Consider the following 57,671-nt stretch of genomic DNA (forward strand, 5'->3'; position numbering starts at 1 on the left):
TAGAAAAGGCTATAATAATAAATTTATGGTTGTCCTATTGTCAATTCTTTTATGATGGCAACAAAAGAACTGCTAGACTTACCTCAAACCTAATACTTATAAGTAATGATATAGGAGTTCTATCAATACCAGCTAAGCATAAACAAGAGTACAACACATTGATGCTAAACTTCTATGAAACACTAGAAGCTGATGAAGTTATAAAATTCTTATTAGAGAAATGTATTACATTCTTTGATGGATATAACTATAAATCATATAAGGAGCTGTTTAAAAATGGCAACTAAAAGAGCTAATGGAGAAGGCTCTATCGGAAAATATAAAGATGGCTGGCGTTCCCGTATAATGATTGGTTATAATGAAGATGGGAAACCAATAAGAAAAGAATTTTATGGTAAGACTCAAAAAGAAGTTAAAGATAAATTAGATGCTTATAAAAAACAATATTATTTAAGTTCTGATATTTCAGATGATAAAATAACTTTAGAGCATTGGTTTTACAATTGGTTGTTTGAATATAGAATAAAAGATTTAAAACCAAAGTCATTTGAAAGATATGAAAGCATCTATCGTAATTATATTAAAGATACTGATTTAGGCAATGTTAAATTAAAAGACTTAAGAGTATCTCACATACAAAAATATTACAATAGATTGCTTGATTCCAATAAAAGTATACCTACTATAAGGCAAATAAACACTAAACTGAAAACCTGCCTATCAGAAGCTGAAAAACAAGGTCTTATACAACGTAATTATTGCATTATGGTAAATATACCAGTTGAGAAAAAGGAAAATAAGCTTGAAATATTGACTCTTGAACAACAAAAGAATTTTATAAAAGCTATAGATGGTCATAAATTAGAGGTATTATTTTTACTTGCTCTTGGTACTGGACTTAGATTAGGAGAATTATTAGGACTTAAATGGTTTGATATTGATTTTAAGAGTTCTAATTTAACAGTTAAAAGAACTCTTCAAAGAACATATCTTATAGATAAACATGGAAATAGAGAGCTTAAAGTATTAGAACAAGAGCCAAAGACATCAAATTCTTACAGAACTGTGCCTATTCCAAAGGATGTTTTAAATAAGTTGAAAGAACATAAAGTAAATCAAAATACAGATATATTAAAAGCTGGAGAATTATATAGAAATGATAGTTATGTATTTTGCAATGAATTAGGTGTCCCTATCGATGATAAAAGACCTTTAAGAAATTTAAAGTCTATATTAAATAGCTTAAATATAGAGCCTATAAAGTTTCATGGTCTTAGAAAAACTTATGCAACTAGACTTTTTGAGAATGATGTCCCTCCTAAAACTGTACAAGTTTTAATGGGTCATTATGATATATCAATAACTTTGAATATATATACTCAAGTTATGGAAGATAAGAAAGTTGAAGCTGTAGAAAAGTTAGATAAAATATTTTCATTGTAAAGAGCAAATACATAAAAATACTACAAATTTATTAAGTAAATATGAGAAATGAATTGAGGATATAAACTAATTATATTTAAGCTTATATCCTTAATTACAAATTCAGATTAGACATTGTTATAGTTAATGTATTTGTATAGGATGGTTTAAGCTAACTTTATATGATTTCTCTAATTATTGAGAGAATCATACAAGAAATTCTAGATATATTATCTGGATCACTATTTTCCTTTGTATCTTCATTTGTATGTATATTAGGAATATAATTACCTCTTCGTAAGTTGAATTTTTTTCTTGATATAGATAGAGCATTGTAATTTGTAAAGCTTAGATGGTCACTTGAAGTTACTGAATTACATAAAAATAAATAACATACTCGAACAATATAATTTTTCAAAAATATTTTTATTACTCTCTTAACCTTTATTTCATCAGACTTATTTTTAAAACTTTTAATTATATCAACTAAAACTTTTGTCTTCTCTTTGTTTTTATTATTGCCAATGATATATGAAATTGTATCATAGTCACCTTCAGTTGCTATACAATCAATATTAATTATTATCTCAGATTCTAGGTCATGATAAGATTTTACAAATGATCTTGATCCCTTTAATCCTTTTTCTTCATTGTCAAAAAAAACAAATCCAACACTATCAATTTTTTTTTCTTCATTTATAATATTTAATTTTTTTGCAACCTCTATTAAACATAGAATCCCACTATAATATTTAATTTTTTTGCAACCTCTATTAAACATAGAATCCCACTAGTATTATCATTATAGTTATTTTCATTTGCTTTTTTACAATTTTTATATGCGTATTTCTGTTGATTAGGATTCAGCTTATCTTTCCTTTTATAATATAGAGATACTAAATATTTAAATAAATAGTCTATTCCTATAGATATGAAAATTATAGCAATTATAGGAACTATTATATTTTTTTCTAACATCTTTAAAATTAAATTTATCAATGGTACTATAAGAATATCTGCTATTAAAATTAATGCTACTATAAAAATAATTCTAAACATATTCATGTTCTTATGTATAATTTGATCACCTATAGAAAATCTTCTAGGTGTATCATAATGAGCTGTCAATATTATCACTCACTACATTACGATTTCCATTTTGACTTACTTCTTTTAAATTAAGGCCCTCTTCTCTAAACTTACTTATTATAAAATTTATAAATTTACTTTTTTGATCTTCAGTATACCTTATTCCTAATTTATTCAATATATCCTCCTTATTTTTATCCATAATTAAACTTATTAAATTCACACTATACTTTCCATTATTACAAGAACTTGTAAGAATCTAAATGTTATTAGAAAATAGCAATCAAGTAATTCTTACTAGTTTTTTCAGTTAATAATATAAATTCCTCCACATAATCAACATTAATTTTTTATTTTTAAATATAATATATACCTATTTCTTTGTCCATATGTGGATAGGTACTCATGAGTTTACAAGGAATTTTCTTAATATGTATCATATAATTCATTAAGTCATAATCTTTAGTTCTTTCTTTCAAATAATATTGATTTTTAAATTGTCTCTTAAGTTCACTAGACATATCATTAATATTTATGGACTCATAATGAATCAATATTCCTTCATTATTTATTCTACCACTATATTTTAAATATAATCCAAATGGAAGTCTATAAACACATTCTATTTTGCTAAAAAGATTAAATAAATTATTTATATTTAAGAATATTTTTACATTATTTTTTATAGATATCATTGTAATTTTATAATTACTTTTTATAAGTTTTTTATAATCTTCATTATACATTTTTAAATCTCCTTTAATTTCATTCTTATTTAGTTTTGTCATAAAATCTTATGTAATGATTTACCTACCATTTGAACATTTACTCACTAAAAATCAAGCTTTTCTTTAATTAATCTCAAGTATAAAAATTTTAGCTGAATATTCCAGATATTATTCAATCATTATAGTTAATATTTTGTTAACAATCTTAATAAATGTTTATAATCTATCCACTATTCTTCTTCAATAAATTCAAACAAATTCTCTACTGTAGTATCAAATACTTTAGCAATATCCATAGCTAACTTCAAAGAAGGATTATATTTTCCATTTTCTAAGTGTACAATAGTCTCACGTCTTACCCCAACTGATTTAGCAAGTTCATTTTGTGTCATAAGGAGTTTTTCCCTATATTCTTTAATTTTTGTCTTCATCAATATTGCCACTTAGTTACATATCCCCCTTTTATCAAAGTATACATACAAAATTAATTTCGATAACGATTGTATAAATAAAACTGCAATAAGAATTATACCAGTATCCAAGTTTGATATATTTATATTACTTGTATAAGGTGTTGCAAAGAAAATAGCCACTATAACTATAGAATATATCATTATTGTTATTGCAATCTGATTAACCTTTGATAGTATAAATTTAGATGATTCATCAACTAAATCATTATACTTTTTATTATAAATTAAGTAGCATCCAAAAACTATTAACCAACTCAACCCTGGTAGAGAAGCAGTACTTGGACCTTTAAAAATATATTTAGTAGCTAATACAGCTATAAAAAAATAAGTTATTACAAGTAATTCTAAGATAAGCTTTGATCTTACACCAGTTTCTGATTTGTACATATAAAATCACTCCTTAAAAGTTATATTTTAGTTTTTATTTCATTGATATTGCCACTTAGTTACATACACCCCTTTTATCAAAATATACATACAAAATTAATTTAGTTAACGATTGTACAAGTAAAACTGCTAAGAGCATTATACCTATATCCAAATTTGATATATCCAAAGCTCTTGTATGATTAACTGAAAAGATAACAGCTATTACAAACATAGAGTATAACATTATTTTTGATGCAATCTGATCAACCTTTAACAACATAAGTTTTGATACCTCATCAACTAAATCATTATATTTTTTATTATACATGAGATTGCACACCCAAAAAGCTAATAAAATTATAAAAGTAAACCAAATACCTTCTCCTTTAAAAATAAACTTTTGTAATAACAAGTCTATAAAAAAATAGGATAGCATCATTAACTCTGAAACAAGATTTGCCTTAACACCAAGCTCTGATCTAGACATATAAAATCACCCCTTAAAAGTTATATATTTATAACACTTGATGTTATAAATATATAACATCTTTAAATAAATTGCAAGAGAATATTGTAAACATTTAATAATATCTCTATAAATATAACTTATAAAAGATTCTATAATAATCATAGAATAGTTACAAATAATACTATAAAGTCACTTCTTTATTCACTTTTAGGTAGCTGTCTCTCTCTAAAAATTCTCCTAATATAAAAATCCATTCTTTAATAAACATTGAAATACATTACTTGATTATTTTATTATATCTATTCTCTCGACCATATCATTTACTAACTATCTTCCTAATAAACATGTAATATTAAAATATATAATTATATAACCTAAATGCACCCCCATATACCCACAAAAAAACCTCTTTTTCTGTGGTTGGGGTACGGTTGGTGGATTTTATCGCCAAAATAAAAAATACTAGTCAATAGAGGCTAGTATTTCCAAGTATTTCATCATTCTTTTCTCAAAATTGGTGGAGACGAGGGGAGTCGAACCCCTGTCCGTAAGTCTTTTCCTCGTTGCATCTACATGCTTAGCCAACTTCACTAGTATCTCGCCTCACATAACGCCAAGTGGCAGGCTTTATGCTTAGCCAGTCCCAATTAATCTACTTTAAGTCGAGACACCCTTAAAGTAGTTCCCTGCATAATGACGTCCAGTCTTAGTCGGCAGGAGGACTAAGAGGGACGAGCAGCAACTAGGCTGCTATCGCGAAATTATCGTCTGCGTTTATTTTAAAGTTCCCCAGTTTTTACGTGACCCAGAGTAACACGACATGCAGCCTCAAGTTCCAAACCCACGTCGAAACCTTTACGCCCCCTTGAGTAGTTTATAGTCCAGTAGACTTTTCGCAAACTTTATCACCATTTTTATTAAATTTTTAATGTATATATAATATAATACTTTTAAGAATAAAAATCAATGTTATGTTCTAGATAATAAAGAATTTTATTCTAAAAAATACACTTTTATCTAATTTAATACTTGCCTGTCATTTCTCTTTCTATACGTCTTTGTGCATCTTTCTTAGCCATATCTTGACGCTTATCATATAACTTCTTACCTTTTGCTAAAGCAATCTCTACTTTGACCTTACCGTTTTTTAGATATAAACTAAGTGGTATAAGTGAATACCCCTTTATAGTAGTTGCTCCAATAAGTTTTCTTATCTCATGCTTATGAAGCAATAATTTTCTAACTCTTAAAGAATCAACATTGAATATATTTCCTTGCTCATATGGACTTATATGAACTTGTTTCAAAAATACTTCACTATTATCTACAGATGCATATCCATCACTTAGGTTAACTTTACCTTGTCTTATTGATTTTACTTCTGTTCCTTTTAATTCAATTCCACATTCATAAGTTTCTTCTATAAAATATTCATGTCTTGCTCTTTTATTTGTTGCTAATACTTTCTTACCAGCCATATAAATCTCACCTTCTTTGCTAGAAAATTCTTCAATTGATATTAAGAATTTGCTAAATTTTCCATACTACTAAATCATTTGACTAACCTGTATAATAACATATTCAGGGATTTTAGTCAAGATTACACTAATGTATTAAGTTTCTTAAGTAATATGATAAATAATAAAGCAAAATAAATAACAAGACATATCAAATACATTCAGTACCAAGCTAAATTTAACTGATAAAATTAATTTATTAACTTCAAAACAAAAACTACTCTAAATTTTTATCTTTTATCTTTTAACATGCCCATAAGATATAATACCCACAAATAATAAATAATACTCAAAATATCTATTTAAATAATCACACACCCTTAAACAATCCTACTCCGACTAGAATCATCTTAAAAGATGTAAAAATTTGATGATAAAGTAGCCATTTTTCCAAAAAAAATGTAATATATAATTATATCTTGTAATATTTTAGAGATAAATATTAACTATAGTAGGGAGAAATTTGTATGGATTTAAGCAAAAAAGTAAGAATTTTAGAAAATGCATCAGATGGAAAAAGTGAATTTGAAATATTGGAATTTGAAAAACTTGAAGGTGCTTCTAGCCCAATGATGGCAATGGGATTATATTTTGCTAGAGAAGCTGGCTTAAGAGCTAGACAAATTAAGATAAAGTTAAATAATTCATCAATAAAAACAGAAGCTGGTGCGTTATATTATTATAAAGGTAATATCTCTTCTGAAACTAAAATTGGTGGTGTTGGTGGTCTTTTCAAAAAAGGAATATCAGGAGCACTTACTAATGAATCAATGATGAAACCTGTATATAAAGGTACTGGTGAAGTTTACTTAGAACCTTCTTTTAGACATTACTTATTTATGAGCCTTGATAATGATTCAATAGTTGTTGATAAAGGATTATTCTATTGCTGTTCTGATACAATAGAAGTAAAGGCATTTACACAAAAGAACTTCTCATCTGCTTTACTTGGTGGCGAAGGTTTCTTCCAAATAGAATTAAGTGGTACTGGTGTAATCGTTCTAGAATGTGTTGTTCCTCAAAGTGAAATTGTAGAGTATGAATTAAAAAATGGAGAAGAATTAAAGGTAGATGGTAACTTTGCAATAGCAAGAACATCTGGAGTTAATTTCTCTGTTACTAAATCAGATAAGTCTTTAATAGGTTCTGCTTTAAATGGTGAAGGTTTCTTAAATACATTTACTGGTAATGGCACAGTTTGGTTAGCTCCAACTCAAGTAATGTATGAAAAATTAAGCTTTGGAGCAATGCCTACTAATGATAATATGAATAATAAAGTTTCTAAACAAAAATAGTAGTTTTATAAATATTTATTAAATCATTATGAAATTTATAAAATTATTAATAGGTTTTATTGGACTAGTATTATAAAATCACTATGAGATTTATAGAATTACTATAAGTTTTATTAAACTAGTATTATAAAATCATTATGAAATTTATAAAATTACTAATAGGTTTTATTGGACTATTATTGTGAAATCATTATGAAATTTATAAAATTATTAATAGGTTTTATTGAATTAGTATTATAAAATCATTATGAAATTTATAAAATTACTGTAGGTTTTATTAAACTAGTATTATTAAATCATTATGAAATTTATAAAATTACTGTAGGTTTTATTGAACTATTATTATAAAATCACTATGAAATTTATAAAATTACTATAAGTTTTATCAGACTATTATTGTGAAATCAATATAAAATATAAATTTGAGAGCTTTTAATAAAATGCAGTATATGTATGTAAATAGATATGTACATCTATTTACATACATAAATATCAAGTTATAGTTTATGTATATAAAAATAAACTTGTATTTCATAAATACACTTTTTACTTCTATTACCTTCATTTTATTAAAGCTCTCATTTTATTATCTAACCTTCCTTTTTATTGGTTTTATCAATAGAGATAGAATTATCAACACTACACTTCCAGATATCAACCAATATTTTTCATCAAAACTGCCTTGACTCATAGACATTATAAAGAAATTTCCAACATACTTGTCTTTAGTCATCATGTTTAAAATTAAATATCCTATAGATATCATATATCCCATGATTGTATTGTTAAATAAATTCGAGAAAAACATTCCCAAACTTCCTATAAATATAGCTGATGCGAAACTTCCAACAATATACTCGATTACTGGAAAATCTCCACCTAAATATATTAAAATATTTACAAAGCCTATAATTAAAACAGCTATACTTATAATTGACATCAGTATTCTAATTAATTGTACAACAACTTGAGATAATGATTTTGATGATACTATTTCATCAATCTCCTTTGATTGTTCTAGTGAAAATATAGGTACCAACATTATTATTCCTAATATTGCAACATAATTTTCTAAGCATATGGCTGCCGAAATCCTATCTAAATTAGCTACTCCTTGTATTAGAGGAATCAAACATAACAATATAATTGAACATATCAAATTAATTAAAATGCTTAATTTGAAGTTTTCTTTTATTAAAACTAAACAGTTTTGAAAGCTTTGACCCAACATCAAGATTCCCCCTTCTTTTTTGCTCATATAAGAATATCGTTAACAAAACAATCACTAATGCACCTAAACTCATCATAAGTCGATTACTCATAATTTGATTAAAGTTTTGTGCAACAATATCCCCACTTAACACACTGTTATGTCTTATCATTAATCCCATTGTTGGATAATCCCCTTTAAGAGCTGTAGAATTTATACTGTAAAACCACCAAATTAATTGAACAATAATTGCTATTGGCGTATCTGTTAATATAGTAAGGCTCATACCTATAGCTGTAGCTATCATAAGAGTTGGAAGTAGCCACCATATTGTATATTTTATAAATGCTAAATTATCAACTGATATCCCTTCATTTTTACCAAATGCAATCAAAGGAAGCAAATCTTTTATACCTAAAATTAATACTGGTAATAACATCATAAAAACAAGTGCAAAATATCTTGATAAAACTATTTTGTATGATGATACTTGTTTTGAATAAATAATTTCTCTCATTCTTGAACGCTTATCTTTAAGTGACATGAAAACTGCCACAAACACTGGAAATATACTTAAAACTATACCTATATAATCACAAAAAATTCTTGCATATCCATTAGTAACTTTATCTTTTTGTATTGTATAGTTATAATTCTTCACTGCTTCATTATAAGTAATTGGAACTACTCCAAATCTTTGCAACTTATCAAAGGCATATGCAGACCCTCCACCTAAAATATCATCTACTTTTTGCATTATTTCTTCAAATCTTCCAATAGATACTCTTGAATAATCTATTTTTATGCTATCTCCATTTTTCCATAGTGCATTTATTTCCTCAATACTTCTACCAGTTATTTCTTCTATATATTGTTCTATAGTCTTAGTTTTAGTTTGGTCCAATTTTATAGATTTAGCTATTCCTGTTGGATATGTTGTATATGAGTTCTCTTGATATTCTCTAATTAAATTTATAGTTGCGTTGGGGATGACTTCTTCTGTTTTCATAGATTCTTTTTGACCATATGGATATTGATTGTGTATAGAATAATATTCCTCAATATTTTCTACCCTTTGAGGTGCAACTAGTGGATTTCCATTATTAGGGACAGTCTTACTTACATCTTTAGAAACTGAACCACCAAGTTGAGAAACATAGAAAAATACTAAAGCTATAATAAAAACATAATATACTATACTTTTTAATATATTTTTACATTCTTTTACAAATAGATTCATATCTTCTCTCCTCCCATTATAAGCATATAGCCATCTTCAATAGTTGGATTACATTCTACTGCATTTTCAAAAGGTTTATCATCTGATATGACCTTAAGTGTAGCCTTTCCACCTTGAGTCAGCATACCTATAACTACAAATCTACTTTTTATATTTTCAATATCTTTTTTGTCTACTTCAATACTATATACTTTTCCTTCAGCTAGTTTTGCTAATGCCTCAGTAGAGCCATTGTATATGACCTTTCCACTATCTAATATAGCCACATTTTCACATGTAGCTTCTATGTCTCCAACAATATGCGTTGATAAGATGACAATTCTATCATTTGCAATTTCGCATAATAGGTTTCTAAATCTTATACGTTCTTCTGGATCAAGACCTGCTGTTGGTTCATCTACTATTAAAACTCTTGGATTATGAATTAGCGCTTGTGCTATACCAAGCCTCCTATTCATACCTCCAGATAAAGACTTTACCTTAACATTTTGGTGATTAGTAAGGTTTACTTTACTTAATAACTTGCATATAATTTTTCTTCTTTTTCTTAGTGGTATATTCGATAAAACTGCTAAATAATCCATTGCTTTATATACTGTCATATTAGGATACATTGAAAAATCTTGTGGTAAATAGCCAACCATGTTCCTAATATCTTTAGTATTCTCAATAGGAATTCCACACATGTCTATTGAGCCTTCTGTTTTTGATAATAAAGTGGCTAATATTCTCATAAAAGTCGTTTTTCCTGCTCCATTTCTCCCTAAAAGTCCAAACATACCACTGTCGATTTCAAGATTTATGCTATCAAGAGCAATTTTTGTTCCAAACCTTTTACTAAGGTTAGACACTGATATTTTCATTTCCATATATAAATACACCTCCAGAAATAGTTTTATAGAATTGTGTTTCTATAAACTTTTTATTGTATTTTCATAATAAATTCTAAAACTTAAGATATTATTTATAAATTTCTAAATTTTTCCTAAAGATTTTAATTTTTCTACTTTTAATTAAAGTATCTATATTTTTAATTTTTACTTACTTTATTTGTGAATTCGTTTTATATAATAAAAAGATATGGTGGATGGCTAAAAGAATTATTTATAATGGATAGCTTTCAATGTGATGGTAAGTTGCTATAACTAAAAAATATTGCAGATAACTAAAAGAATTATTGGATATAAGAGATTAGCTTCAAAAAATAGTTAATTTGCATAATTTAAAAATAAGATAAGTATACAAAAGAATTGTTGGATATAAGATATAAATTTTTTTAAAAATTAATTCACATAATAAAAAAATACAATATCTAATTAAAAGAATTATTGAATATAATAGGTTAGCTTCAAAAATAAATCGAGTCACATAATGAAAAAATATTATAGATATACAAGAGAATTATAGGACACAATAGATAAATTTCAAAAATATAGTAGATTCAAAACTATAATTAAAAAATCCTCTATTTTATCAATTGAATTGGAATCTAAAAGATTATTAAATGCCTATTGTAGACTCATATATTTCAAAATCATATTATATAGTCTGTTCTAAGAAATATTTATCACATACTTGTATCCTAATGATACTAACTTCGGATAAATCATTTAGCCTTTTAAAATAAATTAAAACATATGTAGCTATACATCACAAGAATTCAAAATAATATACGTATTTCAAAATGCTACTATTAAATAAATAATTAAAAGGCTAATATAATATCTATTCTTCCCTTATAAAAAACATCCTTCTCCTTGTCTAAGATATGTAAGTACATCAACATTCATGTTTTTTAGTAATCATTACATTATACAAAATATCACTGCTTTTCCTTCATTAGCTGCTTCCTCTATAAACTTTTTAAGTTCAATTAAATTTGCCCATACATACTCAAAAAACTCTTCTTCATTCTCATCATCCATAACAGGGTAAATATTATTTTCTAACATCTCACCAATATTAAATTTTGTTCTAAACATCTGCTCTTCTAAATTGTTCATTGCTTCTGATAGTTTTTTTACATCATTAGCTGTAATCAACATTGCAGGTGGCTCTTCATCAATTTCTACAAGTACATTTCCACTTAGAACTAATTTGCTAAATATATTATCATCATCTCCTCCAAATGGACAACCTGTTAAAGTAAAGTGAATAGCATCCCATGCCTTATCAATATTAATAGAATTATTTTCATTCACATCTCCAAAAACAAACTCTTGTAAATTCCCTTCTGCTCGTTGTAGTTTCAAAACATTTTCTTCACTTATTTTAGTATAACATCCTATCATACCCATAATTCCATTCCTCCTAAGTAGTGTTTTTAATAATTTTAACACTAAATTTATACAAAGTAATATATTGTTATAAATTAAATAAAGCAAAAATTTATGTAAAACAAAAAAATAAGTGTATCTCAAATTTTAAAGGATACACTTACTTTATATTAAAAATTTATTTTTTAAATATTTGTTTTAACTAATTATTTTTTAATTAGCTATTTCCATTAAATATTTTTTAATTAGCTATTTTTATTGAACATTGAGTATTGTAAATTTAGCTATATCATAAATACTACAACTTCTCATATCTTTTTTAAATGTTTTACTTATTCCTCTATCTTTTCAACTATTTCAAAATCAATTTCTTTAAAATCTACATTTACACCCTCAACTTTTATCTTAACTAGGTCACCTATCTTATATGACTTCTTAGTTCTTTCTCCTACAACACTGTAAGAACTCTCATCATAAATATAATAATCATCATTCATATTTGCAAGTCTTATCAATCCTTCTATAGTATTATCCAACTCAACAAATATTCCAAATGAAGTTACACTAGATACAACACCTTCAAACTCTTGACCAACTTTATCCTTCATATAAAGAGCCTTATAGAAATCATGTACATCCCTTTCAGCCAACTCTGCTTTTCTTTCTTTTTCAGAAGACTGAACAGATGCATAATCAACTATAGTAGTAAGCTGTTCTTGTCTCTTTCCACTTATCTTATTATTTAAAGATTCTTTTATTATTCTATGAATTTGAAGGTCAGGATATCTTCTTATTGGTGAAGTAAAATGACAGTAGAATTTAGCTGCTAACCCAAAGTGTCCACTACATTCTGGTGAATATTTAGCTTGTTTTAAAGAACGAAGCATTATAGTACTAATAGCACCTTCTTCTTTTTTGCCCTTTATCTTCTCTATTATACCTTGTAATTCTTTTGGATGTACTTCCTCTTTATCACCCTTTATTACATATCCAAATGTAGATATAAACTTGCTCAATTCTTCCATTTTTTCCAAAGATGGTGTCTCATGTATTCTATAAACAAATGGTATTCCCATCCAATAAAAATGTTCTGCAATTGTCTCATTACTTATAAGCATAAATTCTTCTATTATTTTATTAGATATTCTTCTTTCATAAGGCTTTATATCTGCAACTTCACCTTCTCCATTTAGAATTATCTTTGCTTCTGGGAAGTTGAAATCTATAGCTCCTCTTTTTTCCCTTCTTGACATAAGAATTCTAGCCAAAACCTCAGCATTTTTAAAGTCATCTGCAACATGTTCAAAAGTCTTTTTAAGTTTTTCATCATCTTTCTCTAATATGTCAGACACTTCTGTATAAGTCATTCTAGCTTTTGAATTTATTATAGATTCACATATCTCATGTTTAACTACATTTCCTTTATGGTCTATTTCCATAAATATAGAAAGTGTTAACTTATCTTCAAATGGATTTAAACTACATACTCCATTTGAAAGAGTCTTTGGCAGCATTGGTATTACTTTATCTACTAGATAAACTGATGTAGCCCTTTTTAAAGCTTCTTTATCAAGTTTATTTTTTTCTCTTACATAATGTGTGACATCAGCTATATGAACCCCTAATTTAAAGTTTTTATTGGGTAATATTTCTATTGATATAGCATCATCTAAATCTTTTGCGTCATCTCCATCTATAGTAAATATGTTTAAATCTCTTAAATCTCTTCTTCTTTTTATCTCCTCTTGAGGAATTTCAACAGCTACAGCTTCAGCTTCTTGCAATACTTTCTTTGGAAACTCTTCTGGCAGACCATGTTCCCTTATTATAGAGTCTATTTCTACGCCTCTTTCACCTTTTTGACCTAATATCTCTATAATCTTTCCTTCTGGCTTTCTATCCTCTTGTGGCCATACTGTAATTTCACATACTACTTTATCATTATCTACTGCTCCACTAAAATGTTTTTTAGGTATATATATATCTTTAGTAAACTTCTTGTTATCTGGTGTTACAAATCCAAAAGTTTTACTTGATTGAAAAGTTCCTACTATTCTAGTTATCTCTCTCTTTATAACTTTTACTATTCTTCCCTCTGCTCTCTTTTCTTCAGTAGCAGGTACAACTATTTCTGCCATAACTCTATCATTATGCATAGCCCCATTTATATTGTCGCTTGAGATAAATAAATCCTGCGTATACTCAGCATCAGATTCCACAAATCCAAATCCTTTTTTATGTGATACAAATTTTCCAACAAAATATCCCATTTGATTTGGAGATATTATTTTTCCTTTCTTAGTAAAACTTATATAACCATCTTCTTCTAATTCATTTAAAAAATTATAAAACATTGGCATTTCTGATGAATGTATATCAAAAATTTCTGCTAATTCTTCTTTTTTTAGAGGATTATATGCACTTTCATTTATTAATCCTAACAAACTCTCTTTAAGCCCTGGTATCATTTTTCCCTCCTATTTTAATCTTTTATTATATTATTTTTTATATTATGTTATCCTTTATATTCCTTATAACAAAGCTTTTTTATTAATTACACATAACTTTTTATACTTTTTATTATTCCTACAAACTAAATTACTTATTTATATTTTTGATTTATTATAAATTGTAAAGGAATATCTTGAAACATCATTATAGTGATTTTCTAATCATAAATTATCTGTAATAAATGTGATTATTATCGTTTAAATTACTATTTATTATCTACTTTATCACCTAATTATACACTATCAGATAAGATTGGTAAAATATTCATCTCATATAAATATTACTATATAATAATTTATTCTATTAGTATACTCAAATCATGTAAAATTTATATAACTCAATTAATTTTTTAAACACAACTTTATAATATAAAACTCATAATAAAAGTAAATTTATATGCTAAATTAGGTTGATTTTTTATTATTTTTTATTTATGCTAGTACTAAAGACTTGCAAACGTTTTTTGACAAGTCTTTATTTTATCTAAACTAAACAAACTTTTTTTTACAAATAAATACATGAAATTTAAACTAATCTACTTATTGGAGGAGATAAAATTGGAAGAAGTAATTGCAAAAATTATTACTATAGAAAATGGCTTTAAAGAAATTGAAAGCATCGCTAAAAAGATTGTAAAAAATAATGAATCAAAAAAATGTTATTATCTATCAATCTACTTATATAGATCAGAATACTATCAAGTAAGAGAATTGGCAGTGTTTATACTTGGCTTTATATCAATAACGATTTCTGAAGCTTTGTTATTTTTAAAAGACAATGTGAGTAAAGATGAAAACTGGAGGGTACAAGAGATATTAGCTAAATCATTTGATTATTATTGTAGTGAGGTAGGATATGAAAAATCACTACCTGTGATAAAAGAATGGATTAATTCTGACAACCCAAACATAAAAAGAGCTGTCACAGAAGGGCTTAGGATTTGGACCAATCGAGATTATTTTAAATCTAATCCTGATATCGCTATATCTCTACTTTCCAGTTTAAAGGATAATGATAGTGAATACTTAAGAAAATCTGTAGGTAATGCACTTAGAGATATAAGTAAAAAATATCCAGATTTAATAAAAAAAGAATTAGATTCATGGGATATTTCAAATAAAAAAATTGAGTTTGTATATAAGCTTGCTTCAAAACGTATCTTAGCAAAATAAATTGGAGGTGCCCTTATTTGAAACTTCGCGATGAATATACTTGCCCCTTAGAACTAACACATGATATGATAAAAGGCAAATGGAAATCTATTATATTATGGAGATTACGTATGGGACCTACTTCCCTATCAAAACTTGAGAAGGAAATTAATGGTATTAATCAAAAAATGTTGCTTGAACAACTTAAAGAATTAATCGAATTTGGTCTTGTAGATAAAAAGACATATGAAGGTTACCCGCTTAAGGTTGAATATTTACTCACACCTATTCGAGGAAAGCAAATATTAGATGCTTTGGCTATAATGCAAGATATAGGAATTAACTTTATGCTAGATAATGGTATGGAAGATGTCCTTAAGGAAAAGGGTATTTTAAAATAGGTAGATATACTCTAAATATATACCCACAAAAAAGTAAGTAATTTACCATTATTTTCAACTGGTATATAATTAAATTACAGAAATATTATATTAATTTATTATATATTTAGGAGGTAAATTATTATGAAAGTAACTAGTACTGGTATAGTAAATGGCATTATAGAAGATAAATATGGAAAAAGAGGAACTCAGTTCAATGAAGGTGGTATGCCTACATACTCACTACCTCTAAAATTTGAAGATGCTCCAAAGAATACAGTATCCTTTGCTGTATTTTTAGAAGACAAAGACTCTGTCCCTGTATGTGGATTTGCGTGGATACATTGGTTAGCTGTAAATATAACAAGAGACGAATTAAGTGAAAATGAAAGTATAACAGCTACTGATTTTATTCAAGGTACTACTAGCTGGCATGGTAAGCTAGGAGGTCTTGATAGATTAGAAGCCAGTGTATATGGTGGTATGGCTCCTCCAGACAGACCTCATGTTTATGAGATACATGTATTTGCACTTGATACTATTCTTGACCTTGAAAAAGGATTCTATATGAATGAATTTTTCAAAGCTATGGATGGACACGTTTTAGATACATTTACATTAAAAGGAAGTTATTCTAACTAATTAGATTGACTATAGCTAATCATTAATTAAATGTCTACATTTGATTAATGATTAGCTTAATTGTTATTAGAATATTTTTTATATTTTAATTAACAAATTACATTAAATCCTGCAATTTACATAAAATTTAACACTCTACATGAAATTCAATAATAAATATAAAATTCAATAATAAATATAAAATTCAACAATCAAGATAAAATTAGATAGTCAAGATAAATCGTATCAGTTTATAAAATCAAATAAATTTATGATAAGTTTATCAATATATAAAATCTTAAGGAGTTGTTATGATAAAAAAAATAGACCATGTAGTAATTACTACTAATAATATAGAAAATTGTATCAAATTTTATACAAAACTTGGTTTTACATTTAAGGAAATGAATAAAAGATATGAGCTTTATGCTGGAGATTTCAAGATAAATGTCCATATAAAAGGTCATGAACTTTCACCACATAGCAAAAACGTACAAACAGGTAGTGCTGATTTATGTTTTGAAATAAACGATAATATTAATGAGACAAAAAAATACTTAGAACAAAATGATATTCAAATTGAACAAGGAATTGTAGAACGCACAGGATTTTTTGGTAAAATGAAATCCATTTATTTAAGAGACCCTGATGGAAATTTAATTGAATTGTCAAGTTATGGAGAATAGACTTTGGAAAATTTAATTTTATCAGTAAATGTTGTTCTTCCTTTGTTTCTCACAATGTTACTTGGATATGTTCTAAAAAAATTAGGCTTATTTGATGAACATACTTTAAATAAAATGAATAATGTTTGTTTCAAATCTTTCTTGCCATTATTATTATTTTTTAATATATATAACACAGATTTAAACGGCTCTCTTAATTTTAGACTTATGACTGTGGCTGTTATAATCATTTTTTCAACCTTCTTAATCTTAGTTTTTATTATCCCTAAAATTGAAAAAGATAATAAATCAAGGGGTGCATTAATACAAGGTATATTTCGTAGTAATTTCGTTATATTTGGTATTCCTGTCACAATCTCACTATTTGGTGATAAGAGCATTGGAGTCACATCTTTATTAATTGCAGTCATTGTACCTATGTTTAATGTGTTGTCTGTCGTAATACTTGAAATTTTTAGAGGAGGCAGAGTAAATATAAAACATATGATTAAAGGTATTATAACAAATCCACTTATAATAGCTTCTGCAATAGGTCTTATTATGTTAATTTTAGATGTAAATATTCCTACATTTTTACATAAGACAATTGGCGATATATCTAAAATCGCAACACCTTTATCTCTTATAATTTTAGGGGGTTCCTTTAGTTTTTCTTCTATAAAGGGACATATAAGACCCATTATATTGGGAGTATGTGGAAGACTTGTACTAGTACCTACTATATTCTTGCCAATTAGTATTTTTCTTGGATTTAGAAATGTAGAATTAGCCTCACTTATGATAATGTTGTCTGCTCCAACTGCAGTTTCTTCATTTACAATGGCACAACAGATGGATTCTGATAGTGAACTAGCTGGTCAAATTGTAGTATTTACTTCTGCATTTTCTATAATTACAGTATTTTTAATAATATTTATTTTAAAACAGAATAGATTTATTTAAACTAATTTTATTTAAACTAATCTTATTTAAAAATTTAGCTTTACTTACATGATATTTTCTAGTTGTATGCTTTTACTTGTACACCATATTTATAATATAAGCCCTAATGAAGATGATTCTATTAAGTATTATGAAAGTACTGTTTATATTTACAATACACTAGCTATACTATAAAACTTAATGGAGATGATTTTATGAAACCTTGTGAAAATACTGCTGCTATTTGTGGCTTATTTTGTGGGACTTGTCCTGAATACCCTGAAAACTGTCATGGTTGTCTCTCAGATAATGTTAACTCTGAGTGTTTAGTTTGTGACCACGGATTTAGAGATTGTGCAGAATTGAATAATGTTACACGATGTTATGAATGTGATAAATTCCCTTGTGATAGATTACATGATTTTAAAAACAAACATATTGTCAATGGAATTTGTCATCATAAAAATGTCATTGATAATCTACAGTATATGAAGGAAAACAGTGTTTTTAGGTGGATTGAAAAACAAGTCACTGAAAATACTTGTCCAAATTGTAATAAACTAATTGTCTGGTTTGATAAAGATACACATAAGTGTAAATAATCAAAATATCTAACTTAATATTTAAAATAAAAATGGCTGTCTCAAAATAGAGATAAGCCTCTTTTTCATTGTTGAAATGATGAAAACATATTTGATTTCATAAAAAAAGAGTGTCTCATGAACTAAAAAGTTCATTTTGAGACACCTCCCTTTTTATTTTTTACTTTACGTACTTTTATTAAAAACTAAATTTAATTTTTAAATATTTCCTAAATACACTAATCAAATAATGGCCAGTTATTCAACAATATCATTACTTTTTAACTATAAGTAATGCTAATGCATTTATAAAAAATAATACTGCTGTTATCTTTGTAACTCTAGCAAGAAATGCTTGTTTACCTTTTGGTTTAAAGTAAGCTTGACTTCCTTCTCCACCAAACTCTGAAGGCAAAGCATTTTTTGAATCTTGAGGCATTATGCTAATTACTAGTAAAATCCCTAGCACTACTTGCACACCCATTAAAATGTTGCTCATTATTGCCCCTCCTATCTATTTATTACTTAAATTTCATTACTCTTTAGTGTATCACAATAATATAGTCATTTCAAGACTATTAAAGTATAAATAACAAACAAAAATAATATGCAATTACTATATCTTTTTTGAATAACGTACTTCTAATAATTTTTTCCCAATATGTATCTCTTTCTCAAAATCATCACAAGTAAAACTATTTTTTTTATAGAAATTTATAGCTCTAGTATTGTCTTTTAGAACCCATATCGTTATATGTGAATATCCTAAATTGCTTAATCTATCAATGCAAAATTGTAATCCTTTTTTTGTCACAGATGTTCCCCAAAAATCAGGATGGAAATAGATAGAATATATTTCTCCAACATATTTTGGAGCATTATCCTCTTGGCTTCTATTTAATGAAGCAAAACCAGCAGGTATACCATTTACTTTAAAAAGATAATATTCCTCTTCAGCTTTTGGAATAACACTTTGGAAAACTTCTGCTCTTTTCTCAGAAGTGAATTCATCTATTATCTTATCTGGAATAATTCCTTTATACGCTTTTCTCCACGAACAAGAATGTATAAAGCCCATTTCTGTAGCATTTTCACTTGTAGCTCGTATAATCTCTAAATTCATAAAAACACCATCCTATTGACAAATTAATACGATTATCGTACTATATTAGTGCGATAATCGTATCATATATGGAGGTAAAAGTCAATGAATCCTGTAAAAGAGCTAAACAACCTGTGGCATATTGTTAGTATGCAGATGAAAACAGAAATGTGTAGTGGTAAGTATCCTACTATTCATGGTATTTCTTTAGTAGAATTAAGTATTTTAGAAATAGTTGAACAGTATCCAAATAGTATAATGAAAGAAATTAGTGAAATTTTAGAATTGCCAAAAAGCACATTAACAAGTGCTGTAAAACGTCTTGAATTAAAAAAATTTATTAAAAAAAATCCCTGTATTAAAGATAAAAGGGGGTATAACTTAGTCTTAACTGAATTAGGTTTAAAGGCTCAACAAGAACATAGAGATATAGAAATAATTGTATTTAGAAATCTCTTACATCAATTAGATAAAGATGAAATAGAAACTTTTATTCGTATTTTTTCTAAAGCTGTGAATAAAAGTAAGAAATGAAATATAAAAAAAGGATAAGTGAATTGAAAAATCAACTATCACTTATCCCTTATAAGATAAATTTTTATCTTTTATGTTATCTCTTTAATCTTTAATACCATATTTTTAATCTTCAATAACTATTTTTTTAAATTATAGAAAGATTTTAATCCACAGTATCTAGCTTGTTCTCCAACCATTTCTTCTATTCTTAATAATTGGTTGTACTTAGCAACTCTATCAGTTCTTGATGGAGCACCAGTTTTTATTTGACCAGCGTTTACTGCAACAGCTAAATCTGCTATAGTAGAATCTTCAGTTTCTCCTGATCTATGAGATATAACAGCAGTATATCCTGCTCTCTTAGCCATTTCTATAGCATCTAAAGTCTCAGTTATTGTACCTATTTGGTTAACTTTAACTAATATAGAGTTAGCTACTCCATTTTCAATTCCTTTTTCTAATCTCTCTGTATTAGTAACAAATAAGTCGTCACCAACTAATTGTAATTTATTTCCTAATTTGTCAGTTAATAACTTCCATCCGTCCCAATCTTCTTCATCTAAACCATCTTCTATAGTTATTATTGGGAAGTTGTTTGACCAATCTTCATATAAAGCAACCATTTCAGCAGCAGTTAACTCTTTTCCTTCTCCTGCTAAAACATATTTTTTAGTATCTTTGTTGTACATTTCTGTAGCAGCAACATCAAGTCCTAACATAACATCTTCACCTGGCTTGTATCCAGCTTTTGTTATAGCTTCAACTATTAATTCTAAAGCTTCTCTGTTTGAACCTAAGTTTGGAGCGAATCCACCTTCGTCACCAACACCACAAGCTAATCCTTTTTCTCCTAAAACTTTCTTTAATGCATGGAATACTTCTGCACCCATTCTTAAACCTTCTTTAAAACAACAAGCACCTACTGGTAATATCATGAACTCTTGAACATCAACGTTATTATCAGCATGCTCTCCACCGTTTAATATGTTCATCATTGGTACTGGTAATTGTTTAGCATTTACTCCACCTAAATATTGGAATAATGGAAGACCTATTTCATCAGCAGCTGCTCTAGCTACTGCCATTGAAACACCTAATATAGCATTAGCTCCTAATTTACCTTTGTTTGGAGTTCCATCTAATTCTATCATCATTGCATCTATTGCTGGTTGGTCAAATGCATCCATTCCTTCTATTTCTGGTGCTATTATTTCATTTACGTTAGCAACAGCTGTTTCTACACCTTTTCCTAAGTATCTGTCTTTATCTCCATCTCTTAATTCAACAGCTTCAAAAGCTCCTGTAGATGCTCCTGATGGAACTATTGCTCTTCCCATTGCTCCATCTTCTAATACTACTTCAACTTCTACAGTTGGATTTCCTCTTGAGTCTAATACTTCTCTAGCATATACTAATTCAATAACTGACATTTGTATATCTCCCTTCGATTTTCTATTAGTTAAATTTTCATTTACTGTAAACTTACGTCTACTATTTTACTCTACTTTTTATATTATAGTACATAAAGACTTTTTTGAAAATTAGGTACAAATTTATTTGATGGGTAAATTTGTAAAAGTTCCTATTTTTATTTTATTTTTTATAATATTTTAACTTATATAGTATTAAAAAACTTGATTAAAATTCAAAAGTAATCTTCAATACATAACATTATAGCTAGATTTAAAACATTAAACATAAAATGTACAACTAATGATTCTAAAATTTTTGCTTATATTTATATTTTCTTTTCTACTTATCAGAGTTAATTATTTTGAGATAAGTGAATGACCAGTCATTTCTTCTGGTTTTTCTAACTTCATCATATCTAAAACAGTTGGTGCTATATCAGACAATCTTCCTCCATCCAATAACTTTGCACTTTCAAATTCTTGACCAACTACAATAAATGGTACTGGATTAATAGAGTGAGCCGTTACAGTCTTTCCTGTTTCTGGGTCTAACATATATTCAGCATTTCCGTGGTCAGCAGTTATTATTGCACTTCCACCTAACTCTACTATCTTATCTATTAATTTTCCTACACAAGTATCTACAGTTTCAACAGCTATTACAGCAGCTTCTATACTTCCTGTGTGACCTACCATATCAGGATTTGCAAAGTTTAACACTATAAAGTCAAACTTATCTTCTCCTAATTTCTCCAAAGCTTTATCTGTCAATTCGTATGCTGACATTTCTGGCTGTAAATCATAAGTTGCAACCTTTGGAGAAGGTATCAATAATCTTTCTTCGCCTTTATTTGGTTCTTCTACTCCACCATTAAAGAAGAAAGTTACATGTGCATACTTTTCAGTCTCAGCAGCTCTAAGTTGAGTCTTTCCATTGTTAGCTAGATACTCACCTAGAGTATTAGTTAAAGATTGAGGCCCAAATGCTATATGCACGTTTTTTATAGTTATATCGTACTCTGTTAAGCATACAAAGAAGTTTTTAATATCTTCTCTTTTAAATCCATCAAACTCTTCACAAACTAGAGCTCTAGTTATTTGTCTAGCTCTATCTGGTCTAAAGTTAAAGAATATAATTGAATCATTTTCCTTTATACTTCCAACTGCCTTATCATCTTTCATAATAACTGTTGGCATTATAAACTCATCATTTTTTCCATTGTCATAAGAGTTTTGAATAGCTTCCTCAATAGAAGTTGCTTTTTCACCAATACCTCTAACCATAGCATTGTATGCAAGCTCTACTCTTTCCCATCTCTTATCTCTATCCATAGCATAATATCTACCAGAAACTGTAGCAAATTCTCCTACTCCAATTTCATCCATACTAGCTTGTACTTCTTTAGCATATTCTAATGCACTTTGAGGGTCAGTATCTCTACCATCAGTAAATGCATGAACATACACCTTTTCTACACCTCTATCTTTTGCCATTTTGATTATGGCTTTAAGATGGTCTATATGTGAATGTACTCCTCCATCAGACAAAAGTCCCATTACATGAAGAGAATGCTCTTTTGCATTATTCATAGCTTCACATAAAACTTCATTATTAAAAAAATCACCATCTTTTATAGATTTTGTTATTCTAGTTAAATCTTGATATACAATTCTACCTGCACCTATATTAGTGTGACCAACTTCTGAATTTCCCATTTGACCATCAGGTAAACCAACATCAAGACCACTAGCATTTATCAATGTGTTTGGATATTTTTTTATTATTTTCTCTAAGTTAGGAGTTTTGGACTTAGCAATTGCATTTCCCTTAACGTCCTTATTATATCCAAACCCGTCCATAATAATTAAAGCAACTGGTTTTTTCATCATTTCACTCCTTAGAAATTAACAAGGTCTAGGTAGTCATTACTAGCTAAACTAGCTCCACCTACTAAAGCTCCATCTATATCACTTTGACCCATTATTTCAGCTACATTTGAAGGTTTAACACTTCCACCGTATTGTATTCTAACTTCGTTAGCTAATTCTCCATATAATCCTTTTATAACTTCTCTTATATAAGATATAACATCATTAGCATCTTCAGCAGTTGCAGTTTTACCAGTTCCAATAGCCCAAATTGGCTCATATGCAACAACTACTTTTGCTAAATCTTCTTTAAGAACATTTTCTAAAGCTTTTTCAACTTGAACTTTACAAACATCTTTAGTTTTTCCAGCTTCTCTTTGCTCTAAAGTTTCTCCAACACATAGTATTGGGTCTATTTCTACTTCTAAAGCTTTTAAAACTTTTTTATTTACAGTTTCATCAGTTTCATTGAAGTATTGTCTTCTTTCTGAATGTCCTATTACAACATAGTCCATATCTATTTCTTTTAACATAAGAGGTGAAACTTCTCCTGTAAATGCTCCTTTTTCTTCGAAGTGCATATTTTGAGCACCTATCTTTATATTTGTACCCTTAGTAGCTTCTTTTAAATCCTTTAATAAAGTAAATGGTGCACATATAACAGCCTCTACTTTATCAGAATTAACTTTATCTTTAACTTCATTTACAAATTCTAAAGCTTCTTTTATTGTTTTATGCATTTTCCAGTTTCCTGCAATTATAGGTTTTCTCATTTTACAATCTCCTCTATATATTAGTTTATTTATTATCTAATGCTGCAATACCTGGTAATTCTTTACCTTCTAAGAATTCTAGTGATGCTCCTCCACCTGTTGATACGTGAGTCATCTTATCACCAAATCCTAATTGATTAACTGCTGCTGCACTATCTCCACCACCAATTACAGTAGTTGCATCAGTTAACTCTGCCATAGCCTTAGCTACTGATAATGTCCCATTTGCAAAGTTCTCAAATTCAAACACTCCCATTGGTCCATTCCATACTACAGTTTTTGACTCTTTTATAGTTTTTACAAAGTTTGCTATAGTCTTAGGTCCCATATCTAGACCCATATAGTCTTCTTTTACATTAGCATCTTCTGTTACTATTGGAGTTGCATCTGGTGCAAAGTGGTCTGCCATAACAACGTCTACTGGTAATAATAAATTAACACCTTTATTTTTAGCTTTTTCCATCATTTCTTTAGCGTATTCTACCTTATCTATTTCAAGTAGAGATGTTCCTACTTCATATCCTTGAGCTTTTAAGAATGTATAAGCCATTCCTCCACCTATTATTAGGTTATCAACTTTTTCTAATAATTCATTTATAACAGCTAGTTTATCAGAAACCTTAGCTCCTCCAAGTATAGCTGTAAATGGTCTTACTGGATTTGCAACAGCTTCTCCTAAGAATTTTAATTCTTTTTGAATTAAGTATCCGCAAACTCTCTCTTGTAAGAATTCTCCCGCTCCAACTGTTGAACAATGTGCTCTATGAGCAGTTCCAAATGCATCATTTACAAATATTTCAGCAAGTGAAGCTAACTCTTTAGAGAAGTTCTCTTCGTTTTTAGTTTCTTCTTTTCTATATCTAGTATTTTCTAATAATACTACATCTCCGTTTTTCATGTTTTCAGTAGCTTTTTTTGCATTTTCTCCTACAACATTGTCGTCCGCTGCAAATACCACTTCTTTATTTAGCATTTCAGATAATCTCTTTGCCACTGGTGCTAAAGATAGTTCTGGCTTAGCTTCTCCTTTTGGCTTTCCTAAGTGAGAGCATAATATAACTTTTGCTCCTTTAGAAATTAAATATTGAATAGTTGGTAAAGCTCCGTTCAATCTATTTTCATCAGTAATTACACCATCTTGTAATGGCACATTAAAGTCACATCTCACTAATACTTTTTTTCCGCACACATCAATATCTTCTATAGTTTTTTTGTTAAGCATTGACATAAATATCTCTCCTTTTAATAAAGTAATTTTTTATTGCCAAGTATAATATAGTACATACTTTTACCCTATTAAATATATCATATTATCATATTTTTATATATAGTATGTAACATTATTTAGGTGTATTTTATATATTTTTTCTTAAAAAAAGTCCTGAGTCCGTAGTATTAAACTACAAACTCGGACTTTGTCAATCTACTTTTCTATTTTCTCAAAGCTGACTATTTTGCTAATTGTGCAAAGTATCCTAAAGTTCTTATTAATTGAGAAGTATAAGACATTTCATTATCATACCAAGAAACAACTTTAACTAATTGCTTTCCATCTACTTCCATAACTTTTGTTTGAGTAGCGTCAAATAATGAACCGTAGCTTATTCCGATTATGTCAGAAGATACTAACATTTCTTCAGTGTATCCGAAAGATTCGTTTGAAGCTTCTTTCATAGCTGCATTTATTTCTTCAACTGTAACATTTTTTCCTAATGTACAAACTAATTCAGTTATTGAACCAGTTACAACTGGTACTCTTTGTGCTGCACCATCTAATTTTCCTTTTAATGAAGGTATTACTAGACCGATTGCTTTTGCAGCTCCTGTAGTGTTTGGAACTATATTTCCAGCAGCAGCTCTAGCTCTTCTTAAGTCACCTTTTGGATGAGGACCATCTAAAGTGTTTTGGTCATTAGTGTATGCATGTATAGTAGTCATTAATCCTTTTTCTATACCATATTTGTCATTTAATACTTTAGCCATTGGAGCTAAACAGTTAGTTGTACAAGAAGCTCCTGATATAACTGTTTCAGAACCGTCTAATATGTCACTGTTTGTGTTGAATACTATTGTTTTTAAATCTCCAGTAGCTGGTGCAGATATAACAACTTTTTTAGCTCCTGCTTGTATATGAGCTTCAGCTTTATCTTTAGATGTAAAGAATCCTGTACATTCTAATACTATATCTACTCCTAGTTCAGCCCATGGTAGGTCAGCAGGATTTCTTTCTGCTGTTACTTTTATTTCTTTTCCGTTTACTACAAAAGCACCTTCTTTAACTTCTATTTCTCCATTAAATCTTCCTTGAGCTGTATCATATTTAAATAAATGAGCTAACATTTTAGCGTCTGTTAAGTCGTTTATTGCAACAACTTCGAACATATCTTGTTGCTCCATCATTTTTCTTAATGCTAATCTTCCTATTCTTCCAAATCCATTTATAGCTACTTTAACCATTTTCGCTACCTCCTATAAAGTAAATGTATGTTTTCTAGCTCTATGCTAGGTCTTGACTTTTATAATAATGACAATATCTTATAAGCACTTTCTTCATCTGTTACAAGAACCATGTTTTTATGCATATTTGATATGGCTAATAAGGCTTCTACTTTTTCTGTACCTGCAAAGATTGCAATAGTTTCTTTTACTTGTTTAACTGTCTCTAAATCAATTCCAACAGTATTTAATTTATAAACTATTTCTCCATCTTTGTTGAAATAATATCCAAATGCTTCTCCAACCGCATTTTTAGATAGTATCTCATCAACCTTATCTTCTGGAAGTTTTCTTCTCTTTGCCATGACATCTGCTCTACCTATGCTAAAAACTAAAATGTCTGTTCTTTTAATATACTCCAAAGTTGTCTTAATCTCTGGCACTTGGCTAAGAGTTTTCATTGCACTTTCGTCCAACTCATCTGGTATATGTAAAAGTTTGCAATTAGAATGTAACTTCTTACTTATTGAAGCAACTATATTATTGGATTGCATCTCTACATCAGTCCCCATACTTCCTCTAGCTGGTACTATTGTAGAGTTTGGATATCTCTTATCAGTTTTAATAACGTTTGAAAACTCCAACATAGTGCTTCCACCTGTTATTGAAACAATATCTCCATCTTTAAGAATATTTAAGAAATACTCACATCCATATCTAGTTACATCTTTTAGTAAACTTCCATTTTCATCACAGCTTCCAGGAACTAGTATTACCTTTTTTATTCCAAGCTTTTCTCTTACTCTATCTTGTAACTTAGACAATCCCATGATATCACTCATGATGTCTTTAAGTTTATCTAACAAATCAGAACCTTCTTTAGTGATAGTCATTCCAGATACAGCTACATCTATAAGTCCTTGTTCTTTCAAAAACTCTGTTTCTGACCTGATTATTCTTTCACTAATTTCTAATACATTTGATAAAGTTCTTCTTCCTATTGGTTCACTTAAAGATATTTGTCTTAAAATAGAGTATCTTCTTTCCATAAGTTCAATTGCCTGTGGAATTAATTTCTTTTGAATTTCTAATAAGTTCTTCATAACATACTCCTTATTACTTTCCTTTCGGGACTTTTTTTGTCCCTAGTGTTTATTTAAGTCCCACAAGATATTTTTATTTTATAGGATTTGCGTATAGATTTCAATAGTTTTTCAAAAACTTTTTTATTTTTTTGTTTTGTAATATATTTCTCCACCATTTTCAAAGTACAGTATTTTTTCTTTTTTATATAAGGTTTTTTGTATATGTTTTTATATTTTTATTTAATTTATACTCTATGTGTTTTTCCTTTTGTAATTATTAAATTTAATAATAGTTTATTTATACCAACATTCTTATTGTTCTAATATTTAATGATTCTTTAAAAATGTTCATTTAATTATGTTTTCTAGTTTTTTAGTATTTTCCACTATTCTAATTTTCTCTAGTTTTTTAATATTTTAATGCTATTTGGTTTTCTAATATTTTTTAGTATTTTACTACTCTTCAATATTTTTATACTCTCTAATTCTATATCATTTTAATGTTTTCAATATTTTATTATTTTACTTCATAACATTTTTAGCCTAATTTCCATTCACCTTTTAATTAGCCTTTTCCCCTTGTTATACTGATATTTGTCTTTTACTTATTAGTATTCTTTTCTCTTGCTTGAAGATAGGATTCCTAATTCTTCACGATATTTGGCAACTGTTCTTCTTGCAACATTGATTCCTTTTTCTTTTAGTAACTTAGATATATGGTCATCACTTAAAGGTTTCTTTTTATTTTCGTCTTTTATTGTTTCCTTTATAATTTTTTTTATGCTTGTACTAGACGCCATTTCATTATTCTCAGTTTCAATAGCACTACTAAAGAAGTATCTAAATTCATACACGCCAAAAGGTGTCAGCATATATTTACCATTTACACCTCTACTTATAGTAGATTCATGGAATTCTAATTTTTCTGCTATGTCCTTCATTTTTAAGGGTTTTATATATTTTGTCCCTTTTCTCAAGAATTCATCTTGAGCTTTTACTATTTCTTCTGCAATCTTAAGTACTGTAGTTTTCCTACTCTCTATATTCTTCATAAGTCCTGTTGCTGAATTTAGTCTTTCTTTTATAAATTCTTTTGCACTTTCATCAGACTGTGAATTTTTTAATATGTCTTTATAATAACTATTGATTCTTATCTGATAAGAATCTTTTTCATTTAAATATACAATAAATTCATCATCAATTTTTTCTACTGTTACATCGGGTTGAATGTATACACTTTTTTCTACTGAACAAGTTCTTCCTGGTTTTGGGTCTAATGTCTTAATTATATTTATCAGTTCAACGCATTTTTGTAGTGACATATTGTATTTTTTACTTATCTCTTTATATTTATTATTTGCAATCAAATTTAAGTCTTTTGTAACGATTTCCTCTAAAATTTCATTATATATTCCTAAACTTGCCATTTGAATCATCAGACATTCTGAAAGACTTCTTGCTCCTACTCCACTAGGTTCCAACTGCTGAACACTAATCAAACATTTTTCAAAAAGTTCCTCATCTATCTTTAAAGTATCAACAATTACTTTTTCCTCAGTTCTTAAATACCCATCTTCATCTAAACTGTCAATTATATACTCACAGACTTCCAATTCTTTATCTGTCAGTTTATATAAGCTTATCTGAAATTTTAAATCCTCATATAAATTTGACGAATATTTAACTAAATTTTCTAGATTAACTTCATTATCGGGATTATAGCTTATCTCTGTTCTGTCTAAACGTCTTGACTTATCCATATCTTTTATATATTCTTCCCAATTTATCTCCCCACTTTTTTCAACTTCAACTAATGGGTTATTCTCTGCTTCTTTTTTAATCTCTTCTTCTAATTCTAACTTACTCATATTTAATATTGATAATGATTGCTTGAGTTGTGTAGTCATTATTAGCTTCTGAGACTGAGTTAACTCTAGACTATTATTAAAATTCATTCTGCTCACCTCTCAATTTTATTAAACTTATTTTTATAAAAGAAAAACCCTCCTGTATATGTATATTCTATCATTTAAAATATACCTTATGCAAAAGGGTTTTTTTTATTTACAATTTCATCTATTTTTTTATTTAATATTTCTTTTTTTTGTTACTTTTTTTTACTATATGGAGTATTTTGTAGTGGTAGTTCAGTTCTAAACTCTTTATCAAATACATAATAGGCATTTTGCACTGCTGGTGCTGTAGGAACTGTACAAATTTCTCCTACACCTTTTGCTCCATAAGCTAGTAAATCTTTGTTCTTTTCAACTATTACAGCTTGTATTTCTGGTATATCTGTAGACTTAAATAAACCTAGTGTACCAAATTTAGCTGTAGGCACAGAATCTACTACTGGGTAATCCTCAGTTAGAGCATATCCAAGACCCATAACTACTCCACCTTCTATTTGACCCTCTAAACTAATTGGATTTATAGCTCTTCCAACGTCATGTGCTGCTACTACTTTCTCCAATTTTCCATTTTCATCTAGCATTACAACTTGTGTAGCATATCCATAAGCAACATGGCTTACTGGATTTTCTTTATCACAACCCATTTTATCTGTAATACTTGCATATTCTCCGTAAAACTCTTCTCCATCTAAATCATGTAAAGTTTTACCAGATTCCAAAGTTTCTTTTAATTTATTTGATGCAACTTTAGTGGCTTCCCCTGTAAATACGGTCTGTCTTGAAGCCGTAGTATTCCCAGAGTCTGGTGTCAAATGAGTATCTGGAACTTCATGCACTATACTTTCAGGTGGTAAACCAGTAGCCTCACAAACTACTTGAGTCATAACAGTACCAAGACCTTGACCTATACAAGAAGCACTTGTTCTTATATGAACTCTTCCATCTTTTATTACTAGTCTGCATCTTCCAACATCAGGTATACCAACGCCAACTCCACTATTTTTCATTGCACAAGCTATACCTGCACGTGGATGCTTTTCATACTCTTCTTTCACAGCTTCTAGTGTTTCTGCCATTGCTGTTCCTTCATCTGCAAATTGACCATTTGGTAAAACTTGACCAGGTCTTATTGCATTTTTATACCTTATTTCCCAAGGTGATATCCCTGCCATTTCAGCAAGTAAATTTAGGTTACATTCTGTTGCAAAACAACTCTGTGTAACTCCAAAACCTCTAAATGCTCCACCAGGAGGATTGTTAGTGTATACTGCTGTTCCTGTTATATCAATATCTTGATAGTTGTATGGTCCTGCTGCATGAGTACACAATCTTTGTAGTACTGGACCTCCAAGAGATGCATATGCACCTGTATCAGATATTATAGTTGCTTTCATACCTGTTAAATATCCATTTTCATCACATGCTGTCGTAAATTCCATTTCTGTGGCATGTCGTTTAGGATGAACAATAATACTTTCTTTTCTTGTTAGCTGTACCTTCACAAATCTTTTCGTATGATAAGCAAGTAAGGCTGCATGGTGTTGAACACTCATATCTTCTTTTCCACCAAATCCTCCACCTACCATTTTATTTATCACTCTTACCTTCTCATGTGGAAGCCCTAACATATCTGCACATTCATGTTGAGTAGCAAATACCCCTTGGTCTGTTGAATAGATTATTACTCCATCTTCTTCATAAGGACCAGCTACTGCGCACTCAGGCTCTAAAAATGCGTGTTCTGTAGCAGGTGTAGTATATCTTTTAGTTACAACATATTTTGAATTTTCTATCTTTTCTTCAGCGTTTCCTCTTACTAAATGTTCCTTAACAAGTACATTACCTGTCTCATGTATCTTTGGAGCATCCTCTCTAAGAGCATCTGCTGTAGTACTCAATGGTGTTAATTCTTCATAATCTATCTTAACTAGTTTTTTTGCTTCTTCCAATGCCTCTCTAGTTTCTGCTGCTACTAAGACTATTCCATCGCCTAAATATCTAGTTATTTCACCTTCTGGTATTAAAGTATCCCAATCCTTCTTTAAGTGACCTACTTTTATAGTTCCTGGAATGTCTTTAGCTGTTAGAACTGCAACAACTCCTGGATAAGCTTTTGCTTCTTCTATATCTATTTTTTTGACTAAAGCTCTAGGATATTTTGCTCTAACTGCTGAACCATAAATCATACCCTCAATTCTCATATCATCTACATATTCAGAATATCCAAGTGCTTTACCTACTGCATCAACTCTAGGAAGATTTTCACCTACTAGACCTTTACAGTTTACTTTTGGTACATCTATATCTTCTCTAAAAATCTTTGCTGCTAAATCAACAGCTTTAATTATTTTTACATACCCTGTACATCTACATATATTACCTTTTAAGGCTTTCTTTATATCATCTTCAGTAGGATTATTGTTAACGTCTATGAGTGCTTTTGAACTAATTACCATACCTGGAATACAAAATCCACATTGTACAGCTCCTTGGCTAGCAAAAGAATATGCAAAAACATCTCTTTCTCTTTCTGATAATCCCTCTATAGTCGTTATGTTTTTTCCAGCTAATTTATCAGTTTTAAATACACATGCTTTAGTTGCTTTACCATCTATTATAACCATACATGTTCCACAAGCACCTTCTGAACATCCATTTTTAACTGAAGTTATATTCATATCTTCTCTAAGGAAGTCTAAAAGTTTTTTGCCTTCTTTTGCAACAACTTTCTTTCCATTTAATATAAATTCTACCATTCTCTAGCCCCCTTTGTTAGACGCCTATTTATATATCTCCCACTTGGAGTATTGCAGATTAATTCTTCCTCTCTAACTACTTCTTTTCCTCTTAAGTAAACATGTTCTATTTGACAATCCACTTCATACCCTTCATAAGGTGTATAATCTACATTTTGCAATTGTTTTTTTGCTTCTATTTTAGATTTCTTGTTTGGATTTAAGACTAATATATCTGCGTCACTACCTATTTCTATAGTTCCTTTATTAGGATACATTCCAAATAATTTTGCTGCATTAGTTGATGTTACTTCTACCATCTTATTGATAGATATTTTATTTTTACATACTCCATATGTGTATAAAAGACTCATCCTATGTTCTACACCTGGAGAACCATTCGGTATTTTGCTGAAATCGTTTATTCCAAGTTCCTTCTGTCTCCTATAATTAAAAGAGCAGTGGTCTGTTCCTATAGTATCTATCTGATTATCTGAAATAGCATTCCATAATATTTCATTATTTTCCTTATTTCTTAAAGGTGGTGACATTACATACTTAGCACTTTCAAATCCATCTAAATCATATAATTCATCATTTAATAGAAGGTATTGAGGACAAGTTTCAACTATTACATCCACACCTCTTTGCTTAGCTTTTAAAACTTCTTCCAAGGATTCTTTACAACTTAGATGAACTACATATACCTTAGAGTTTGCAACTTCAGCTATCTTCATAAGTCTTGAAGTAGCTTCTGCTTCAAGTATAGCTGGTCTAGTTAATTGATGGTACTTTGGAGATAAATTATTTTCTGCCCTTGCTTTATCCACAAGTTCACATATTATATCCCCATTTTCACAATGGAATCCAATAATTCCACCTATCTTTTCTGCTTTTCTCAGAGCTTCAAATATGACACCATCATCAACTTGGAGACTTCCTTTATATGCCATATACAATTTAAATGAAGATACACCCTCTTTTACCATATCTTCCATTTCATTACAAACTGAGTCATTCCAGTCTGTTATAGCCATGTGAAAACCATAATCTGAGTAGGATTTATCTTTGGCTTTTTCATGCCATTCTTCTAATCCTTCTTTTAAAGAGCATCCTTTAGCTTGTGTAGCAAAATCTAATATAGTAGTAGTTCCTCCAACTATAGCAGCTTTTGTACCTGTCTCAAAGTTATCTGCTGTCTTAGTAACCCCTGTATCTAAGTCAAAGTGAGTGTGTGTATCTATACCTCCTGGTATAACATAAGAATCACTAACATCGACTATGTCATCATTTTCTTTTGATATATCAAAACCTATATCGACTATTTTTTCATATTCTATTCTTACATCTGCACAGTAAGTTTTTTCACTTGTTACTACTTTCCCGCCTTTTAAAACAATTCCCATATAGACTCCACCTTACTTATAACGTATCAATTTATTTTATCTCAAGCAATTAACTTAAAGTAATTTTACTAAAACCCTTATACCACCTAAACTGTACTAGAATAGTTTTGTATATTGCTTTATATTAGATTATTGCTATAGCTAGTCTATTAATCTCATATATTTATCATCTCAGTACATATTACTCTAAGTTAATTATTAAATTTTTATACAATATTATTCATTTACAGCTTCTACTTGATTGTAGCAGATGCTTAAAGCTCCTTTTGGACATCTAGTTACACATAGTCCACATCCAAAACACTTGTCTGCATCTATATTTAATTTATCTGTAACTTCTAATGCTTCGTATACACAGCTTGTTACACATTGTTTACATTTGATACACTTGTTATCATCTACAACTGGAGCTACTGAATGAGTTCTAAATCCTCTAGCTGCCATTTTCTTATGAGTTAATCCTTTTATTTCATTAACATCAGAATATCCATTTTCATCTAAAAATTCATTTAATTCTTTAGCAATTTTTCCATAGATAGAAGGCCCTTTAAGAATTGCTTCTGTACATACTTGAACAGCACTTGCTCCAGCCATCATCATTTCAGCTACATCTTTTCCACAAGTGATTCCACCAACACCTATTATTGGTATATTTACAACTTGAGAAGCTTCATATATACATCTTATTGCTAAAGGTCTTATTGGTGCACCTGATAACCATCCATATCCAGCTTTACTTCCCATTATAGGGTATCCTGTATTTACATCTATAGCCATACATGGTCCAAATGAGTTTATCATTACAAGTCCATCTGCTCCTGCTTCTTCAACAGCTTTTGCAATAGTTTGAATATCAGTATGAGGACTCATTTTCATAAATACTGGTACATCTAAAACAGCTTTTGCTGCTTTTAAAGCATTTACTATTGGAGCAACATCTGTACCTACATAATGAGTAGATAATTCAACTGCATCAGCATAAGGTTTTACTAAAGGAGCAACCTCAGCTATTTGCTCTGCTGAATATCCCATACTTACTATCACTGGAAGCCCTGTTTCTTTTACTTTTTTGTATTCTTCTTCTATCCATTGTTCTTTTGGAAGCTCTGACCATAATTCTGTATTTAAGAAACCACTATTAGTTTTTGCCATACATGGTCTTGGTACATCTGCTGGTAATACAGATATAGTTTTTGTACATATAGCTCCTGCTCCACCTTTTGCTGCTTCTTGACAGAGAGCACCATCTTTTGCTCCAGGACCTGCTGCTGTCATAATTGGATTTAAGAATTCCATTCCATATAAATTAACTTTTAAATTAGCCATATTATTATCTCTCCCTTAATTAAATATTTTTAATATTTAGCTTATATTCTTTTATTTGTATTTGTATTTGTTATTTATCTTCTTTTTATATTATTTCTATTTTGCTTCTTCAACTTTATTATTCTTCTCTTTTTTAGAACCTAATTCATTGAAGAATATATTTAAAAGTACTGCTGATAAACTACCTGTTGTTATTCCACTATGGAATATTGTTTGTACCCAAGTTGGAAAATTATGATAAAAATCAGGATTTGTTAGTGGTATCATAGATAAACCAACACTAACTGCTACTATAACTCCATTTTTAGTTCCATCAAACTTTACTTTACTTAGAGTTTTTACTCCCCCAACCATTACCATTCCAAACATTGCAAACCCTACTCCTCCAAGAACAGGCTTAGGTATTGCTCCTATTATTGCTGCAAATTTTGGTAAGAAACCAAGTACTAGCAATATAACCCCTGCATAAACTGCTATAAATCTTGATTTTATACCTGTAAGACCTACTATCCCTGTATTTTGACCAAATGGAGTTATTGGGAATGAGTTGAATATTCCAGATAAAGCTGTAGATATTCCATCTCCAAATAGACCTCTTTTGATATTTTTACCTGTTACTTCTTTATCTACCATCTCATGGATAGCTATCATATTACCAACTGATTCTGTCATAAGTACTAACATAATTAAGCACAATGATAGTATTGCAGATGGTTCAAATCTAGGCATTCCAAATTTTAAAGGTACATTTAAATTAAGCCAACCAACTCCATTTACTGCACTAAAATCTGCCATTCCAACTGCCATGGAAAGTAGTGTACCAAGTACTATACCTACCAATATAGCTGTACTATTCCAAATTCCTTTTAAGAATTTAAATGAAAGTAAAGTTATTGCCAATACTGCCAAAGCCAATGCTAATGAGTTTGGTTCAACCGCTTCCAATTTGTTGTCAGTTATCCACTTTATCCCAACTGGAAATAGTGAAATACCTATTACCATAACAACTGTTCCAGTAACTACACTAGGGAAAAATCTTATTAATTTTTCAAACACTGGAGCAAGTAATATACAAAACAATCCAGCTACTATTACAGAACCAAATACTGTCTGTATTGCAACCTGAGAATCACTATATGATGAGGCTATTGCTGTCATACCTGCCACAGCGGCAAAACTAGTTCCTTCTATTACTGGTATTTTAGCACCTACAATATTTCCTATACCAACACTTTGTATGAGTGTTCCTATCCCTGCCATAAATAAACAAGCATTTATTAAAAAAACAATACTAGCATGATCTAGTCGTGCAGCACTTCCTATCATCATAGGAACCGCTACTGCTCCTGCACACATTGCCAAAACGTGCTGTAATGAAAATACCCAAGATTTGGATACGGGTAACCTTTCATCTACTGGAGCTATTTTAGGGCTTTTATCTTGAGACATTTTGGGTCTCCCTTCTTTATTTAATTTAATATTCTATTCCGTATATTTTATATCTATATACTTCATTTAAATTCCTATTTTTGTCTAAGTTCTATTTTACAACATTTAAATTCTATTCCATAGTTTTTGGCTTAATTCTCTACTTTTAGCTAGAATACTTTCTTCGTCTATATTTACTAACTTTCTGTCTTTCATAAGCACTTTTCCATTTATAATAGTCGTATCTACACTTCTTCCACTCATTCCAAAGATAGTGTGTCCCCCTATTGTGTTTTCTGTCAATGGAGTATGTGGTATATAATCAACTACTATTACATCTGCATAAGCACCTTTTCTAAGTACTCCTAAGTCATTTTTATAATAAGCCTTAGCTATTTTTCTATTGTTATCAAATAACATTGTTTGTGATTCTCCAAATCCAACTCTTGGGTCACTCAAGTGATGTTTATGAATTATATTAGCAACCTTTAATGATTCAAACATATCGCTAGTGTATCCATCAGTTCCTAGACCTACTGTAACACCTCTTTTTAATAACTCTATTGCTGGAGAGCATCCAACTGCATTTCCCATATTAGATTCTGGATTATGAACTACAAATGTATTTGTTTTGTTTAAAAGGCTAATTTCATCTGTACTTATATATATACAATGAACTGCTATAGTCTTTTCTTTTAATACCCCGAAATCATTAAATCTTTCTAAAACTCTCTTTCCATATTTGTCTAAATTGTACTGTAAATCGTCTAATCCTTCAGCAACATGTACATGGTAACCTGTATCAAGACCATCCATTTCTGAAGCACACTTATTTAATGTATCATCAGATAGTGTAAAGGCAGCATGAAGACCAAACATACCTTTTATCATGTCTGTATCATCTTTTTGAGCGTATTTTATAAAGTTTACGTTTTCATTGATACCTTGTTGGATTGTATCCCCACCATCTCTATCAGATACCTCATAACAAAGGCATGTTCTTATTCCTAAATCCTTTGCAACATCTGATATTGTAAACAAACTTCCTTCAATTGCATTTGGACTTGCATGATGGTCATAAACTGTTGTCACACCATTTTTTATACATTCTATATACGTTGCATATGCACTGTATTTAGTATCTTCTAGTGTAAGCTGTTTATCAAGTCTCCACCATAAATTGTTCAGTATCTCTAAAAAATTCTCAGAAGGTTTTCCTGGAACTGCCATTCCTCTAGCAAATGAGCTGTATATATGCATATGTGAATTTATTAGACCAGGCATGATTATCTTCTTGCCTGCATCTATAAACTCATGTACTGGATATTTCGCTTTCATTTCCTCTGTAGTACCTATATCTTCAATTAGATTATCGTTTATTACTACACATCCATCTTCCATATAGGGATTTAAAGAATCTTGGCTTATTAGCCTCCCATTCCCCACTAAAATCATAAATTTATTCCCCCTTAAAGCTAAGATTTAATTTTTAAGTACTTTCCCTGCTTTAATTTTATTGTATTTTCCTTCTTCAACAACACAATTTCCATTTATAATTACATAATCTATACCTGTAGGGTACTGCATAGAGTTGATAAAATCGTCACAACCAGTAACTGTATCCTTATCAAATATAACTATATCTGCAAAATATCCTTCTTTCAATTCGCCTCTATCTTTTATACTAAAGCTTGTAGCTGCCTTTTTAGTCATTTTATAAACAGCTTCTTCAATTGTTAACACGTTTAACTCTCTAACATATCTTCCTAGTATTTTAGGGAAAGAACCATAAGCTCTTGGATGTGGTTTTCCTGCTAAAAGACCATCTGTACATACATTTTGCTCGTCTCTTTTCATAAATCCTATTATGTGTTCTTCTAATCCATAGAAATCTACCATTCCAACTGCATTTTCTTCTTCTTTTAATAAATCAAACGTTGCATCTAATGGGTCTTTTCCTCTCATTTTTCCAATTTCTAACAAGCTCTTACCAATTGTATCTTTATTTTGTTCTGTCTTTACACTTGTTACAAATATTTGGTCTATTCCTGCAAATTCTATAAAGTTATCCCAACCTTCTATTCCATTTGCTATATCTTTTTTCATTTTTGCTCTTTCGTTTTCATCACTTAATCTTTCGATTAACTTATCAGTTCCTCCAGAATGTGCCCAAGGAGGTAAAACTACTCCAAGCATTGTACTTCCTGCCGCATATGGATATTGGTCAAAAGATACTCGTATGCCTTCTTTTTCTGCTTTTTCTAAAAGCTCTATAACTTGAGGTATATACTTCCAATTTGATTTACCACAAACCTTAAAGTGTGAAAAATGAACTTTTACTCCTGATTGTTTTCCAATTTCTATGATTTCTTCCATTGATGTTAAAATTGTATCCGCTTCACTTCTTTGGTGAACTACAAATACTCCATCATACTTTGCTACAACCTTACACATTTCTATAATTTCTTCTGTCAATGAATATGCACAAGGTATATATATAAGTCCAGTAGACAATCCTATAGCTCCTGCTTTTAATTCTCTCTCTGTGATTTCACACATCTTTTGAATTTCTTCTTTAGTGGCAGGTCTATCTTCAAGCCCCATCGCTTCCATTCTAACGTTTCCATGAGGTACTAAATAAGTTTCATTTAAACCTACCCCATTGTTATCCATCATTTTTAGATAATTCTCTGTTGTTTCATATTTCCAATCAATTTCATCACTTTCACCATCTAGGCCTGCTAAATTTTTTCTCCAAGAAGATATATGTTCTTGAGGTAGAGGGGCCATAGATATACCATCTTGGCCCAACACTTCTGTTGTAATTCCCTGTCTAATCTTTACCTCATTATATGGATTAACTAAAATAACTAGGTCTGAATGGCTATGAGTATCTATGAAACCTGGACATATAACTCTACCTTTTGCATCTATAACTTTGTCAGCTTCTTCATTTAAATCCTGTGATATTTTTAATATCTTCTCATCTTCTATTAAAATATCTCCTTCATATGCTGGTGTTTTACTTCCATCTACTATAAGCCCATGTTTTATTAAAGTTCTCACAAAACCATCTCCTAATTATTTTTTGTAAACTGATTTTAATATACCATAATATCCTTCTGCACCTTTGAATAATTGGTCTAATTCTATATACTCATCTATTGTGTGAGCAAGATTTTCTTTAGAAGGACCAAATCCTATTGTTCTTATTCCAGCCTCACCTGCATAATGGCTTCCATTTGTACAGAATGAGTATTGAGTTATTTCTGAATCTATTCCAGCTTCTTTTAATCCTTTATATGCTGCTTGAACAAATTCATCCTCTTCGTCATATAACCAGCCTGGGAAGAATCTTTCACTTTCTATAGTATTTCCTGTATAACAATCAGCTTTTTCAGCTGCATAAGAAACTTTTGCATTTAATTCTGCATCTTCTTTCATCATTTCATCTAATAATGCTTGTATTGGAGCTAATACTCCTTCTCTTGTTTCGCCAACTAATAATCTTCTGTCAAAAGTTGCTTTACAGTAATCTGGCACTACTGAAGCCCCTGGATATGGAGAAGATTTTATATCTGTTAAAACTAGTATTCCATCACCTAAAACTGGATGAGTTGGAGGTACTAATTGTTGTATCTTTTGGATTACATTAGCCATTTTATAAACTGCATTTACACCTTTTTCTGGATTAGCAGAGTGAGCTGGTTTACCAAAAGTCTCTACTACTATTTCTCCTCTACCTCTTTGACCAATCTTTAAGTTTAATTCTGAAGATTCACCTATTACAACATAATCAGGCTCAACAGCCTTACTTATTTCTCTAGCTGAAACTCCTTCAAATATTTCTTCGTGAACAACTCCTGCTACGTATAATTCACCTTCAAAATCTTTGTTAGTATCTTCTGCAAAGTATGAAACAGCTGCCATCATAGCACTTACTTGCCCTTTCATATCAGAAGTTCCTCTACCATATATTTTTCCATCTACTATTCTCGCTTCAAAAGGAGGAACGCTCCATTTACTTGCATCTGGAACTGGAACTGTATCTATATGTCCATCAAATAATATTTTCTTACCTGGTTTGTTTCCTTTTATACATCCTACTATATTTCCATATCTATCTCTTGACCAGCTATCAAAACCTAGTAAAGCAAAGTTTTCTTCTATTGCTTTTACTACATTTTCTTCCTGACCTGAATAACTAGCATTTCTTATTAAATCTTGGCATACTTCAGTTAATTGTTTTTTTCTTGTTTCATTTAACATTTTGATATTCCCCCATATAATTTTTAATTTGTTGGTGTTTCACTTTGACATTTTACTTTTTTAATTTATTCATACTCTACTTAATTTATTGATTTTTGACTTCTTTACATTTTATTTATTAATCTTTTATTTAGACTTTATTTTAATTTTAGTTAGCTCTTATTCTGATTTTATTTAGTTCTTATTTTAAGTCTTTTATTTACTTTGGCACTCACCATTCCAAACTATATCTTTATACTTATCAGGGTCAGTGTCTCCTTCTGTACTTATTAATAATACTTTAGAATTCTCATCTAATTTTAAAGCTGCTCTTAAGTCTTTTAAATCTTCACTTTCAAGAATTGAAACTAATGCTCCAGTTGTAACTGCTCCAGATTCTCCAGAGATTACTTTTTCATCTCCTCTTAGAGGATTTCCTAGTATTCTCATACCTTTAGCAGAAACCCAGTCTGGTGCTGAAACGAATGCTGATGAATAATTTTTTAACACTTCAAACCCTATAGTATTTGGCTCTCCACAAGCAAGACCAGCCATTATAGTTGGCATATCTCCTCCAACAAATCTTGGTTTTCCATCTCCTGCTTCTGCTGATTTATAGTAACAATCAGCTTCATCAGCTTCTACTACTACTGTTATTGGGCATTCATCATATATTGAAGCAACATATCCTTGAACTGCTCCAGCAAGTGAACCAACTCCTGCTTGCACAAATACGTGTGTTGGTCTGTCTACTCCATATTCTTTTAATTGCTCTATAGCTTCTTTAGCCATAGTTCCATATCCTTGCATTATCCATGCTGGTATTTCTTCATATCCGTCCCATGCTGTATCTTGAACCATTACTCCATGGTCATCAGCTTCTGCATAATCATTAGCTAATCTTACTGCATCATCGTAGTTTAAGTCTGTTATACTAGCATCTGCTCCTTCTCCTTTGATTTTGTTTAATCTAAATTCAGAAGAACCTTTTGGCATTAATACAACAGATTTTTGACCTAATTTATTAGCTGTCCAAGCAACTCCTCTACCATGGTTTCCATCTGTAGCTGTAAAGAAAGTTATTTCTCCTAACTTTTCTTTTATTTCTTTTGAAGTTAATTTGTCATATCCTAACTCAGATATATCTGTATCTAATCTTTGAGCTAAATATCTACCCATAGAGTAAGAGCCACCTAAAACTTTAAATGCATTTAATCCGAATCTATAAGATTCATCTTTAACATATATTCCGCTTACTCCTAGTGATTTTGCTAAGTTATCTAATTTAACTAAAGGAGTTTTTTCATATTGTGGAAAGCTCTCATGGAAAGCTTTAGCCTTTGCAATCTCTTCATCTTTTAAAAATTCAATACCTTTTTCTTTTTCCTCAGATTTAGGTAGATTATTTAATTTCCATTTTATTTCTCTCATTTATTTTATATTCCCCTTTCAAATTTTTCGGTGTCATTTTAATTTTTTATCTTTGTGTCTTAATAGTAAAGCAATTACTATGCCAATATTATTTATTCTAAAAATATTTTTTTTATGTTGGAATTACATACTTTTATAAAATTTCTTTAAATTTTATAAATTATGAATGTGAAAAATAAGATTTATAAAAGAAAAAATTCTCATATTGGGAAATTTTTATCAATACGAGAATTATCAATTCGAGAAACCGTTTCTTTGTTTTAATTTTTCCTTTATTATGCTCTTATTCTTTATATGTCTATTATTTTGTCAGATATATTACTGCCTTTATTTTCTATAACTTCTATTTCACTTTAACTTTTATTTCACTTTGTCACTGAACATAATGCCTTCATTTGCGAGTTTAAATTTACCTGATTACTTTGAAGAACTGAAACAGTGTTTAAATATCCTTTTTCCTTTAAGACTAGTTCCACTAAATACTTTTTTTATATAGTCAAATTACCATTTTAGCTATATTTTAACATATAGTCAATTTTTTAAAAATATATAACATTACTTATTTGTATATTTACATTAAAATACATAATATCAATTATAAAAAATCCGTTTTATACCTCAATTAGCTTAATTATAATACACAAATAATAAAATAATGTGTTATTTGTAGTAAAGGTAGACAATTAAGAGTTAATACCAACAAATTAATGTAAAAATAAAAAAAGAGTCTATTTTCATAAGACTCCTTTTTCTTTTATAGCTTATTTATCCAAGTAGATTGGCGGATATTTTAAATTTCTAAGTTCCTTATCAGCCTTTAATTCATGACCATCATTTAAGTCATATATTTGTAATAAAACCTTGTTTACGTATAAAGCATGATAATCATCACTATAAAAGTATTGATATTCATATTGAGGGTCATTTTTATAATATACCTTATAAAGGATACCCTTGTAACTTGCTTTTTTTGCTTTTTCTTTTATGATTTTACTTATATCGTCTTTTGAAACTCGCTGCTCTACCATGTATTTATTAATACGTTTTTCAGCTTCATTCCAGGGTTTAAAGGATTTATCATATACAAAAAATCCTGTAAATCCTATAATTAATACTAGTAAAATAACTCCATATTTTTTCATATAAACCTCCTTATTTCAATAAAAATTACCATATAAATTTATTACAGTAAACTTTGAATAGAAGATGAATGTACTTTCTTCTTCCATATATTTTTACTTATCAAGTATTTATTAATTATTTACCATACTACATTCGTCTGTAACTAATCCTTCTCATAAGTATCCAAAAATTTATAAATTCTTATGACACTAAAAAATAAGGACGTTATCTTCTGTTAATAAAAAGATAACATCCTTATTTTTTAGTATCAATATATATGACCCAACTAGTAGTTCAATCGACCCAACTGTCATTATTTTAGTCCAATTGTATATATGTCTAGTCTAAAGTTTTCTTACTTCGTATTTTAAGTTATTGCTGTTCCTCTTCTAATTTTCTATATAATGTAGCCAAACCGATACCTAAGTCTTTCGCTATTTTTTTCTTTGTCTTTGTATCTCTTCCATACTTATTCAACAACTTACTTATATAAGTCAACTCTAATTCTTTGATTGAAAGTATCCTTTCTTGATTTTCTACTATACCTTCAACTATATCATCTTCAAAGGTTCCATTTGTACTCTTACATGCATTTCCATTAATATTATAATAGTTCAAAATATCTAATGGAAGCATATCTTTGTATATTATTCCATCATCTCCAACTAAATTCATCATATACTCAACTGCATTTTCCAGTTCCCTTATATTTCCCGGCCAATTATAGTTAATCAACATATTCATCACATTTTTTTCTATTTTATTCAATTGAATACCTAATTCTAAAGAATATTTAGAAGCAAATTTCATCATTATTGCTTCAATATCATCTTTTCTTTCCCTAAGAGGTGGCAAATTTATAGGAATTACATTTAATCTATAATATAAATCATCCCTAAACTTACCTTCATTTACTAATTTCAGTAAATTCTTATTTGTAGCGGCAATTACTCTTATATCTAAATCAATAAGTTTATTTGAGCCAATTCTTGCAAATTTTCTCTCTTGTAAGACTCTAAGTAGCTTTGCTTGTAGAGGCATCGACAAATCTCCCATTTCATCAAGAAATATCACACCTTCATTTGCAAGTTCAAATTTTCCTACCTTACCGCCACTACTAGCTCCACTAAATGCACCCTTTATATATCCAAATAGCTCACTTTCAAGAAGATTTTCTGGAATAGCAGCACAGTTTATAGCAATAAATGGCTTATTCCACCTACTACCCTCTGCATGTATAGCTCTAGCAATTAGTTCTTTACCTGTACCACTTTCACCAGTTATAAGAACAGTTGAATTTGATTTTGCTAATTTCTTGGTTCTCTCTTTAACTTTCACCATCGCTTCTGAATTTCCAATTATAGACTCTATATCACTATTTCCCCATCCACTATTAACTTTTCCATGTCCTTTGTGGTTGATATATGTCTTGTCAAATATTATTATTTTGTCATATTGATTTATATATGGATATACGGGAATTATTTTGGCATTTATATTATAAATCTTGCTATCAATATCAATTTCTAGTAATTCATGTCCATTTGAGGAGGATTCAACAGATACTATATTTACTATATTTTCTATTATATCTTTCTCAATGTCTAATTTTTTTAGAGCTATATTGTTTATGTATGATATTTTGCTATTTATATCTAGAATAATAACGCCTTTTTCAACATTTTCAATTATTTCTATCATCATATTCATTTTTCTGCTACTATTTTTTGACACCTCATGTTCTTCTATCTTCATGGAAATTAAATCGCATATATGATTGACAAATTTTAGATAATTATCTATTTTTGCACTTATTTCTACTTTTTTAGTTTTATCTGTACTAATAGCTCCAATTACCCCTATAGTACGATTATTATATTTTATTGGTACTGCTATTATTACTTTATTTAGGCATTTCATGTAATGGGAACATTCTATACAAAGCTGATTATCACATATATCCAATACGACTAATTCCTGACCTGTCTGTATAACTTTATCATAGATAAATCCTTCAGTAACAACGCTTTCATTTATCTTTGATTTATATAGACCTGTGCCACTAATCCTTATTAATCTATCATCAACTATTTCAATATCTACATCTAACACACTAGCTACTGTTTCAGTGTATTTTATCATTTCTTGTTGAAATTCTTTTAATTTACTTAACATAGTTTCCCCCATTATAATTTAATTTACCAAATTATCAGTTTAGCTATATTTTAACATATAGTCAATCTTTAAAATATATATAAAACATTACTTATTTATATATTTGGATTAAAATACATAATATCAATTATAAAAAAATTGTTTTATATTGTGATTACATTAATTATAATATAGAAATAATAAAATGAATCATAATACAATAATAAAATACAAAAAAGCCTTCCCCATATAACAAATATATTTTTGGCACAAAAATATACATTATATGAGAAAAGCTCAATAGTTAAATATTTAGATAGATTTTTATATAGACTTTTTTAATATAAACTTTTTTAATTGTAGACTTTTTTTATTAGTTTTTAATTTTCATTAGTTTTGTTATTGGTTTTATTGTTATAATACTGCCATTGCTTCAATTTCTAAAACTGCATCTTTTGGTAATTGAGCAACTTGTACACATGATCTTGCTGGTGGATTTTCTTTAAAATATGTAGCATACACTTCATTAATATCATTAAAATCTTTTAAATCTTTTACGAATACTGTAGTCTTAAATATTTTATCCATACTTGTACCAGCTTGTTCTAATATTGCTTTTACATTATCTAAAGAAGCTTTTGTTGCTTCTTTTGGGTCAGATACTAACTCACCAGTTTTCATATCTATTGGAAGTTGACCTGATGTAGAAACTATATTTCCAACTTGTATCGCTTGAGAATATGGTCCAATTGCTCCTGGAGCTTTCTCTGTAGCTATTACTACTTTTGACATAATTTCACCTCCTATTATTAGGTTATATTTACAGGAAAATAAAATTTCCTAAACACCAATATCAATATGAACCTTTAGATTAAATTTCAAATCTAAAACTTCAAATAATCAATACTTAGATGATTATATTTATTTGTGTCCATGTTAACTTTTATTAAAGCAATTAACATGCCAAATTTTACCTATATATAAAATTTTGTGAAGTCATTCAAACCAGCTACATCTAAATATTTTTATAAAAAAACGCTTCAAAATTATTTTTCGTAATGTCAAATTTTTTCTCATATCTAGAAATTTACCAACTTGAGAATTCTTGTTTTGAGAATTTATATGTTAAAACCAGTTTTTTAATCCTAAATTATCAAGTTATTATGTATGAAAGAACTATAGTTGACAATCCAACCACTATAAATAGTAAAACCTTTACCCAAACCTTATTTACTCTAGTTATCATAGAACCTATTGAAAATATAATAGCTAAATATAATAGTAACCAAAAAATCATCAATACCCATCACCATTGCTGAGAACTCACAAATCCCTCTTTTAATAACCTTACTTCATAATATTATTCTTCTCATAATAAATTTATAATCTATCAGTAAATTATTATGTTGATTACCTCTCAGCAACTTTCTCCTTTCATATTTTTTAAATCTTTTATAGAATTGTATCATGTCTAAGTGAATTTTCATACTATTAAGTCTTTTTTATAATAAAGCATTAGCTCTTATTCTATGCCTAATAATGTAAGATTGTAGTTATTTTATTGATTTTAATAAATTTATTTAATATACTAATATTAATTATTTTTATGTGAAATTATTATTTATTAGGGGGATTTTTTAATATGGGTAAAAGTGAATTAACAGCAGAAACAACAGAGGAAATGTTAAAGGTATTAAGTGGTAAAGATTATAATGTTGCTTGTGATTTACATGAACTTGGTAAATCATTAGATTGCAAAATTGAGCCAAAGACAGGTGCTCGTTCTTACAAGATAGTATATTCCACTAAGAAACCAAAACGTAGCCTATTTACTATAGAATGTAACGAAAAAAAATGGAGAGTTAAAGCAAATCTTTTTCATCTAAATACATATAAAAATGTTGTAGAAGAATGTTCTAAAACTATTAAGGAAAGTATCACTAAAACTCGTACTTGTAAAAAATGTAATCCAAAGTGTATTGGTGGTTCTTCATTTGAATTAGATGGAAAGTCTTACTTGACTTGTATAGGAAGTGGTCATTATTTTGCAAATATGGAAGAAACTGATTGGAAAAACTTAGAAAAATTAATTATTAAGGAAAATAATATCATGCAAGAATCTTTATAATTTTTTATGATAATTATTAAGATATATGAGTGATACTAAATATTTAGATAATTATCATAAAATAAATGGAGTGTCCCAAAATGAACTTTTTAGTTCATGAGGCACTCTTTTTTGTATGAACTCAAATATATTTTCATAATTTCAACAATAAAAAAGAAGCTTATCTCTATTTTGAGATAGCCCCTTTATTATATACAAACATACTATGCCAACTTGCCCATTTCATATGCCTGTTTCATTGACTCACTTCCCTTAATATCACCTATGTGCCAAGCTCCTACACCATATACTATACCTTTTTCCTTAGCACCATTTAAACATGATGTAAACCCTCTAAATCCTTCTATTGTTCTTTCCATATCATCCACATTATTGTCTGCTGCTGCAACAATAAAATAGAAATCTTTATCACAAATTTCAGTATATCTAGAACAAGTTCTATCAATCATAGTTTTCATTTGTCCATTCATAGTATAAAAATAAACTGGAGTTGCCAAAACAATCACGTCTGCTTCAATCATTTTTTCAAGAATTTCTCCCATATCATCCTTCTGTGGACAACTTGCTCCTTTTTCATAACAAGCACCACATCCAGTACAGTAGTTAACATCTTTATCTTTTAGAAATATCTTCTCTACTTTATGTTTTGATTCTAATGCCCCTTGCATAAATTGGTCACACAATAAATCAGAATTTCCACCTTTTCTAGGGCTTGCGGATACTATTAATACATTTTTACTCATAATATACTTCCTCCACTTATTTATTTATACTGCTTTCTAATGTCTTTTCTTTTTCAGCAAGACCTTCTTCATATCTATCAATCTTAAAATTTAATCGTTCCAAAGTTTTTTGCATTTCTTCCATTCTTTTCGCTAACTGATTTCTCTGCTCTATTAAAAGTTCTTTTCTCGCTTTAATAGTACTATTTCCCTGTTGAAACATAGCCACATATTCAATCAATGTCTCAATAGAAAGTCCTGCACTTCTCATACATTTTATGAAATTAACCCACTCGCAATCTTTTTCTGTAAAGGACCTAATCCCACTTTTATTTCTACCTACAGGTGGTATCAGACCAATTCTTTCATAATATCGTAAAGTATCTGCTGAAAGCTCGTATTTTTTGCTAACTTCTGAAATCGTCATACATACATACCTCTCTCTTGATATTGTATAGATTAAAATATCATTAGATAATTCAAATAATATTCTATAGAAATTTCTTATTCTGTTTAGCCATAGTTAGTAACTTCTGAACCTCCCATGACTAAAATCACAAGTGTACGTAACTATTTTTTAATCAAAACTACTTACTCTATTTATCTACATGTAATTATTTTTTAAAATTATTTATCCTTCTTATTTATAGCTACTAATTATTTTTCAAAGATTTCTGCCACATCCTTTAAAGCATCTATAATTTTAATATGTTGTGGGCAACTTTCCTCACATTGTTTACATCCAATACAATCTGATGCTTTGCCATAAGTCTTAGTATAGTTATTATAGTAAACCATCTGTGTTGAAAATCCAGCATTAATAGCTTGTTTTTCTGAATTATACAATGCAAAATAGTTTGGAATAGCAATATTTTTTGGACATCCTTCTACACAATACTGACATGCAGTACATGGAACTGCAATTGATTCATTGATAATTTCTACAGCTTCGTCTATAACATCATATTCTTCTTTTATAAATGGTTTAAAATTTTGCATATATCCTGTATTGTCTAATAATTGTTCCATATTTGACATTCCACTTAAGACCATCATAACATTGTCTTTACTTGCTGCAAAACGGATTGCCCAAGATGGTATTGACATATCTGGATTATAATCATTGAATAACTTCTCTGCCTTTTCTGGTACCTTTGCAAGTGTGCCTCCTTTTACTGGCTCCATAACAATCACAGGCTTATTGTGCTTTTCTGCTATCTCATAACATTTTCTAGACTGTATACTTTCATTGTCCCAGTCTATATAGTTAATCTGTAATTGAATAAAGTCTACTTCTGGATGCTCAGTCAAGACTTTATCTAATAATTCTGCACTATCATGAAAAGAAAAACCAATATTCTTTATTTTCCCTTCTTTTTTCTTTTCTTCAATAAACTTAAAACTATCAAATTTTTTGGCTACCTCATAATGTGATACACCTATATTGTGTAAAAGGTAATAATCAAAATAATCTACACCACACTTTTCTAACTGTTCATTAAAAATAGTCTCTTGTTCTTCTTTTTTCTTTAAAACCATTAATGGCAGTTTTGTAGCTACAGTAAAACTATCTCTTTTATGTCTCTTTACTAAAGATTCTCTCAGTGCTATCTCACTTTTTCCCATATGGTATACATAAGCTGTATCAAAATATGTAAATCCTCTCTCCAAAAAAGTATCAATCATTTTATTTAAATATTCCATATCAATAGTTGTAACATCATTCTCATCTTTTATTGGTAAACGCATTAATCCAAAACCTAATTTTTTTGCCTCCATTGTTTTACTTCCCCCTTTAAATCTTATTTAATTTATTCCTTTTTAACTTCTCTTTTAAATCTATACAAATCTTGTATAACTATACTTTACTACTTGGAGTTAACTTCAAGTCAATAGCTTTTTTTATTTTTAGCCCAAATATTATAAAAATATAGTTTTTAATATTAATCCAAAGCATGTTCTTTCCACTTTCCACTTTTCCAACGCCACAAAAAACAGATACTTCGGAAAATCCAATCCATAAGCATTGCTATAAATACACTCAAAACACCAATTCCTACCACATAAGCTAATAAGTAGCTACACCCAATACGAAAAATAAGCATAGAGAAAATAGAAATAATCATAGGATACCTTGCATCACCAGAAGCTCTAAATGAATTTGGCAATACAAAGGAAAGAGGCCAAACAGTTATCCAACCACTAATATGGATAATCATAATCTCAAAAGCCAAATAAAATGTGATATTGGATAGATTGTAAAGATTAAGAATAGGATTTAATAGAAGTAAAATTCCTAAATTAAGTATAGCCATATAAAACCAAGATAATCTAAGCAGATACTTTGTATATAAAGTGGCATGTCCGAATTCCTTAGCACCTACACATTGAGATACTACAATAGTGATTGCTAAACCTAATGCTTGACCTGGAATGGTAGCTACATTAATAAGGCTTCCTGTTACGGCATTTGCTGTAATTGCACTTGTTCCAAATACAGCAATTAAACTTGTAAGAATTATTCTTCCTATTTGAAAAATACTGTTTTCTAAACTGGCAGGAATACTGATTTTTAAGATATTTTTGATTGTATTTAAGTCAATATCCCAAAAAGAATATGAACGAATAGAAATTGTTAATTTCGGATTACGTAACATAAGTATAGTTGTTGTAGCTCCAACAATTCGTGCAGTTAGAGTACCTATCCCAGCTCCTAATACACCCAATTGCAAACCGTATATTAGTAAAGCATTTATCCCTATATTGATTACATTCATAATAAGGGAATTAATCATAGCAGTTTTAGTATCTCCCATTGCTCTAAACAAAGCTACTGATGAACTATAAACAGCTATAAAAGGAAAGGAAACTGCTGTTATATAGAAGTATATTCTAGCGTTTCTCATGACATCATGCTCTATAGTTCCAAAAAACAACGATAAAAGTCTGTGATTAAAAATCAAGCAAATTGTCATAAATAACACAGATATTCCAAAGCTGACAGTCAACAGCTGTTTTCCAGCAAGATTACTCTTTTCTGAGTTTTTGCTACCTAGATATTGACCTGCTACTATAGCTCCTCCAGCAGCAAGAGCAGTTAATAGGTATATAAGCAAAGTATTGATGGTATCTACAAGAGAAACACCAGAAACTGCACTTTCTCCAACTGAAGATACCATTAACGTATCAAACATACCTATTGATAACATCAAAGTCTGCTCAATCATCAAAGGAATAACTATTTTTTTCAAACTTTGTTTAGAAAACATCCCCTTTTGAAAAACATCTATTTTCTGTAAGTCTTTACTTATTTTTTTTATTTTTGCCATAACACAACTCTCCCCTATCAATAAAATTCTTTCAGGGCTAATGATAGCATTGCATATTGAAATCGAAAAGTACTGTCTTTTTATGTTTATAGTATCAAATATGCTACTAAGTATCTCAAAATAAAGTGTGTTGAATTTAAAAATACTCTGCTTTATACTTAAATTCAAGGAGATGTTTTTATGAAAAATAATTCATCAAAAGTTGAACGATGTGAAACGATAGTCAAGATACAAAAAATATTAGGAGGCAAATGGAAAATTGAAATTCTCTACTATATATCTTTAAAAACAATACGATTTGGAGAACTACAGCGACAGATTGGAAACATTACTCAATCTACATTAACAAAACAACTTAGAGAACTAGAATCAGATGGTTTTATTTCTAGACATATTTATGAAGAAATCCCACCTAAGGTAGAATATTCTCTAACAGATTTAGGAATAAGTTTTGTTCCCGTTTTAGAACATATGAAACAATGGGGAAAGACTCATTTATCAAATGATAAAAATGAATAGTGTATACCCCTTTTAAAAAGCATTTTCCTTTTTATATTTATGATACAATATTGAATATAAAAAGGAAAATTTTGTTTTTAAATAATCTTATCTGTTGATTTTATAGTATCAGATTTAATATCAGCTTACTTTTAAGATTATATTTTACTAAGTAACGCTAAATAATAAAATTTTAAAGATTGTGAGGTAAAAATATGAATAAGAAAAATTTAGCTATATTAGTATCGGGTATGATGTTTTTTTCTAGTTTTTCAGTAATCTTTGCAGATAATGCTACAAAACAAGAACGACTAATAGGTAAAACAAGATATGAAACAGCCGTAGAAGTAAGTAAATTGGGGTGGGTTCAATCAAAAACAGCTATTCTAGTTAATGGTAACTCTATTCAAAGTGCTCTTTGTGCAAATCCATTTGCTATACTAAAGAATGCACCTATTCTTTTAGTAAACAGTAATAGTATTGAGAGTTCGACTAAAGCTGAACTTAAAAGACTTGGTGTAGAAAATGTGTACATAGTAGATAGTGGAAATAGTATTTCTGCTAAAGTAGAAAATGAGCTAAAATCAATTAACATAAAAATAAATAAAGTCGCAGGAAATAATATATATGAAATGTCTACAAATGTACTTAAAGAAATAGATAAAATAAAAAAAGTAGAAAATGTTGCTGTTGTAAATGGATTAAATGGGTTATCTGATGCAGTTAGCATAGCTTCTCCAGCAGCAATACATAATATGCCTATAATACTAGTATCAGATGAAAACAGTAATGATAGTAGTGTAAATTTCTTAAACAATAGGTTTATAAAAAAATCTTACATAGTTGGAGGAAGTAAGGTTTTATCAGACAATACAGTAAAAAAATATCCAAACAGAGAAAGAATTAGCGGTTTGGATAGAAACAATACTAATGCAAAAATTATTGAGAAATTTTATAAAGACAAAAAAATAAATAATGTATTTGTAGCTAAAGATGGTATTAACCAAGAAAATGCACTAGTAGATTCATTATCAATAGGAGTACTAGCTGCTAAAGAAAATTCACCTATAATGATATCTAATGGTAGCCTCGTAAATAGTCAAAAGGAATTTATTGAAAATAAAGATATAGATGAAATAACACAAGTAGGAGGAGGATATAACCAAAAAGCGTTTGAAGATATTTTAAAATTAAAAAATGTCGACATAAGAAATAAAACTAAAAAAGTATCTTTAATACAGGCTAAAGAACTATTAAAACAAGCTCTTCCAGGAAGTAATATTTTAGTTTGTTACTATGATGAAGATGATAATAAATACGACTGCAAAGTTATAAAAGATAATGTCCTATATGAGATAGAAATTGATGCCTACTCTGGTAAAATAATAGAAATTGAAAAAGATGATGACTTAAATGATAGTAATTTAGGTACAAAAAATATATCATTGGACAAAGCTAAATCTATAGCACTAGATACTGTTCCTAATGGTAATTTAATCTATTGTAAATATGATGCTGAGGATAATGAATATGAAGCTAAAATAGTAAAAGACAATAAAACATATGAATTAGAGATAAATGCATTTGATGGAAGAATTGTAGATATTGACATGGACAATGATTCTGATGATGACTTTGATGATAATGATAATAATCACAATAATAACTCTAATACTAATGATAACAATTCTATTATTAGTGCTGAAAAAGCTAAATCAATAATGCTAAGTAAAGTTCCTAATGGAAAAATAGTAAAATTTGAATATGATAAAGATGATAAAGAATATGAAGGTGAACTAATAAAAGGAAATACTGAATATGAGATAACAATCAATGCAATTACTGGTGAAATATTGGAATTTGAAATAGACAATTAATAAAATATATACTTTATTAATTATCACAAAGCCATAAATACTGGATTATTCCGTATATATGGCTTTTTTTATTTTTGTTTTTTAAATGGTTTATCCTCTCACATCGCTATATCTATACACATGTCTTTTAACTCAAATCTAATAAAAAGTTTAGTAAGTACTATATATCCTTATGATAATCTACTCCTTCAATTCTTTGATAATAATTCCCTTTCATCTACAAAATACAGTAAAAAGATTAAATTAAAACCCAGTCTTTTCTCACAACATCTAGAAAAGAAAGGTTTTTAGATAATATTTTATAATATTATTAATTTGCCTAAAATTATTGCGTGATTTACTCATGAACGAACAATAAAGTTAATATATAATTTGACTGTATTAAGATGAAAGGAGATATATACTATGAATACCATATTAAAAGTAAATGACATAACTAAAATTTATACTAAAGGTCAACAACCGAGTTTAGATAATGTGTCCTTTAATGTATCAGAAGGAGAATTTATAGGAATAATGGGGGCTTCTGGTTCTGGAAAAACAACTCTTCTTAACGTATTATCTACAATTGATAAACCAACAAGTGGGGATGTTTTCATAAACAATGTAAACTTAAAATCACTTAATGATACTAGTTCTGCTGATTTTCGTAAAAATAATTTAGGCTTTATCTTTCAAGAATATTTTTTACTGGACAGTCTCACAATTTTTGAAAATATTTCAGTACCTCTTACTCTAAAAAAACTACCTCCAGATAAAATAGAAAATCTAGTAAGAAGTCTATCCGAACGATTTGGCATAACTGCTCAATTAAACAAATATCCAAATGAATTATCTGGTGGTCAAAGGCAAAGAGCTTCAGCAGTTAGAGCAATAGTTAAACAACCTAGTATCCTGTTTGCAGACGAGCCAACAGGAGCTTTAGATTCCAATTCAGCTACTCAACTACTCTACTCACTACAAGAAGCAAATGAGGAATTGAATACAACAATTTTAATGGTGACTCATGATGCTTATGCAGCTAGTTTTGCAAATCGAATTTTGATTTTTAAAGATGGTTGTATTATTAAAGAACTACACAAACAACAAAACGATAGACATACATTTTACGAATTGATTATTAAAGAAATTACAAAATTGGATACTAAAAGATAGGAGGATAATTTAATGAACATTTTTTATATGGCAATAAAAAACCTTAAAAAGAACTTTTCATTCTATTCTCTATATATGCTTTCAGTCTCTTTTGTCATCACTGTATTTTTTGCATTTACTTCATTTTCGGTTAATAAGGTAATGCTAGAAAAGATTTCAACTGATGGTAGAGTTGAGTCTATGTGCAATGTTATCTCTATATTTTTAATGGCTTTTGTTATCTTCTATATGGCATATTCAAATCGTTTTTTCTTGAGACGTCGTACAAAAGAGCTGAGTATATATGCTTTTCTTGGATATCGCAAGTTTGCAATCCTATCACTACTTACTTTTGAGAATATATTAATTTGTAGTGGAGCTTTTATTGTAGGATTGGTATTAGGAGCATTGGCTCATAAGGGTATTGTCTTTGGAATTACTACTCTGCTCAATTTATCAATTGACAATTCACAAATACCATTTTTTAATATAAGTGCAATAGGTAAAACAACACTCTTTATAGTATTCGTTGTTTTAGTAATATCTATATCAAATGCTAAGTTTCTTTTTAGGACTTCACTTATAAAATTAGTAAGGTATGAAAAAAGTGCAGAAAAAAAGTTGAAGTGCAGAAAAATCCCAGCTTTTATGGGCTTTATTATGATTTTAAGTGGCTATTGTCTGGCATTAGATATTCTTCGTGGAACTAAGTCGGTATGGATACGTATAGGATTTTATCAAATAGGATTGGTAACTATGATTCTTATTGTAATTGGTACAACTCTCTTTATCAGTGCCTTTCTTCCATACATTATGCAACAGAGCAAAAAAAATAGACAAGCTTTCTACACAGATATGAAGATAATAACTATTCCAAACTTTATCTATCGTATACGCTCAAATTCTAAGACTCTAATTATGCTTACATTACTATCTGCTTCTACTTTAACAGTTTCAAGTGTTATGGCACTTTCTTTATACTATCCTATTGCATCAATTTCACGTATTGCACCTTCAGAGATAGAATTTAGGGTAGAAAGAAATGAACAGGTTGAAGATGTAAAACAAATTGTAAGTCGATATACTTCTGATACAGACGATGTTATTTTTACACAGACAGATATTTATAAAGTAACATCTTCAGCAAAAGACCTTCCTCTTGAATATGGGATTGGTACATCTAAAAATGAGCTATCTAATAATAGTTCATCTAAAGGAGTTATCTCAAGAAAAGCAGGATTTGAGTGTATATCTTTTTCGGACTATTGTACATTATTAGAAGCACAAGGTAGAACCAAACTGCTAAAGCAACTTACACCTTTAAATGATAATGAATGTATTTTGATGAAGTATCAACCAAATAATGATGGAAGTATTGAAAATGGAATGATTTACCCACTACTCATCAATGGTAAAGAAACACCTATAACTGTAAGAGAAACATCATTAAACAATACCATTTCTTTTGGTAATAGTGTTGGAACACTTATTGTTAGTGATAATATATATAAAGAAATAGAACAAAATAAATTGCCAGTAACAAGTATTTTGAGTATCAATGGTAAATCAATTAAAAACAATGAAAAATTATATGGTGATATTTCAGATTATCTAAATAAAAGCCCTTATTTACAAGGACATTCTCACAGGATTAATGATTTACTATCAATTAATAGCTCTACATTCCTACTAATAGGATTTCTCGTTATTTTATTCTTTATTGCTGTTGGAAGTATATTATACTTTAACAATATAACAGCAATTTTAGATTCAAAGTCTGATTATGAGATTTTACAAAAAATGGGCTACACTGATATACAAATTAAAAAAATTATTAAAAAACAGGTATTACCATTTTTTAATATTCCGTTTTTACTTGGGATGTTGGATTGTGCATTTGCTACTTTGGTCTATAAAACTGCTTTGATGCAAAATTTACTTGGAACCTCATTCTCACAATATATACCTGTAATTATTGCGGTTTTCTCAACTGCTATAGTATATTTAATATATTACATACTTACTACTAAATCCTGTTGTAAAATCGTATTAAAAAAATGATATTTTTCAAATCGTCATACTTAAATG

53 protein-coding genes and 1 other RNA gene (1 of these 54 running past the window's edge) are annotated in these 57,671 nt (G+C 29.0%); 15 read left to right on the plus strand and 39 right to left on the minus strand.

The genetic code is table 11. The annotated features are described in order from the left end of the window. Positions 1–287 carry the 3' end of a Fic family protein gene (locus ACTG44_RS17530; RefSeq protein WP_479920942.1) on the plus strand. The gene continues 466 nt to the left of window position 1, outside the view, so the window shows 287 of its 753 coding nt (coding positions 467–753); its start codon lies off the left edge, out of view; its stop codon occupies positions 285–287. Beyond that, positions 277–1,443 carry a tyrosine-type recombinase/integrase gene (locus tag ACTG44_RS17535; RefSeq protein WP_479920943.1) on the plus strand — a complete coding sequence of 389 codons (1,167 nt, stop codon included), beginning with the start codon at positions 277–279 and terminating at the stop codon, positions 1,441–1,443. The genes ACTG44_RS17530 and ACTG44_RS17535 overlap by 11 nt, the downstream gene beginning before the upstream one ends. A 157-nt stretch (positions 1,444–1,600) precedes the next feature. Here ACTG44_RS17535 and ACTG44_RS17540 read toward each other — a convergent pair whose 3' ends face one another. From ACTG44_RS17540 to smpB, 9 genes are all read right to left on the minus strand, one after another. Next, positions 1,601–2,203 carry a DUF1420 family protein gene (locus ACTG44_RS17540; protein ID WP_479920944.1) on the minus strand — a complete coding sequence of 201 codons (603 nt, stop codon included), beginning with the start codon at positions 2,201–2,203 and terminating at the stop codon, positions 1,601–1,603. Continuing rightward, complete coding sequence (locus ACTG44_RS17545; RefSeq protein ID WP_479920945.1) at positions 2,149–2,481, minus strand: hypothetical protein; 333 nt, start codon at positions 2,479–2,481, stop codon at positions 2,149–2,151. The genes ACTG44_RS17540 and ACTG44_RS17545 overlap by 55 nt, the downstream gene beginning before the upstream one ends. A gap of 52 nt (positions 2,482–2,533) precedes the next feature. Next, a complete protein-coding gene (locus tag ACTG44_RS17550) occupies positions 2,534–2,689 on the minus strand; it encodes a hypothetical protein (RefSeq protein ID WP_479920946.1) in 156 nt (51 codons plus the stop codon). 178 nt (positions 2,690–2,867) lie between these two features. Beyond that, entirely contained in the window at positions 2,868–3,299 is a 432-nt protein-coding gene (locus tag ACTG44_RS17555; RefSeq protein ID WP_021363939.1) for a hypothetical protein, read from the minus strand. Positions 3,300–3,469: 170 nt separating this feature from the next. Continuing rightward, positions 3,470–3,682, minus strand: coding sequence for a helix-turn-helix transcriptional regulator (locus ACTG44_RS17560; RefSeq protein WP_169470054.1), 213 nt, complete (start codon positions 3,680–3,682; stop codon positions 3,470–3,472). Further along, the gene (locus ACTG44_RS17565; RefSeq protein WP_169470053.1) at positions 3,683–4,099 is read right to left on the minus strand and encodes a hypothetical protein; all 417 of its coding nucleotides are present in this window, start codon (positions 4,097–4,099) and stop codon (positions 3,683–3,685) included. A gap of 55 nt (positions 4,100–4,154) precedes the next feature. Continuing rightward, positions 4,155–4,568, minus strand: coding sequence for a hypothetical protein (locus ACTG44_RS17570; RefSeq protein ID WP_479920947.1), 414 nt, complete (start codon positions 4,566–4,568; stop codon positions 4,155–4,157). A 497-nt stretch (positions 4,569–5,065) separates the two neighbouring features. After that, positions 5,066–5,415: a transfer-messenger RNA gene (gene ssrA / locus ACTG44_RS17575) on the minus strand. A gap of 157 nt (positions 5,416–5,572) precedes the next feature. Continuing rightward, positions 5,573–6,028: an SsrA-binding protein SmpB gene (gene smpB, locus ACTG44_RS17580; protein WP_021386105.1), complete on the minus strand. Its 456-nt coding sequence runs from the start codon at positions 6,026–6,028 to the stop codon at positions 5,573–5,575. Between the two features lie 506 nt (positions 6,029–6,534). Here smpB and ACTG44_RS17585 point away from each other — a divergent pair. Then, the gene (locus ACTG44_RS17585; RefSeq protein ID WP_021386022.1) at positions 6,535–7,362 is read left to right on the plus strand and encodes an AIM24 family protein; all 828 of its coding nucleotides are present in this window, start codon (positions 6,535–6,537) and stop codon (positions 7,360–7,362) included. Between the two features lie 586 nt (positions 7,363–7,948). On the opposite strand, the gene ACTG44_RS17590 is transcribed toward ACTG44_RS17585, so the two are convergent. The 5 genes from ACTG44_RS17590 to rnr form a co-directional block, all read right to left on the minus strand. Then, positions 7,949–8,593, minus strand: coding sequence for an ABC transporter permease (locus ACTG44_RS17590; protein WP_479920948.1), 645 nt, complete (start codon positions 8,591–8,593; stop codon positions 7,949–7,951). Further along, positions 8,523–9,812: an ABC transporter permease gene (locus ACTG44_RS17595; protein ID WP_479920949.1), complete on the minus strand. Its 1,290-nt coding sequence runs from the start codon at positions 9,810–9,812 to the stop codon at positions 8,523–8,525. Before ACTG44_RS17595 ends, ACTG44_RS17590 begins: the two co-directional genes overlap by 71 nt. Continuing rightward, a complete protein-coding gene (locus tag ACTG44_RS17600; RefSeq protein ID WP_479920950.1) occupies positions 9,809–10,681 on the minus strand; it encodes an ABC transporter ATP-binding protein in 873 nt (290 codons plus the stop codon). Before ACTG44_RS17600 ends, ACTG44_RS17595 begins: the two co-directional genes overlap by 4 nt. A 936-nt stretch (positions 10,682–11,617) precedes the next feature. Then, on the minus strand, positions 11,618–12,109 hold the full coding sequence (locus ACTG44_RS17605; RefSeq protein WP_479917547.1) for a YfbM family protein: 492 nt from the start codon (positions 12,107–12,109) through the stop codon (positions 11,618–11,620). A 311-nt stretch (positions 12,110–12,420) separates the two neighbouring features. Next, positions 12,421–14,556, minus strand: a complete 2,136-nt coding sequence (rnr, locus tag ACTG44_RS17610; RefSeq protein WP_479920951.1) for a ribonuclease R — start codon at positions 14,554–14,556, stop codon at positions 12,421–12,423. Positions 14,557–15,156: 600 nt separating this feature from the next. Between rnr and ACTG44_RS17615 the strand changes: the two genes are divergently transcribed. The 6 genes from ACTG44_RS17615 to ACTG44_RS17640 all read left to right on the plus strand — a co-directional run bounded on the left by ACTG44_RS17615 (position 15,157) and on the right by ACTG44_RS17640 (position 18,960). After that, a complete protein-coding gene (locus tag ACTG44_RS17615) occupies positions 15,157–15,771 on the plus strand; it encodes a DNA alkylation repair protein (protein ID WP_479917548.1) in 615 nt (204 codons plus the stop codon). A 17-nt stretch (positions 15,772–15,788) separates the two neighbouring features. Next, a complete protein-coding gene (locus tag ACTG44_RS17620) occupies positions 15,789–16,151 on the plus strand; it encodes a winged helix-turn-helix transcriptional regulator (protein ID WP_021386106.1) in 363 nt (120 codons plus the stop codon). Positions 16,152–16,274: 123 nt separating this feature from the next. Continuing rightward, positions 16,275–16,772 carry a YbhB/YbcL family Raf kinase inhibitor-like protein gene (locus ACTG44_RS17625; protein WP_479920952.1) on the plus strand — a complete coding sequence of 166 codons (498 nt, stop codon included), beginning with the start codon at positions 16,275–16,277 and terminating at the stop codon, positions 16,770–16,772. 290 nt (positions 16,773–17,062) lie between these two features. Then, a complete protein-coding gene (locus ACTG44_RS17630) occupies positions 17,063–17,437 on the plus strand; it encodes a VOC family protein (protein ID WP_479920953.1) in 375 nt (124 codons plus the stop codon). Positions 17,438–17,440: 3 nt separating this feature from the next. Next, entirely contained in the window at positions 17,441–18,379 is a 939-nt protein-coding gene (locus ACTG44_RS17635) for an AEC family transporter (protein ID WP_479920954.1), read from the plus strand. 194 nt (positions 18,380–18,573) lie between these two features. Continuing rightward, complete coding sequence (locus ACTG44_RS17640; protein WP_021385992.1) at positions 18,574–18,960, plus strand: DUF3795 domain-containing protein; 387 nt, start codon at positions 18,574–18,576, stop codon at positions 18,958–18,960. A gap of 253 nt (positions 18,961–19,213) precedes the next feature. Here the strand turns inward: ACTG44_RS17640 and secG are convergent, their stop codons facing one another. Beyond that, entirely contained in the window at positions 19,214–19,438 is a 225-nt protein-coding gene (gene secG, locus ACTG44_RS17645; RefSeq protein WP_003421948.1) for a preprotein translocase subunit SecG, read from the minus strand. Between the two features lie 117 nt (positions 19,439–19,555). After that, positions 19,556–20,062 carry an N-acetyltransferase family protein gene (locus ACTG44_RS17650; protein ID WP_479917551.1) on the minus strand — a complete coding sequence of 169 codons (507 nt, stop codon included), beginning with the start codon at positions 20,060–20,062 and terminating at the stop codon, positions 19,556–19,558. Between the two features lie 84 nt (positions 20,063–20,146). Between ACTG44_RS17650 and ACTG44_RS17655 the strand changes: the two genes are divergently transcribed. Next, positions 20,147–20,575 carry a MarR family winged helix-turn-helix transcriptional regulator gene (locus ACTG44_RS17655; RefSeq protein ID WP_054271647.1) on the plus strand — a complete coding sequence of 143 codons (429 nt, stop codon included), beginning with the start codon at positions 20,147–20,149 and terminating at the stop codon, positions 20,573–20,575. Positions 20,576–20,694: 119 nt separating this feature from the next. On the opposite strand, the gene eno is transcribed toward ACTG44_RS17655, so the two are convergent. The 19 genes from eno to ACTG44_RS17750 all read right to left on the minus strand — a co-directional run bounded on the left by eno (position 20,695) and on the right by ACTG44_RS17750 (position 47,192). Next, the gene (gene eno / locus ACTG44_RS17660; protein ID WP_479920955.1) at positions 20,695–21,987 is read right to left on the minus strand and encodes a phosphopyruvate hydratase; all 1,293 of its coding nucleotides are present in this window, start codon (positions 21,985–21,987) and stop codon (positions 20,695–20,697) included. Positions 21,988–22,326: 339 nt separating this feature from the next. Then, positions 22,327–23,856 carry a 2,3-bisphosphoglycerate-independent phosphoglycerate mutase gene (gpmI, locus tag ACTG44_RS17665; RefSeq protein ID WP_479920956.1) on the minus strand — a complete coding sequence of 510 codons (1,530 nt, stop codon included), beginning with the start codon at positions 23,854–23,856 and terminating at the stop codon, positions 22,327–22,329. Positions 23,857–23,867: 11 nt separating this feature from the next. Next, complete coding sequence (tpiA, locus tag ACTG44_RS17670; protein ID WP_021386084.1) at positions 23,868–24,611, minus strand: triose-phosphate isomerase; 744 nt, start codon at positions 24,609–24,611, stop codon at positions 23,868–23,870. Positions 24,612–24,636: 25 nt separating this feature from the next. Continuing rightward, a complete protein-coding gene (locus tag ACTG44_RS17675; RefSeq protein WP_479920957.1) occupies positions 24,637–25,839 on the minus strand; it encodes a phosphoglycerate kinase in 1,203 nt (400 codons plus the stop codon). Between the two features lie 221 nt (positions 25,840–26,060). Then, positions 26,061–27,068, minus strand: coding sequence for a type I glyceraldehyde-3-phosphate dehydrogenase (gene gap / locus ACTG44_RS17680; RefSeq protein WP_021385974.1), 1,008 nt, complete (start codon positions 27,066–27,068; stop codon positions 26,061–26,063). Positions 27,069–27,127: 59 nt separating this feature from the next. Further along, positions 27,128–28,150, minus strand: a complete 1,023-nt coding sequence (locus ACTG44_RS17685; RefSeq protein ID WP_021386036.1) for a sugar-binding transcriptional regulator — start codon at positions 28,148–28,150, stop codon at positions 27,128–27,130. A gap of 590 nt (positions 28,151–28,740) precedes the next feature. Continuing rightward, positions 28,741–30,087, minus strand: coding sequence for an RNA polymerase factor sigma-54 (rpoN, locus tag ACTG44_RS17690; protein WP_021386088.1), 1,347 nt, complete (start codon positions 30,085–30,087; stop codon positions 28,741–28,743). A gap of 152 nt (positions 30,088–30,239) precedes the next feature. Next, positions 30,240–32,801 (minus strand): selenium-dependent xanthine dehydrogenase, encoded by a 2,562-nt coding sequence (gene xdh / locus ACTG44_RS17695; protein ID WP_021386024.1) that lies wholly within the window; start codon positions 32,799–32,801, stop codon positions 30,240–30,242. Then, entirely contained in the window at positions 32,795–34,186 is a 1,392-nt protein-coding gene (gene hydA / locus ACTG44_RS17700) for a dihydropyrimidinase (RefSeq protein WP_479920958.1), read from the minus strand. The genes xdh and hydA overlap by 7 nt, the downstream gene beginning before the upstream one ends. A gap of 216 nt (positions 34,187–34,402) precedes the next feature. Continuing rightward, positions 34,403–35,512, minus strand: a complete 1,110-nt coding sequence (locus tag ACTG44_RS17705) for a 4Fe-4S binding protein (protein ID WP_021385954.1) — start codon at positions 35,510–35,512, stop codon at positions 34,403–34,405. A 96-nt stretch (positions 35,513–35,608) separates the two neighbouring features. Next, positions 35,609–36,961, minus strand: coding sequence for a nucleobase:cation symporter-2 family protein (locus ACTG44_RS17710; RefSeq protein ID WP_009891593.1), 1,353 nt, complete (start codon positions 36,959–36,961; stop codon positions 35,609–35,611). 105 nt (positions 36,962–37,066) lie between these two features. Further along, positions 37,067–38,395, minus strand: a complete 1,329-nt coding sequence (gene ssnA / locus ACTG44_RS17715) for a putative aminohydrolase SsnA (RefSeq protein ID WP_479920959.1) — start codon at positions 38,393–38,395, stop codon at positions 37,067–37,069. A 27-nt stretch (positions 38,396–38,422) separates the two neighbouring features. Further along, positions 38,423–40,006: an N-acyl-D-amino-acid deacylase family protein gene (locus ACTG44_RS17720; RefSeq protein ID WP_479919483.1), complete on the minus strand. Its 1,584-nt coding sequence runs from the start codon at positions 40,004–40,006 to the stop codon at positions 38,423–38,425. A 15-nt stretch (positions 40,007–40,021) separates the two neighbouring features. After that, positions 40,022–41,209: a YgeY family selenium metabolism-linked hydrolase gene (locus ACTG44_RS17725; protein ID WP_479917558.1), complete on the minus strand. Its 1,188-nt coding sequence runs from the start codon at positions 41,207–41,209 to the stop codon at positions 40,022–40,024. A gap of 195 nt (positions 41,210–41,404) precedes the next feature. Beyond that, complete coding sequence (gene dpaL / locus ACTG44_RS17730; protein ID WP_479917559.1) at positions 41,405–42,619, minus strand: diaminopropionate ammonia-lyase; 1,215 nt, start codon at positions 42,617–42,619, stop codon at positions 41,405–41,407. 761 nt (positions 42,620–43,380) lie between these two features. Continuing rightward, positions 43,381–43,761, minus strand: coding sequence for a DUF3139 domain-containing protein (locus ACTG44_RS17735; RefSeq protein ID WP_479920960.1), 381 nt, complete (start codon positions 43,759–43,761; stop codon positions 43,381–43,383). 352 nt (positions 43,762–44,113) lie between these two features. Then, complete coding sequence (locus ACTG44_RS17740) at positions 44,114–45,916, minus strand: sigma 54-interacting transcriptional regulator (RefSeq protein WP_021386118.1); 1,803 nt, start codon at positions 45,914–45,916, stop codon at positions 44,114–44,116. 393 nt (positions 45,917–46,309) lie between these two features. Continuing rightward, positions 46,310–46,687: a RidA family protein gene (locus ACTG44_RS17745; protein ID WP_003421988.1), complete on the minus strand. Its 378-nt coding sequence runs from the start codon at positions 46,685–46,687 to the stop codon at positions 46,310–46,312. 361 nt (positions 46,688–47,048) lie between these two features. Beyond that, the gene (locus ACTG44_RS17750; RefSeq protein ID WP_021386123.1) at positions 47,049–47,192 is read right to left on the minus strand and encodes a hypothetical protein; all 144 of its coding nucleotides are present in this window, start codon (positions 47,190–47,192) and stop codon (positions 47,049–47,051) included. 345 nt (positions 47,193–47,537) lie between these two features. Here ACTG44_RS17750 and ACTG44_RS17755 point away from each other — a divergent pair, with 345 nt between their 5' ends. Beyond that, on the plus strand, positions 47,538–48,023 hold the full coding sequence (locus tag ACTG44_RS17755; RefSeq protein ID WP_479920961.1) for a hypothetical protein: 486 nt from the start codon (positions 47,538–47,540) through the stop codon (positions 48,021–48,023). A 203-nt stretch (positions 48,024–48,226) separates the two neighbouring features. On the opposite strand, the gene ACTG44_RS17760 is transcribed toward ACTG44_RS17755, so the two are convergent. From ACTG44_RS17760 to ACTG44_RS17775, 4 genes are all read right to left on the minus strand, one after another. Continuing rightward, the gene (locus ACTG44_RS17760) at positions 48,227–48,766 is read right to left on the minus strand and encodes a flavodoxin family protein (RefSeq protein WP_479919486.1); all 540 of its coding nucleotides are present in this window, start codon (positions 48,764–48,766) and stop codon (positions 48,227–48,229) included. A gap of 16 nt (positions 48,767–48,782) precedes the next feature. Next, positions 48,783–49,172, minus strand: coding sequence for a MerR family transcriptional regulator (locus ACTG44_RS17765; protein ID WP_021386116.1), 390 nt, complete (start codon positions 49,170–49,172; stop codon positions 48,783–48,785). Between the two features lie 230 nt (positions 49,173–49,402). Then, the gene (locus ACTG44_RS17770; RefSeq protein WP_021386128.1) at positions 49,403–50,524 is read right to left on the minus strand and encodes an aldo/keto reductase; all 1,122 of its coding nucleotides are present in this window, start codon (positions 50,522–50,524) and stop codon (positions 49,403–49,405) included. Positions 50,525–50,688: 164 nt separating this feature from the next. Next, complete coding sequence (locus tag ACTG44_RS17775; protein WP_479920962.1) at positions 50,689–52,074, minus strand: MATE family efflux transporter; 1,386 nt, start codon at positions 52,072–52,074, stop codon at positions 50,689–50,691. Between the two features lie 180 nt (positions 52,075–52,254). On the opposite strand from ACTG44_RS17775, the gene ACTG44_RS17780 reads away from it, so the two are divergent. The 4 genes from ACTG44_RS17780 (at position 52,255) to ACTG44_RS17795 (ending at position 57,644) form a co-directional block, all read left to right on the plus strand. After that, positions 52,255–52,593 carry a winged helix-turn-helix transcriptional regulator gene (locus tag ACTG44_RS17780; protein WP_021386127.1) on the plus strand — a complete coding sequence of 113 codons (339 nt, stop codon included), beginning with the start codon at positions 52,255–52,257 and terminating at the stop codon, positions 52,591–52,593. A gap of 194 nt (positions 52,594–52,787) precedes the next feature. Then, on the plus strand, positions 52,788–54,449 hold the full coding sequence (locus ACTG44_RS17785) for a cell wall-binding repeat-containing protein (protein WP_479920963.1): 1,662 nt from the start codon (positions 52,788–52,790) through the stop codon (positions 54,447–54,449). A gap of 405 nt (positions 54,450–54,854) precedes the next feature. Further along, positions 54,855–55,604, plus strand: coding sequence for an ABC transporter ATP-binding protein (locus ACTG44_RS17790; protein WP_479919491.1), 750 nt, complete (start codon positions 54,855–54,857; stop codon positions 55,602–55,604). Positions 55,605–55,616: 12 nt separating this feature from the next. After that, a complete protein-coding gene (locus ACTG44_RS17795) occupies positions 55,617–57,644 on the plus strand; it encodes an FtsX-like permease family protein (RefSeq protein ID WP_479920964.1) in 2,028 nt (675 codons plus the stop codon). The last annotated feature ends 27 nt before the right edge of the window (positions 57,645–57,671 follow it).

It is taken from the genome of Clostridioides sp. LIBA-2809 (assembly GCF_056688965.1).

Excerpts from the sequence above, each read along its gene's own strand:
- ACTG44_RS17705 (WP_021385954.1), bottom strand. The coding sequence starts at position 35,512 with ATGGCTAATTTAAAAGTTAATTTATATGGAATGGAATTCTTAAATCCA.
- ACTG44_RS17655 (WP_054271647.1), top strand. The coding sequence starts at position 20,147 with ATGAATCCTGTAAAAGAGCTAAACAACCTGTGGCATATTGTTAGTATG.
- ACTG44_RS17790 (WP_479919491.1), top strand. The coding sequence starts at position 54,855 with ATGAATACCATATTAAAAGTAAATGACATAACTAAAATTTATACTAAA.
- xdh (WP_021386024.1), bottom strand. The coding sequence starts at position 32,801 with ATGGTAGAATTTATATTAAATGGAAAGAAAGTTGTTGCAAAAGAAGGC.
- ACTG44_RS17650 (WP_479917551.1), bottom strand. The coding sequence starts at position 20,062 with ATGAATTTAGAGATTATACGAGCTACAAGTGAAAATGCTACAGAAATG.
- ACTG44_RS17745 (WP_003421988.1), bottom strand. The coding sequence starts at position 46,687 with ATGTCAAAAGTAGTAATAGCTACAGAGAAAGCTCCAGGAGCAATTGGA.
- gap (WP_021385974.1), bottom strand. The coding sequence starts at position 27,068 with ATGGTTAAAGTAGCTATAAATGGATTTGGAAGAATAGGAAGATTAGCA.
- gpmI (WP_479920956.1), bottom strand. The coding sequence starts at position 23,856 with ATGAAAAAACCAGTTGCTTTAATTATTATGGACGGGTTTGGATATAAT.
- ACTG44_RS17535 (WP_479920943.1), top strand. The coding sequence starts at position 277 with ATGGCAACTAAAAGAGCTAATGGAGAAGGCTCTATCGGAAAATATAAA.
- ACTG44_RS17710 (WP_009891593.1), bottom strand. The coding sequence starts at position 36,961 with ATGTCTCAAGATAAAAGCCCTAAAATAGCTCCAGTAGATGAAAGGTTA.
- ACTG44_RS17555 (WP_021363939.1), bottom strand. The coding sequence starts at position 3,299 with ATGACAAAACTAAATAAGAATGAAATTAAAGGAGATTTAAAAATGTAT.
- rpoN (WP_021386088.1), bottom strand. The coding sequence starts at position 30,087 with ATGAATTTTAATAATAGTCTAGAGTTAACTCAGTCTCAGAAGCTAATA.
- ACTG44_RS17755 (WP_479920961.1), top strand. The coding sequence starts at position 47,538 with ATGGGTAAAAGTGAATTAACAGCAGAAACAACAGAGGAAATGTTAAAG.
- ACTG44_RS17725 (WP_479917558.1), bottom strand. The coding sequence starts at position 41,209 with ATGTTAAATGAAACAAGAAAAAAACAATTAACTGAAGTATGCCAAGAT.
- ACTG44_RS17545 (WP_479920945.1), bottom strand. The coding sequence starts at position 2,481 with ATGTTTAGAATTATTTTTATAGTAGCATTAATTTTAATAGCAGATATT.
- ACTG44_RS17600 (WP_479920950.1), bottom strand. The coding sequence starts at position 10,681 with ATGGAAATGAAAATATCAGTGTCTAACCTTAGTAAAAGGTTTGGAACA.
- ACTG44_RS17565 (WP_169470053.1), bottom strand. The coding sequence starts at position 4,099 with ATGTACAAATCAGAAACTGGTGTAAGATCAAAGCTTATCTTAGAATTA.
- ACTG44_RS17750 (WP_021386123.1), bottom strand. The coding sequence starts at position 47,192 with ATGATTTTTTGGTTACTATTATATTTAGCTATTATATTTTCAATAGGT.
- ACTG44_RS17760 (WP_479919486.1), bottom strand. The coding sequence starts at position 48,766 with ATGAGTAAAAATGTATTAATAGTATCCGCAAGCCCTAGAAAAGGTGGA.
- hydA (WP_479920958.1), bottom strand. The coding sequence starts at position 34,186 with ATGGGAATTGTTTTAAAAGGCGGGAAAGTAGTAACAAGTGAAAAAACT.
- ACTG44_RS17765 (WP_021386116.1), bottom strand. The coding sequence starts at position 49,172 with ATGACGATTTCAGAAGTTAGCAAAAAATACGAGCTTTCAGCAGATACT.
- ACTG44_RS17585 (WP_021386022.1), top strand. The coding sequence starts at position 6,535 with ATGGATTTAAGCAAAAAAGTAAGAATTTTAGAAAATGCATCAGATGGA.
- ACTG44_RS17675 (WP_479920957.1), bottom strand. The coding sequence starts at position 25,839 with ATGTCAATGCTTAACAAAAAAACTATAGAAGATATTGATGTGTGCGGA.
- ACTG44_RS17590 (WP_479920948.1), bottom strand. The coding sequence starts at position 8,593 with ATGTTGGGTCAAAGCTTTCAAAACTGTTTAGTTTTAATAAAAGAAAAC.
- eno (WP_479920955.1), bottom strand. The coding sequence starts at position 21,987 with ATGTCAGTTATTGAATTAGTATATGCTAGAGAAGTATTAGACTCAAGA.
- ACTG44_RS17605 (WP_479917547.1), bottom strand. The coding sequence starts at position 12,109 with ATGGGTATGATAGGATGTTATACTAAAATAAGTGAAGAAAATGTTTTG.
- ACTG44_RS17640 (WP_021385992.1), top strand. The coding sequence starts at position 18,574 with ATGAAACCTTGTGAAAATACTGCTGCTATTTGTGGCTTATTTTGTGGG.
- ACTG44_RS17795 (WP_479920964.1), top strand. The coding sequence starts at position 55,617 with ATGAACATTTTTTATATGGCAATAAAAAACCTTAAAAAGAACTTTTCA.
- secG (WP_003421948.1), bottom strand. The coding sequence starts at position 19,438 with ATGAGCAACATTTTAATGGGTGTGCAAGTAGTGCTAGGGATTTTACTA.
- ACTG44_RS17770 (WP_021386128.1), bottom strand. The coding sequence starts at position 50,524 with ATGGAGGCAAAAAAATTAGGTTTTGGATTAATGCGTTTACCAATAAAA.
- ACTG44_RS17780 (WP_021386127.1), top strand. The coding sequence starts at position 52,255 with ATGAAAAATAATTCATCAAAAGTTGAACGATGTGAAACGATAGTCAAG.
- ssnA (WP_479920959.1), bottom strand. The coding sequence starts at position 38,395 with ATGATTTTAGTGGGGAATGGGAGGCTAATAAGCCAAGATTCTTTAAAT.
- ACTG44_RS17625 (WP_479920952.1), top strand. The coding sequence starts at position 16,275 with ATGAAAGTAACTAGTACTGGTATAGTAAATGGCATTATAGAAGATAAA.
- dpaL (WP_479917559.1), bottom strand. The coding sequence starts at position 42,619 with ATGAGAGAAATAAAATGGAAATTAAATAATCTACCTAAATCTGAGGAA.
- ACTG44_RS17570 (WP_479920947.1), bottom strand. The coding sequence starts at position 4,568 with ATGTCTAGATCAGAGCTTGGTGTTAAGGCAAATCTTGTTTCAGAGTTA.
- ACTG44_RS17775 (WP_479920962.1), bottom strand. The coding sequence starts at position 52,074 with ATGGCAAAAATAAAAAAAATAAGTAAAGACTTACAGAAAATAGATGTT.
- ACTG44_RS17630 (WP_479920953.1), top strand. The coding sequence starts at position 17,063 with ATGATAAAAAAAATAGACCATGTAGTAATTACTACTAATAATATAGAA.
- smpB (WP_021386105.1), bottom strand. The coding sequence starts at position 6,028 with ATGGCTGGTAAGAAAGTATTAGCAACAAATAAAAGAGCAAGACATGAA.
- ACTG44_RS17685 (WP_021386036.1), bottom strand. The coding sequence starts at position 28,150 with ATGAAGAACTTATTAGAAATTCAAAAGAAATTAATTCCACAGGCAATT.
- rnr (WP_479920951.1), bottom strand. The coding sequence starts at position 14,556 with ATGATACCAGGGCTTAAAGAGAGTTTGTTAGGATTAATAAATGAAAGT.
- ACTG44_RS17595 (WP_479920949.1), bottom strand. The coding sequence starts at position 9,812 with ATGAATCTATTTGTAAAAGAATGTAAAAATATATTAAAAAGTATAGTA.
- ACTG44_RS17785 (WP_479920963.1), top strand. The coding sequence starts at position 52,788 with ATGAATAAGAAAAATTTAGCTATATTAGTATCGGGTATGATGTTTTTT.
- ACTG44_RS17540 (WP_479920944.1), bottom strand. The coding sequence starts at position 2,203 with ATGTTTAATAGAGGTTGCAAAAAAATTAAATATTATAGTGGGATTCTA.
- ACTG44_RS17740 (WP_021386118.1), bottom strand. The coding sequence starts at position 45,916 with ATGTTAAGTAAATTAAAAGAATTTCAACAAGAAATGATAAAATACACT.
- tpiA (WP_021386084.1), bottom strand. The coding sequence starts at position 24,611 with ATGAGAAAACCTATAATTGCAGGAAACTGGAAAATGCATAAAACAATA.
- ACTG44_RS17735 (WP_479920960.1), bottom strand. The coding sequence starts at position 43,761 with ATGAAAAAATATGGAGTTATTTTACTAGTATTAATTATAGGATTTACA.